We start from the raw sequence: 57,671 nt of genomic DNA, 5'->3' as shown, positions 1-57,671 counted from the left end.
GAGGTACTATATGAGTACGGAAAAAGTTTATTCCTCACCTCAAGAGCTGGAAGGACGTCTTCCTTTAAAGACTGCAATTCCGCTGGGACTTCAGCATGTTCTTGCCATGTTTGCAGGAAACCTGACCCCTATTATATTGATTGCAGGGGCCTGTGGGATCACGGCAGGAGATGAACTTCAGGTAGCCATTTTACAGAATGCCATGCTGGTGGCCGGTATTGTTACGCTGGTACAGCTGTTTACGATCGGTCCGGTGGGAGCGCGTCTTCCGGTTGTTATGGGAACCAGTTCAGGATTTATCGGTGTATGCAGAAGTGTGGCAGGCGTTATGGGCGGCGGTGTGGTCGCATATGGAGCCATACTTGGTGCCTCGATTGTCGGCGGCCTTTTCGAAGGCGTGTTGGGAATGTTTTTGAAACCGCTGAGAAAGTTTTTCCCATCGGTTGTTACCGGTACGGTTGTGCTATCCATCGGTCTTTCTTTAATCAGCGTGGGCATCAATTCCTTTGGCGGCGGCAGCGGCGTAAAGGATTTCGGCTCTTTGGAAAATTTGTTTTTAGGTACGGTGGTTTTGGTTACAATCGTAGTGTTAAAGCATAAATGCAAGGGATTTGCCAGTTCTTCCGCTATTTTAATCGGTGTAATTATCGGATATATCGTTGCGGCTATTATGGGATTTATTCTGCCTCATACTTTTATGTTTACGGATGCGGCTGCCGGAACAACGGCTGAGATCACAAAGTCCTGGGTTCTTAACTGGGATAAAGTGGCGTCTGCGCCTTGGATTTCAATTCCGAAGCTTTTGCCGGTTCCGCTTGTATTTGACGCCAGGGCGATCATACCTATCGGTATTATGTTTATCGTAACTGCGGTGGAGACGGTGGGCGATCTTTCCGGTATCACAGAAGGCGGTATGGGAAGGGAAGCTACGGATAAAGAGCTTTCCGGCGGCGTTATCTGCGATGGTTTGGGATCTTCTTTTGCAGCTATTTTCGGCGTGCTTCCAAACACATCCTTCAGCCAGAACGTAGGGCTTGTAGGCATGACAAAAGTGGTTAACCTGTTTGCAATTGCCATCGGCGGCGTATTCCTGATCGCCTGCGGATTATTCCCTAAACTGGCTGCATTGGTGTCCATTATGCCTCAGAGTGTGTTAGGCGGCGCAGCTGTTATGATGTTTGCGTCCATCGTAGTCAGCGGTATCCAGCTGATCACAAAAGATGATATTAATTCCAGAACTATTACAATTGTTTCCGTAGCGATCGGTCTCGGATATGGTCTTGGAGCCAATTCTGCGGCTCTTGCCAATCTGCCTCAGGGCGTGCAGCTGATCTTCGGCGGTTCCGGTATTGTTCCAGCTGCAATCGTTGCAATCCTGCTGAATGTGCTTCTGCCAAGAGAAGAAACGAAATAATCTGTAAAATAGTACATAAATCAATGAAATTGAATATTTTGTTTTGACCATCCTCCTGATATACTTGTATTAAACAATGTATATTAGGAGGATATTTTATTATGATGAAACTGAGTATCGTGGATAAGGACAATAATGTAAAGTTTCAGGCAGAAGATAATGACCATATAATTGCCGTTTATGAGGCAGAGTATGAACCCGGGGATCAGATCCTTTTGGAGACTTCTGATGTCAATGAATATTATGTGGTGAGAATTGACGATACCATGGATGAGGCATTTGTATATTTGACCAAATCCAGCGTGGAGTATGTGATTCCATTTGAGGAAAAGAGAGTTTCCTATAATCCGAAATCATTTACCGGGGATAAGCATTATCTGACTTTCCGCCGCGCCCGGCCATTTGAAATCTCCGCCTATAAGAACCTGGCGAAAAATGTGATGGACCAGCATGGAGATACCGGATGCTTCCCTCATGCCTATGCGAATGTGGAAACAAGGGGAGAGGCCGTATTCGCAGCCCGCAATGCCATCGACGGCGTGCTTGCCAATGAGTCCCACGGAAAATGGCCGTATGAATCCTGGGGAATCAATATGCAGGATGATGCTGAGATCACATTGGACTTTGGAAGGGCGGTTGATTTTGATAAAATCGTGCTTTATACGAGAGCGGATTTCCCGCATGATAACTGGTGGGTAAGCGCAACTCTGACCTTTTCCGACGGATCAAAGGAAGTGGTGAAGATGGAAAAGAGTGTAAAGCCTCATGAATTCAGCATTGAGAAAAAGGGGATTGAGTGGATTAAGGTGAGTGAGCTGATTAAGGCGGATGATCCTTCGCCATTTCCGGCGCTGAGCCAGATTGAAGTGTATGGGGTGGAATCGAAGTAAAATTTTAATTGTTTAACAAGGGTGATGAAGGGAACGCACGGAAGAGGATATGGAACGGTTGGGAATTGACCCCACTGTTCCGAAATCCTCTTTCGTGCGTTTTTACTGGTTTGGATAAAAATAGTATTTTGTCATAGATGTTGCGTTGAACTATATTTGTACTGAATATCTCCTATGGAACCAGATATTTGATATGGCTGGAATTGCGGTGCAACGTCAGCTGCCTCATAACAAGATCGATAACAAAGCTGTTGACCAGCGTATAGATAATTCCGTAAATGATGGCGTCGATTTCCCGGAAGACAAAGCCGGCTATCAGGATAACGCTGCCGTCCAAGATCTGAGTGATCTGTCCGATTGAAAATCCGGGATTCAGTTTTTTCGCGGACATGATGAGAAAATCGCTGCCTCCGGTGGAGGAATTCTGAAGATAGATCAGGGCAAATCCTGTGCCTGCGAAAAGGCCGGAGAGCAGCGCCGCCGCCAGCCGGCTTCCGGAGAAGGGCGGAAAATAGCAGACCACATGATCGATAAACAGGGAACTGATCACCATGGTTTTTAAGGATACCAGGAAAAATCGTTTGCCCAGAAGACGGAAACTGAACAGGATAATCGGTATATTCAGGCCGATGATCACGGCTCCGATAGGAAGGCCGGTCAGATAATTAATGATAATGGACATTCCGTTAATTCCGCCGGGAGCGAAATTGGCGTTTAAGGCAAAGACCACCACGGAGATCCCAATGAGTAGAGAGCCAACGCAGTCTACAGCCAGTTCAGTAATTCGTTTACAAAAAAAAGTAGTGTTCACAGGATATTCCCCCAATCTATGAAAGTAGCGCTTATTAGTAACGCAGCTTTATTATAGATCAAGGAGAATATATAAGTCCAATTAGAAAAAACAGGAAAAAATATAAGTGATAGCTTATAATTCGTTTCGAAGCGCTTGAAAGGAGTAATTTTTCGTTAATCATACAGAGATTAGTAGGAAAACTGCTTTTATCCAGCCGGAAAACTGCCTTCCCTTTTGACAAAGACTGCGAGAAAAAAACGGTAGATTACGAGACAAATCCAAAGAAAACATATAAAATAGAACCGGGAGGAGGAATTGATGCAAAGGAGTATGAAAGGATGGCACAGTTAATGATGAGCCGTTCTTAGGAGGGAATACATATGGAAAAAGAAAGGAAAAAGGGGGCTGGAGTAAAGGATGTGACCCCCAAAAAAAAGTTTGAAATGCCGGATACCTATCTTATTATCGTCGGTATTATGATATTTGCAGCATTATTGACCTATATCATACCGGCCGGCGTATATGGATATAAAATCGATCCGGTTACGGGAAAGGAAATCCTGGATTCCACAACATTTCAATATGTAAAAAATACGCCGACCACGTTAATTCAGTTTTTATTGGCATTCAGCCACGGGCTTACAATACAGGGAAGTATGATTTTGAATGTTATTCTGATTTGTGGATGCTTTCATGTGGTGAATGAAACAAAAGGATTATCAAATTTTTTCTCTTTTGTGATCGCAAAGTTACATGCAAAAGCAGTATTGATTATTCCAATCATTATGATATTATTCGGATTTTTGGGAAGCAGCGGAGCGTTGGTGAACTCTACAATCGCATTCATTCCGATCGGGCTTGTTATCGCGTGCCAATTGGGCATGGACCGGGTTTTTGCGATGGCAGTTATCTATCTGAGCACATTTGCCGGATTTGGCTCCTCTTTTATGTCCGTTAATTCCGTTCAGGTTGCGCAGCAGATCGCGGGTCTTCCGATACTTTCCGGAAGCGGCTTCCGCATGGCGGTATCTGTAGTTATTGTCACAGCGGCAATTATTTATACGATGATCTACTGCTTCCGGGTTCGTAAGGACCCGACGAAGAGTGTTCTTTACGGAACGTCTGCCTGGGGATTCGATGATGTGGAAAAGGATGCGGATTTCGATGCCAAGCTGACCATAAAAGACAGTGTCATCTGCATTTTAACCTTTGGAAGTTTCGGTTTGTTTGTATGGGGCGCTGTCAATAAGGACTGGGGCCAGGATATGATGGCAGCATTCATGGTGTTCTCTGCGGTTGCTTCCGGCCTTCTTTCCGGAATGACCTTCGAAGAGGTGGCACAAACATTTGTTGCAGGCGCGAGAAAAGTGCTGTATGGCGTGCTTTTGATTGGATTTGCCAGCGGAATTTCCCTGATTTTAACTGATGGACAGATTATCCACACGATTATTCATGCAGTTTCGATTCCACTAGCGAAAATGAGCAGCCCCATTGCTGCGGTATTCATGTTTTGGTTCAACCTGATATTTAATTTCTTTGTATGTTCGGCCAGCGGACAGGCGGCTATCGTCATGCCGATTATGGCGCCCCTTTCCGATATCGTGGGTCTGTCAAGGCAGGTTGCCGTATTGGCTTACCAATACGGAGACGGATTGTCCAATACCATCTTCCCGGTCAGCAGTTCTCTTGTGGCATCTTTGGCAATCGCAGGCGTTCCGTTCCAGAAATGGCTGAAATTCCAGATTCCGCTGTTCCTGATTTGGGTTGTGATCGCTTCTGCTGCGATCAGCATCGCTGTTATGATCGGATATTGTTAGTAAAAAGCCTATGCGGCTGTAATGGTTCTTTCTTGGCTTTGGGTGCGGGGCTGATATTTTGGCAGCTTGTTAACGGCTGAGAAATGACAAAACAGGAGGATTCCGAGTACGTGTTTCGAAGTTAAGATTCGCTAAGAATTAAAACTCCGGCAAACATACCCTGAATCCTCCTGTCTTGTTATTTTTTCCGCGTTTTCATATTCCGGGCGTATGGTCTAAGGTGTATTTCCATTCCCCATAGGCGCTACCGGTTTTGGCCTTGCCGGATCAAATACCTTTTCCACATCGATCAGATCGCTGAGCTTTGGATTGCTCGGATTGGTTTCCGGAAGATCATAGTACATCCGGTATCCGTCCACGTTGCGGCGTCCCTGGCGCAGGTGGTCTTCGCCGAACTGAATCCAGTACTGATGAGAATCCACGTTGCAGAAATAGCGGAATCCCGCTGATTTTAAATATTCAAATCGGGAATTATCGTTGGTATATGGATGCCAGTCGCCGATATCGCTTCCGAATGGGAATAAAATGATATCGGTCGGGCCGATTAAACTCTCCACTTCGGCTTTCCATTTATCCGTATCTGTCTTGAAATCTTCGTATTTGATGGCTCCCATGTTGCGGTGACCCCAGCTGTGAGACGCCAGTTCCCATCCGTTGTCACGAAGGCATTGGGCTACTTTGGCTGCTTCTTCCCGGTCCTGATCATAGGTGGGATTTTCACTGTAGGAAGCGGCGGTGCGGTATCCTAAGATTCCGTTATAACCGGTAAACGCGATGATTGCCCGCGCGCCTTTATAGGAAAAATCGGGGTGTTCCTGAATAAAATCTTCCAATAAAGGAACCAGATCATAAGATCCTACGGACATGGTTCCGTCGTCCATCTTCATCTCAGTGGTGGGTTTTCCGTCTTCACCGATGATCATTTTGGAAGCGAATCCGTCCCCTTCCATGTATTCGTAATAGCAGACATCATCCTGGGACATGACAAATGGCTGTTTTCCTTCCGGAAGCATGATATCTTTTTTTACAAACCGGGGAACTCCGTCTTCTCCGATGACTTCTTCCGCGATGTCGTGAATGCGGATCAGGACAAATCCACGGTCATACATGGACTGCAGGATCTTTAAAAACTCATCCTTAGTGGTCATCATCTGGTTGTAACCCTTTTCTTTGGAATCCCCGTCAAAGGCTTTGCTGGTATCCATGATGAGAGAGTGGAAGAAAATATGGGTGATCTTGGAGTTGTCCACTTTCACCAGTGTATTCTTAATCTCTTCATATTTGGATATGGCTTCAGTCACCTGAGGATCGGAAGAATATGCTTCATTGCTCTGTAAAAGGGCGATTGCTCCGTCATAATCGTATCCCTGGGCCATCAAATCCGCCTGCTGGATTAAAAGCTCCAGTTCCGAATCTCCGATATCGATGATCTCTTCGGAAGAAGGAGTGATCTCTGTCTGGGCCGGATCGGACGCCTCCGAAGTTGCCGCTGTTTTTGAGTTGTTGAAAAACTGTTTCTTAATCATAAAACCGCCGGTAACCAGAATTACCAGCAGGGCTATGATGGTTAGTATAATCGGTAAATTATTTAAAATTTTACGCCGTCCCCGTTTCAGGCGGCGTTTTCTGTAGTCCATTTTTCCCATGTATAAATGCCCCTTACTATCTCTTCTTTTTCGTAATATTAAATGTGCCTATATAGTATATCATAAAAAAAATAAATTTCCCATACATTAGTAATAGAATTTAGAATAGAGGGATGCTATGAAACGAATCGCAGCTATATGGTGTACGTGTCTGCTGATCCTGGCTTATCCGCTTCAGGTGATCCATGCAGAAGAGCCGAGTCTGGTGGTGAGCGGCAATGTAATCTATAATCAGAACGAAGATACCAAGGAAACCGCCTCAGGCCCGGAGACCCAGGCTCCATCCGCACTTTTGATGGAAGCGTCAACCGGCCAGGTAATTTATGAGAAAAATGCGGATGAACAGAGAAGCCCTGCCAGCATCACGAAGATCATGACCCTGATCCTGATCTTCGATGCGATCGAGTCGGGAAAAATCAAAATGACGGATGAAGTGGTAACCAGCGCCCACGCCAAATCCATGGGCGGCTCCCAGGTATTTTTGGAGGAAGGAGAGGTACAGACCGTGGAAACGCTGATCAAGTGCATCGTGGTGGCGTCGGGAAATGATGCCAGCGTCGCGATGGCGGAGTACATTGCCGGAGATGAGGGGACATTTGTACAGATGATGAACGAACGGGCTAAAGGACTGGGCATGAACAACACCCATTTCGAGGACTGCTGCGGCCTGACGGATTCCCTGACCCATGTGACCACGGCCAGGGACATAGCGCTTATGTCCAGAGAACTGATCAACAAATATCCTCAAATACATAACTATTCTACCATATGGATGGAAAACATCACCCATGTTACCAAACAGGGAACCAAGGAATTTGGCCTTTCCAATACCAACAAACTGCTGAAAATGGCCACTAATTTTACAACGACAGGCCTGAAAACCGGCTCCACCTCACTGGCTAAATACTGCTTTTCAGCCACCGCAGAAAAGGATGGAGTCCGCCTGATCGCAACGGTCATGGCAGCCCCTGATTATAAAGCCAGATTCGCCGATGCCCAGACCCTTTTAAATTACGGATATGCCAACTGTAAATTATATGAAGATAAAGAAATGCTTCCATTGCCGGAAATGATGGTGAAAAACGGAGTGGAAGAAACGGTTCCGCTGAAATACGGAGGCACATTCTCCTATCTGAGCCTGAAAGGGGAAGATTTTAATAATATTGAAAAAGAACTGGTATTAGAAGAACTTTTAGAAGCGCCTGTGGACCCGGGACAGGTGGCAGGTACGCTGAAATACAGCTTAAACGGCAAGGCGCTGGGAGAGGTGCAGGTTTTGACGAACGGGACCGTGGAAGAGGCCGGATTTAAAGATTATTTCGGTAAACTCTTTGACGGATGGCTGATCGGATAGCCGGAAATAAATGGATTTTGCGGATGAAGCCGTTTTTTGCATCGAACCATTGGCACGGTATAGAAAACCGGAGAGTTGCCTAAAAGAATCCGGCCAGCTTCCCAATGAAGCCGGCCGGATTCTTTTGTGTGTTATTAACTAAACAGAGAGCAGATAACCTCCCAAATTTTCCTGAAGATATTAGCGATCCGGTGGAAGACATTGCCGTCGGGTTTGAAACTTTCATCCACGGTGACGCTGCTGTCATCATCCTCTTTTGTCAATTCTTTTGTTCTCAGGATAATCTGGATGGTGTTTGGTTCCGGATTTTTAGACGATGTCATGGAAACCGGTTTTGCTTCCGGGTCCAGATTCAGGATCGTTGTCTTTTCCTCTGTGTATTCCTTCCATTTATCATCAATGGTATCTTTAATCGTATCTTTTGCCTGCCGGACGGTTTCGGTTTGGGCCAATCCGGAATTGGCGTGTTCCAGAATATCCGCCAGACCGTTTAATGTCTTCCGGGTTCCGGAATTCAGCGGTTCTCCAACAGCTTTTATCTGGTCTTCCAGAGAACCCAGGAAGAGATTGAGGGAATCCAGGCCTTTTGCAGCCGCATCGGTCAAAGCGCCCGCATCCTTTAACGTACTGATGGCTTCGGGATAATAATAATCAAGGGTAATATCCAGGTCGTCAATGTCGCTTATGATATCTTCCCCGATATTGGAAATATCTCCGATCACATCGGCGATATCCCGGGCATCCGTCATGCTGCTGCTAAAAGAGTCTTTATGGGAGCCCAGCAGGGTAAGCAGCTGTTCCGTCATGGAAATCATGCTGCTGATATCGTCGGTAACTTCCGTGTTGCCTGCCAAACCCGCCGTGGACTGGAGAATGGCTGCCAGGGCCGGCTGAAGATTGGAAGGGATAATGGGGTCCGCATCAGAGGCGGAAGCCGTCTTCAGGTCATTGATCAGTTCGATGCCCGCATCTTCGTCCATATAGTCGGATAAATAGTCCAGCAAATCTTCCATATCTTCCGGATCATAGTCAGAATAATCGTCAAGGCTGGACAAAAGCGCCTGATAGGACCGGAGGGAAGACGAGCTGGCGTTTATCTGTGCCATAGCAGAACCCAGGCCGCTGATTGCCTGGACAAATGATTTTTGTGAGGATTTGACCCTGTCCAGGTCGTCCTGCGTTTTGGCTAACAGCTGCAGAAACGCGTTGGAGGCCATATTGGCTTCCGGGCTGTTTAAAAACTTTTTGATCTCGTCAATATTATCTCTTAAATACCGGACGCTGTCTTTTAAATCCCCCATTTTAGGGCCAATATCATCCAGATCATAGACAAGCTGATCCAGTTTTTCCTTGATATCGGATAAGGCATTCTGCGCTTCGTCGGTATGTTCCTTAAATGGTTTTAAGGTGGCGGACAGGCCGTCTAAATCGGTGCGGGCCGCATCGGCTTTCTCGTAGACAGAATCTTTGGTGGACTGAATGATCTGGCGCGTCTGGTCTAAGTCCCTCAGACCTGAGACGGTGCCTGAGATTCCTTCCTGCATCTGTTCCATGGAATCCAAAAGGATATCTAAGCTGTCGCTGACTGCATCGGCCGAATCTTCCAGGGTTTCCTTTGCTTCTTTTAAATCTGCAACCTTGTCTAACTGAGCCAGCGTTAACGGGATCATCATGAACACCAGGCCTGAGAATTCGAAATCATCGCTTCCGATGGCTATGGTATAGTGGCGTTCCTCGCCTGGAAAAACGAGGAAGAGGACTGCATTCAGATTGCCCATGCTTTGAATCTGCGCCCCTTCGGCACGTACGCTTAATGCTTTATCCATATCCACTACGGCTGCGGCTGTTAATGCCATATTATTGCGGTAATAATCAGAAATCTGTTCATTGGGAATGAGGTCAATACTTATTTCCACCATCCCGGATGCGCCTGCCAGCTCTTCCGCGCTCCGCTCCACGCCGTTTAACAGATATTTAACCTGTATGGTCCAGGGGAGGGCGGAAGGAAGAATGTCTGTTTGACCTTCAAAGTAAAATAAATCTTCATTTCCGTCTAAAGGAAAAGTAACGCTGCCGTCTTCCCCGGTCTCGGGCTCAGCGTGTGTGGTCAGATTAGTTACGGATTTGTAATTGCCGTAATCCTTAATTTCACCTGCGCCTGTGATACGGAACCGTTTTACAACGCTGCTTTCTTCAAACTCTCCATAGGGATTCATGGTGATGTACATGGTTTCATCATAATTGGGAGACTGGGTGTATGCAAAAGACGGCAGCACTCCGAAAGCGGTCAGGAGAATGGCCAGGTATCCGGCCAGAATCCGTTTATTTTGTTTCCTGAGAATCCGGTCTTTCAAGTTCATTTTCTGTATTAATTTCATTATCCTTCCCCCCTTCTGTCTCTGCTGGGTCTTCAGAATCATTTGGCGTCTTCTTTTTTATGCCTGAAAAATGCTTTCGTTTGGGTTTAATTTCTTCCTCCCGGCAGACATCCGTATGGTGCTTTTGAATCTGGCGGTCAAAGGAGTTCAGCAGGGCGGGCAGAAGAGAGAGCACTAAAACCATGCTGAGCAATGCGCCTCTGCCCACCAGGCGCCCTACCTGGGAAATGGCCTGGATGGATGAGGTGAAATAGAGCAGATAACCGACTACGGTCAAAATGCCTCCGGACGTCACAATGGACAAGGTACTTTTGGAGATGGCCGTGATCTGGGCCTGCTTTTTGTTCATGGTCTTTCGAAGAGCCAGGTAATTATTGGTCATCAATATGGAATAGTCAATAGTTGCCCCCAACTGAAGGCAGCTGACAATGATATATCCGATGTACACCAAACTGTCGCCCATCACATAGGGAAGGGTCATATTCAGATAGATGGCAACTTCAATTGGAATGATGACGAGAATCGGAACCAGGATGGAACGAAACGTAATCATTACTACAATAGCAACTCCAAACAGGGATAAAAGGGATACTTTATTATAGTCGTCCGTTAAGATATCCCGGATATCAATGGTGGTGGCCGTCATACCGATCACATAGGAATTGTCCGGATAAAAACTTTTTATCGTCTCTTCCAGCTTTTGATTGCATTCAAAGGCATAGGAACTTTCCTGTTCCGTGTCCATGGAAATCATGATTCTGGCATACTGGTCGGTTCTCAACTGTTTTTTTATATCCTTTGGCAGAAAACTTTCCGGTATTCCGGCAGGAAGCGTTCCGGCCATGGACAAGGCGTAATTGACAAAATCCAGGTCTTCCAAAGTGTCTGTCAGTTCCCGTTCCTGTACGATGGAACCGTTGGGAACAATGGCGATGACTAAATTGGATTTTCCGAACAGATCGTTGATCTCTTTTGTATCTTCATATACCCTGGTGCCCGGTCCGGCCCCTATCGCGTCATCTCCGTAATAGAATACATTCATGCTCTGCCCGAAGTAACAAGGAACCGCCACGAGAAGCGCGAACAGAAATACGAAATGACGGATCTTATACATGGCTTTGCCAAAACGGTCAAAGGACGGAAGAAACGGTTTGTGGGCAGTTTTAATAATTTTATCGTCAAAATGAAGGATCAGCGTGGGCATCAGAAGAAGTACGGTGGCCAGGCTGCAGATGATTCCTTTTGTCAGAACAAAGCCCACATCCTTACCGATAGTAAAACGCATAAAGGCGATTACGATGAATCCGACTATGGTGGTGGCTCCGCTGGCTAATATGGAACTGCAGGCTTCTTTGATTGCAGCTTCCATGGCGGCATTGTTGTCAAGACCCGTCTTTTTATGGTCGTTGAACGTATGTAAAAGGAAGATAGAGTAATCCATGGAAACCGCCAGCTGCAAAATAGCAGCCGTGGAAAATGTAAAAAATGAAATGGTTCCAAATATGATATTCGAGCCCATATTCAATATAATGGCCACAATCATCACAAAGATGAAGAGAAATGGTTCCAGCCAGGAGGTAGTGGTTAAAGTCAGAATCAGCCAGATGATCACAAGAGCCATGACGATCGCAATTGCGATTTCGCGGGTGATGGATGCCTCCCTCTCTTTGCTGGAAACTGCGCTGCCTGAAAAACAGCTCCGGTCCCTGCCTGCGATCTCATAGATCTCATCCAATGCTTTATGGGTGGTTTTATCGGAATCCCCGTCTTTGAAAATCACTTCCATCACCGCATTGCCGTCTTTATAGAATTCGTCGGTCAGATCATTGGTAATGAACTCATTTCCCATATAGACATTGGTGAGCAGATCGGCTCCCACGATTAAATCCACGCCGTCAACTTCGGAGATTTGGCTGCGGATTCGTTTGGCTTCCTGAAGGGAGACTCCTTTTACCATAATTCTTGCGGTTCCAGGATAGCCAAATTCCTGCTCCATCACATCCAGCGCCTGTTTTGTCGGTGCAAATGCGGGCAGATATTTGCTCAGATCGTAGTTGACTCCAACAAAAGGAAAGCAGACTGCGCAGAGAATGACTGCAATCAAAAAGAAGCGCTCAATGGCTTTTCCCCGATAGACAATCAGATGAACAATTGTTTGAAACAAGTTCTCATTATTTTTCATGTGCCACCTCTTCTCCAATATGATAGGGGGAGATTATTATAAACAAGCATCTACTAAATGTCACAAAGTTGACTTTTGAACACATGTATATTATAATACAGATGTTGATAACCTTCAATCATCAATAATTTTTCTAGTGATCATTAACCGACATTGTTTTCATCCCGGTACAATAATCAACATATTTCTAAAAAATGATGATAAATTTCAGACTGAACTGTTTCAAAATTTGCAAAGGCCGCCAAGGCGGCGGAATCGAGGTTTCTATATGGATGAGAAAGATAATTCAAAACAAGACCGGAGAATCCGGCGCACGCAGAAGCTGTTAAAAGACAGCCTGATTCAATTGATGAAGGAAAAGGAATTTAAGAATATTTCTGTAAAAGATGTCACCGACCGGGCGGATTTAAACCGCGGAACTTTTTATCTTCATTATACGGATACTTATCATCTTCTGCAGCAGATGGAGAATGAAGTGCTGGAAGATTTTCAGGAGATGATTAACTGTTACGGCCATTCTTTTAAAAGGGATACCATGCTTCCAATTCTGACACCCATTCTCAGTTATATTGAGGAGAACACACAGATCTGCAAGATCTTGTTTGAAAACAGTGCGGCCAATGATTTTGTGGACCGTTTCCATCAGCTGATCCGCCAGAACGGAGTGGTGATTATTAAAGATACATTTCCGGATGCGGACGATACGGTGGTTTCCTGTTTTTTTGAATTTGTCACATATGGGCTGATCGGGCTTTTGAAGCATTGGATTGACACGGGAATGGTGCAGTCCAGACAAAAGCTGGCTGAACTTGCGGACAAGGCGGTTATGGGGACGGCATACAATTTATTGGAAATTAAATGATTTCAGTTCAATAAAATGCTTTGGCAGAAGCCGGAGGGAAAAGGAGAAAGAGAAAAACAGCTCTTTCTTCTTTTTTATGGTATCATATTCGGAACCGGCACAGGCATCGAAAGGCGGAACTGCTGCGTTAAAAGGTGTTGCTTTAAAAATAATATGTAAGGTGTATACAACTGTAAAAATAGTTTTTTTTATGATATAATGGCATTAAATATTATTTCTAAGCGAATCAGAATGGAACAGGAAATCCTGTTTTCTGGCTGCCGCCGGAAATTAGCGGCTGAGACAGCATTGGAAATCGCATAGAAAGGAGAAGGCATGGATTTATCTGATTTTAATGAAACTCCTGAATTAAAGCAATCAGAAAAAGAATTGAGACAGAAGCTGGAGGAGAATGCCAGCCGTTTGGAGTGGGCAAATCAGAGCATCCGCACCTTGTATAACAGCGTGCCGGGAGGCATTTTCCGGTGTTATTTTGATGATAAACTTACACTCCAGGAGATGAGCGATGGATTTTTGTCCATGGTTGGTTATACGGTAGAAGAGGTGCACGAAGAATTAAAGGACAGCCTGAGATCCTTAATTCATCCGGATGATTATGATATAGCTATAAAAGATGTATGTGAACAGCTGAAAAAGGGGAATACCAAGGAGATACATTACCGTCTGCGCTGTAAGGACGGCCATTTCATCAGCGTTTTAGATAAGGGAACTCTGCTTAAAGATTCGGAGGGAAATGAATCGTTTTATTGCATCGTGGTGGATATTTCCAAAACAAAGGAGATGGAAGAGGAGCTGCGCCTTAGCTTAGGCAGGTACCAGATCATCACCGACCAGACCAATGATGTGATCTTTGAATGGGATATAGAGAATGACACGCTGACCGTAACCCGCAACTGGGAGAAGAAATTTGGAAAACGTAATTTCCCCAATGGCTGCAGCCTCTATGCGATTCTGAACGATCATAAGGGAAATCCGTTCAGCAGGGAAGATATGGATCTGGTCCGTGAATGCATTCATGATATAAAGACGGGAAAACCATATGTGGAAACGGAACTCAGAATACGCAACAGCAAAGGCGAGTATATCTGGTGCAGAATCCGGATGACTCAGCAGTTCAACAAAAACGGGGAGCCCATCAAGGTAATCGGCGTGCTGATCGATATTGACCGGGAACGGAGAACGTCTATCTCATTAAAAAAGAAGGCGGAGCAGGACGCTCTGACCGGAATGTACAATAAGATTGCAACCCAGTCCATGATCAGTGAATATCTGCATAACAGCCCTGACAGCAGCGTATTGATGATTATCGATATTGATAATTTTAAGATTGTCAATGATACCTTGGGGCATCTGTATGGGGATGCGGTTTTAAGCAATCTGGCCCGGGAGATGAACGCCTCATTCCGCGATTCTGACATTTTGGGAAGGATCGGCGGGGACGAGTTTATCATATTCTTAAAGTCTGTGGACAATTTAGACCTTATAGCCCGGAATGCAAAGCGGGTTCTGGATCTGTTCACACAGCTGGAGGTAAATGGACATCTGATGAAGGAGATTTCCTGCAGCATCGGCATCGCCTTATTTCCGGATCATGGCAGGGATTTTACGACGCTGTATCAAAATGCCGATTATGCCTTATATCAGGCAAAACATGAGGGGAAAAACAGATACTGCATCTATGATGAAGGCTCCATTCATGAATACATAAGAAATCAGAAACATTTGATCTCCTCCGTGGGTTCCAAGATCGATTCAAATCAGGATGTCCACGTTATGAATGCCGATCTGGTAGAATATGCCTTCCGCATTTTATATAATTCCGGCGATGTGGATGCGGCTATCTCCAATATTTTGGAGATTATCGGCAACCATTTTGACGTGAGCCGGGCATATATTTATGAGTACAGCGAAGACGGAAAGCGTTACAGCAATACATTTGAATGGTGCAACAAAGGGATACCTTCCCAGATGGCAGAGCACCAGAACCTGATTTATGAGAGAAAGGGCAGTCAAGCATACTGCCAGTATTTTAATGAAGAGAATCTCTTTTACTGTTCCGACATAACAAGGCTTCCCGATGAGTTTTACCGGGAATTTGAAAAGGGCGGTGTAAAAAGCGTGCTTCAATCTGCAATTACGCAGGACGGAGAGTACCGGGGGATGGTGGGCTTCGACGATTGCCGCCGGAACCGCTACTGGACAAGGGAACAGGTGGATGTTCTGGTACTGATATCTGAAATCATAGCCACTTTCCTTCTGAAACAGAGAGCCATAGAACAGTACAGGAAGGAAAATGAAGGCCTTCTCTCCGTGCTGGACAATCAGAACAGCTGGATCTATGTGATCGAACCGGAGACAAAGCAGATGCTGTTTGTCAACAAGAAGACGAAACAGAGAGTGCCCGGCGCTAAGGAAGGGATGTACTGCTATAGGGAGTTTTTAAACAGGGAAACCCAATGTGAACGGTGCCCTGCAGACCATATCCATCCGGGAAACTGTAATTGTACGTTTGAGATATACAATTCTTATCTGAATATCTGGTCGAATGCTGATGCATCCGCTATTTGCTGGAAGGGGAAGGATGCGATATTGATATGCTGTCATGATATTACGGAATTGAAAAAAAATGCTGATAAGGCGTGAATGAGAGATTGTTCGAGTGTTTTTCTGATATCGAAGCGAGAGCGGACATTTTGTTTTTAGATTTTGTGTTAGTAAGCTGATGAATAACAGGGAAGGAGTGTGATACAAGGCAGATGCCTTGCATCACACTCCTTTCCTGCGTACTTGTTAAAAATTACTTGTTTGCAGCTTTTTCAGAAAACTGTGTTGTTACCAGATCTTCATAAGGCACTTTCTGAGAGAGTTCTCCGGATTCTTCCAGAATATTCTGAAGCAGGTCGAAGCTGCTCTTTTCAAAGATGGTGTCGCCTTTCCAGGTATCCTGGGATTTATAGCGGTCCACGATTATGGTGATGTTTTCAACCGGAGTTTCTTTGAACTGAGGCTGGATGGTTTTGGCAATTTCTTCGGCGGAATGGGTATTCACGTAGTTGAGACCTTTTTGGATAGCGTTAGTGAATTTTTGAACAGTCTCAGGGTTCTTTTCCAGATAGCTTTTTTTAGCGCTGTAGGCAGTGTACGGAACATAGCCGGAATCGGTGCCTAAGGAGGCCACTACATAGCCGCTGCCTTCCAATTCAAGGCCGGTAGCGAAGGGTTCGAACTCAACGGTGTAGTCAGAGTCATCGCTGGTGAATGCCGCCGCAGTCAGCCCAAAGCTGATGCTCTGGTCGATGGTTAAGTCGTTTTTTGGATCGATGCCGTTTTTCTTCAAAATATACTCGAATACCATTTGAGGCATTCCGCCTGCTCTGCCCCCAAGAACCTTGGTCCCCCGCAGTTTATCCCAATTAAATTCAGCGTCCGGCTGTCGGCCAACCAGGAAGTTTCCGGCTCTTTGTGTCAGCTGTGCGAAGTTTACCGCATAATCCTCAGATCCATTGGCGTATGTGTAGATGCTGGCCTCAGACCCCATAAAGCCGATGTCGGCATCGCCTGAAATCAGGGCGGTCATGACTTTATCCGCTCCGGCGCCGTTAACTAAAGTCAGGTCAAGCCCTTCCTCTTCAAAATATCCCAGCTCGATGGCTGCATACTGGGGAGCGTAAAAAATGGAATGAGCAACTTCATTTAATGTAATTGGAGTCAGGCCGTTTTTGGTATCCGCTTTGCTGCAGCCGGAAAGCGGCATGCAGACCAGAGTGACGGCAGTCAATATGGTTAAAATTTTTTTCATTAAAGCCTCCTGGTGATGATTTACTAATAATACATTGTATTAAAAAATACCAGGAGTGTGCCTGTCTCAGCCTACTTTGAAGCGTTTTTAAAACGGGCGGGCAGAGAACATAAAGATTGAAAAATAAAGTCCATGCATAGCACGATGGTGTTGTCATAGAAAAAGGAAAATACCAGGCTTATGGCCAATGTGAGAAGAACAGCAAGAGGCGTGCCGCCGATAATTCCAAAACTCAGACCATTTATCCCCAGCTGTTTGTCCACCACCTCAAAGAGAATCAGCCAGTGGATCAAAAGGATGGAAAAACTGTATTTGCTGATCACAGACAAAGCGGCTGGAATCCTTGAGAACCCGGTGGCGCCATGTTTTTTGAAAAACATGAAAATAGAGCAGGATAAAAACATCATAGGCGGCGCGTTGTTATACAATACGGCGCCGTAATCGTCAAATGTATGGATGGTCAGGATAAAGACCAGAACGGACAATATGCCGAGGCCCGTTATCAGCCGGTAGTATTTTTCACTGGATCTGCGGGTGCAGAAATATCCCAGAATAAAGATGGATTCCCAGGAAGCCAAAAATGTGGATGCAGCAAAGCCCAGATTCAGATACGGTGCATAAGTGAAGAAAAAATGGAGGCAGAAGATAACCGCCACCAGAGCTCCCAGCATCCGGTCGGACATGTGTTCCATCATAATTCTGAAAAATGGAGCCGTAACGTAGAACATGAGAATCACAAATACCAGCCAGAAATGGGGGGTCAGCCCGCTGCTGTTGCTTAAAAAGCTCCGGATTAATTCTTTCCAGTTCTGAGGATAGAATACGGAAAATCCGGACGCATAAAACCGGTAAAACAGGTAGTAGGCAAAACAGGGGATGAGCACTTTGGAAAGCCGTTTTTTATAAAAGGTGAGTACAGGTTCTTCTTTTCCGTTTAACAGCAGGGCTCCGCTGAGCATCATGAACAGCAGATTGCAGCTTAAACATAAACTGGCCAGGACGGCCAGAATCTCCCAGGATAAGGTATGGGGAGTCAGCTGTTCGTAAGCGGATTCCATGACGTGAACACAGATGACAAAAAGAGCGGCCAGCACCCGGAGCCAATCCATATAGACGATCCGGCCGGGGGACGCCGTATTGCCGGACAGAAGCATTTTTGTATAGTTTGGCATGGTGAGGGAGCGTTTATAGTGAAGGAACAGGGAGCCTGTGATCAGGATTCCTATGATGCAGTAATTTTTGATGCTGAAAGGCCTGCTGAAAAGACCGTGTCTTGATTCGGCCAGCAGATAGACCAGCGAGGTCAGAAAAAAGGCTGTAAAAGGAAGTTTCAGTCGTTTCATGGGGATATTCTCTCCTTTATAATGCAGTTTACGATTGACTGCAAATGTCTTTATGGTACAAATCTCAGCTTCTAAGTTTTTAGTATATCATCAAACCTTAAAATATGCTATAATCCCAGTAGTAAATTCAAGGAGAAACAATATGGCGTATCAAATGATCGTGCTGGATTTAGACGGCACATTGACAAACCGCGACAAAATCATCACGCCCCGGACAAAAGAGGCATTGATGAAGGCTCAGGAGCAGGGAAAAACCGTTGTTCTGGCATCCGGCCGCCCTACATATGGGATAATGCCCCTGGCAAAGGAATTGAAACTGGAAGAATATGGAGGTTTTATTTTATCCTTTAACGGAGGAATTATTATCAACTGCAGGACGATGGAAACCGTATTCCAGCGCCAGCTTCCCATAGAATCCAATGCGGGAATCATCCATCTGGCGGAGCATCACAGGGTCAATATTCTGACTTATGAGAAGGACTGGATCGTGGTATCGGACCCGGAGGACGAATATGCGGTCAAAGAGTCTGTGATCAATCATCTGCCCCTCCATCAGGTCAATATGATGGATTATGTGAAATTTCAGGTTCCCAAATTCCTTATGCTGGATGATGGGGATTATTTAGCCATGGTGGAACCCAAGGTGAAAGCAGTTCTTGGCAAGAATTTCAGCGTTTACCGTTCGGAACCGTATTTCCTGGAGATTCTTCCAAAGGGAGTGGACAAGGCCCAGTCTCTTGCCAGGCTTTTGGAAAGCCTGAATCTGAAAAAAGAGGAGATGATTGCCTGCGGAGACGGATACAATGATCTTTCCATGATCGAATTTGCAGGTTTGGGAGTTGCCATGGAAAATGCTGTGCTTCCGGTGAGAAATGCGGCAGATTATATCACTTTGTCCAACAATGATGACGGGATAGCCCATGTGGTTGAAAAATTTATGCTTTCTTAATGAATGGGGATGGACTTTACGACTTTAATATGCTAAAATATCCGAAGAAAGCAAAATAATTCTTTAAAAAGAGGATTGGATTTTATGAATAAAAAGATTAGAACAGAAGCAGTTGACCATCTTTTCCAGGCCATACTGACTTTAAAAGATGCGGAAGAGTGTTATACTTTTTTTGAGGACGTTTGTACAGTCAATGAATTATTATCTTTGTCCCAGCGTTATGAGGTTGCCAAGATGCTGAGAGAGGGAAAGACATATCTGGAGATCGCTGAAAAGACCGGCGCCTCCACTGCTACGATCAGCCGCGTAAACCGCTCATTAAACTATGGCAATGACGGATATGATATGGTATTTAAGCGGTTGGATGAAGAGGAATAGATGCGTATAAAAAAGAACTTACCGGACGGATGGAACATGTGGTAAGTTCTTTTTATTATTTTTTCTTTTTGCGTTCGGGCAGTTCTGCTTCCTGTTCTTCACGCATCTGGTCAATTATATTCTCAATCATCTGCTTTTTCAGATAAACGTCAAAGCTTAACTCGCAGATGAATGCAAACAACTGAAGGTATTCCTTATCTTCGCATTCCAAATCGGCAAAGGTGGATTGGGATTTTTCGTATTTGACTAAAACGTCCTGCTTTAAACGCTCCATCTGGCTTTCTTCCAAAGAAAAAATCTCTTCATAAATCTTCTGTAAAGTCGGATTGGAACCCGATTCAAAATGATTCTCCGTAAGCGGAAGAAACAGCTGCTCAATGTCGTTGATGGAGAGCAGATTCTTATAATAGTAAATAAAGATCAGAAGCAGGATATGTTCCCTGGAGTATTTTTTCTTATTAGGCGGAGGAAGCAGGTTGTTCTTAGCATAATTATTGATCATGGTTTTGGTCAAAACCTTATCTTCCGGATAGCGTTTGGCCTTCCGGAGGTTTTCGTCCATGAACGTGGTAACCTGGTCCATATATAATTCGATATTGGGGATTTTAGCCGATTTTACATAGGACAAACTTTCTAACCGGTCTAAAATACCTTGTAATCTTTCGTCGTTGCTTTTCATTGTTTCACCTCATGTCTTATTATATAGTATTCAATACTAGATGACAAGAGGTAAAAATCAGTAAATTAAATTTATTGCAAGAAAATAGTTGTTTTCATTTTATTATAGCGGATTTTTCCGTTTCTTAATATTACAAGAAAGAATACGGCCCGGAGGTTTTACCTGGTTATTATAAACGGATGAAAAGCAGTTTCAGAGAGGAGCGCAGTATGAGACTTAAATGTGCGATGGGATTATTACTTGTTGGTATCAGTTCTTTTGCAGTTTCCTTAGATTCATTCGCCGGACAATGGATTTACGATGAGAATAAGGCCGGCGAACCTGGTGTCAGCAGCTGCTGGTACTCTGAGGATGAGGGATATCCGGCGGATGAGTGGAGATGGATTGACGGCAGGTGTTATTATTTCAATCAAAACGGCTGGATGTTATCCAATACGACAACGCCGGATGGTTATAAGGTGGATTCAAGCGGAGCCTGGGTTCCGGATATTATGGAAGCTTATCCTGTGAAAATGTCTTTTAATACGTTGCTGTTTCCTTTTACGGAAGATGGAGAGGATTATTGTATACAGGACAAAGAAACAATCGATAGGATCGTTCAGATGCTGGGGACGCTTAATTTATCTGCGGTGCAGCCTGGAGAGGATACCCTTTATTATGGATCGACCAATGTTTTGACTCTGTTCTATGAGGATGGAACCAACCAGCGGATCAGCTGGTTAAATCCTGTTTTAACTACAAATCATTCAAGCTACTGGATTAAAGAGGGAAATACGGATTTGATCTGCAGCGAAATCTATAAAAATTGGTTTCAGTCCTATATCGATAATGGAGCATATGAAGTGCTGCCGGAAGGAACCGTATATAATCTCAGGAAAAATTTAGAAAATGATGTAATTGTATATTTTGAATTGCGTACGGATTCAGGAGAGACTTATTACATAGATTGTTCCGACGCCAGGACAGAAGACAGCACCGGAAGGGGCTGGGCAGTCTTTTTTAACGGTTTTAAAGTGCGCATTCTATATGACGCTGTAGAAGACGGGATCTGTCATGCTAAGATCATTTTAATCACTGGAGGAGACTTGATATAGTGTTAATGAAAAGCAGTTTCCTGTGCAGAAGTAATTCCGATGGCTTATTTTTGCGCCAAAATTTGCGCTGGAACTAAAAATTTGAATAGCGGATGGAATCCTGGCATGTTTGGCATTTGCCAACGAAAAAAACACTTCATCATGAAAAGAATAAAATGAAAACTCAATATAAAAAAGATTGTATTATCCTAAAAAATTTTGTATAATGAGTAAAGCATATTTTATAAAAATAAGTAGGAGGAGATATTATAATGAAGAAAGTATTTGCAACAGACAATGCACCGGCAGCAATTGGACCATATTCACAGGCAGTACGCGGAGGCGACTACGCATTTGTATCAGGACAGCTTCCAATCGATCCTGCAACAGGAGAATTTGCAGGTTCCGACATTAAATCCCAGACAGAGCAGTCTTTAAAGAACATTAAAGCAATTCTGGAAAGCGAAGGCTTATCCATGGCAAATGTGGTTAAGACTACGGTTCTTCTGGACAATATCGCAGATTTCGGCGCTATGAACGAAGTATATGCAACCTTCTTCTCAGGCGCATGCCCTGCAAGAGCGGCTTTTGAAGTGGCTGCTATTCCTAAGGGAGCATTAGTTGAGATCGAAGCAATTGTTTACTGCGGAGAATAAATACAGCGGGAAAAGGGTGTTACGGCAGGTTTGCTGTAGCGCTCTTTTCTTATTTATGGTATACTATATCCCTAGCTGTTTTACGGCAATGAATGGATAAAGGCGGTATGAAGATTTATGAGCAGTATATATGATACTTTAAATCCAAGCCAGCAGGAGGCGGTATTTTGTACGGAAGGGCCGCTGCTCGTTCTGGCAGGGGCGGGTTCGGGAAAGACCAGGGTTCTGACCCACAGGATTGCATATTTAATAGATGAAAAACGGGTAAATCCATGGAACATTATGGCCATCACATTTACCAATAAAGCGGCGGGAGAGATGAGGGACCGTGTGGACAGCATTGTGGGAATGGGGTCCGACAGCATCTGGGTCAGCACCTTCCACTCTTCCTGCGTGCGCATTTTACGGCGGCATATCGAGGCGCTGGGATATACGACCAACTTCACAATCTATGATTCCGATGACCAGAAAACCCTGATGAAGCAGGTGTTCAAAAGGCTGGATATCGATCCCAAGACTTTTAAGGAACGCAGCATGCTCAATTACATTTCCAATATGAAAAATGAGCTGGTAACGGCTCAGGAATGTGAGTTAAATGCAGGCGGGGATTTCAGGGAGAAGAAACAGGCCCAGATATACAAAGAATATCAGAAACAGTTAAAGGCCAACAATGCTTTGGATTTCGACGATCTGATCATGAAAACCGTGCAGCTGTTTCAAAATTCTGACGAGATTCTGGATTATTACCAGGAACGGTTTAAATATATCATGGTGGATGAATACCAGGATACCAATACGGCTCAGTTTAAACTGATCTATCTTCTGGCGTCTAAACATAGAAACCTCTGCGTTGTGGGCGATGATGACCAGTCCATCTATAAATTCCGGGGGGCCAATATAGAGAATATCCTGAATTTTGAAAAGGCATTTCCGGGCGCCAGGGTGATTAAGCTGGAACAGAACTACCGTTCCACCCAGAACATTCTTCACGCGGCCAATGAAGTGATCAAGCATAACCGGGGGCGTAAGGACAAGACGCTGTGGACGGCTAACGACGAGGGTGAACTGGTGCGTTTCCGCCAGTTTGAGACAGCCAATGAGGAGGCGGACGCCATCATACGCGATATCAAAGATGGCGGATATGCTTATGAAAACTGTGCAGTTCTCTACCGTACCAATGCCCAGTCACGTCTTTTGGAGGAGCGGTGCATTGCCCATAATATTCCTTACCGGATGGTGGGAGGCGTTAACTTCTATCAGAGAAAGGAAATCAAGGACATTTTAAGCTATTTAAAGACCATTGCCAACGGGCAAGACGATCTGGCCGTTCAGAGGATTGTCAATGTGCCGAAAAGGGGAATCGGGGCAACCAGCATGGGCAAGGTGATCAGCTATGCGTCAGCGGAAAACTACAGTCTGTACCAGGCTCTCTGCAGGGCGGTTGCGGTTCCGGGACTTGGAAAAGCGGCGGAAAAGATCAAAGGATTTACCGAGCAGATCGAAAGCTTTAGGGACCGGATGCAGGATGAGACCTATACGATCCGCAATTTGATCGAAGACATTTTGGAGGAAACGGGTTATAAGAAGGAGCTGGAAGCCGAGGGAGAGATTGAATCCCAGACCAGACTGGAAAATATCGAGGAATTGATCAACAAGGCGGTCAGCTATACGGAAAACAGCGAGCATCCGGATCTGAGCGAATTTCTGGAGGAAGTGGCCCTTGTGGCGGACGTGGATTCTCTGGATGAATCGGAAAGCCGCGTCACACTGATGACATTACATAGCGCAAAAGGGCTGGAATTTCCAAGAGTTTACCTGGCGGGCTTAGAGGACGGTCTGTTTCCAAGCATGATGTCCATTATGTCGGACGATAAGGCGGATGTGGAAGAAGAACGCCGTCTCTGCTATGTGGGAATCACGAGGGCCAGGGAGAACCTGATGATCACAGCGGCCCGTCAGCGCATGATCAACGGTGAAACGAGATATTCCAAGGTGAGCCGTTTTGTGGAAGAGATTCCTTCCTATCTGCTGAATCAGGAAAAACTGCCGTCAAGGCTTTCCGGTAAGACAGAGAGCTTTAGCGATTCCGGCCTTCCATGGGGAAGCTATAAAAAGCCGGCAGGGGTCAGCACGTTTGGAAAACCTTCAGGATCGGCCTTCAGCGCTTACAGCAGTTCCAAAGCGCCTCAGCCTTCCTTTGGCAAGGCATTTACCGTTCAGAAATCAGCTTCTTTAGATTATGGAGCAGGAGACAGGGTAAAACACATCAAATTTGGAGCGGGCACGGTTAAATCGGTGAAAGACGGCGGAAAAGATTATGAAGTGACCGTAGAATTTGACGGGGCGGGAACGAAGAAAATGTTCGCTTCATTTGCAAAATTGCAGAAGATATAAAGGATCTGGTTCGATTTTGCCAATTGGCGCATAAAATATGTTAAAATGTAAAAAATGATTAAAATAGATAGAAAATTTATGGGAACTATGATATTATGATCAGTAATAAGGAATGTATTAACTGGAAAGGATGTGGATGATATGAATAAATTTGACACTATGAGCAAAGACGCCATGAACCGTGTAGAAGAGATTATGAACTCAACCAGACTGAATGAGTTCCTGCACAGGAAAGAACAGGAAGAAAAAAAGAAAAACAACATCCTCTGGGTATTTGCAATTATCGGCGCCGTAGCAGCGGTAGCAGCCATTGCCTATGGAGTTTACCGTTTCTTCACTCCGGATTATCTGGAAGACTTTGAAGACGATTTCGATGATGATTTTGACGATGATTTTTTTGAGGATGATTTGGATTCCACAAGCAAATAATTGATAAAATGATTTGTAAGAGCGTGTCTCGCATCTTGAGACACGCTTTTCTTTGAATGTGGGAGGAATCTGTTTTGGCAGATTCTTTATTTATTACATAAGCAGGGTTTAAAGCCTGTTAACGATATAAGGAAGGAATTACTGACATGAAAAAAGGTGAGACTTACGAGGGAATCGTAGAAAAAATAGAATTTCCCAACAAGGGGATATTGACTGTGGAAGGCGAAAAAGTAGTGGTAAAACACGCCATCACAGGCCAGAAAATCAGTTTTTTAATTAATAAAAAGAGAAAAGGAAAATGTGAGGGACGGCTTTTGGAGGTATTGGAAAAATCCCCGATTGAAACGGCCGAAAATCCATGCCCTCACGCCGGAATCTGCGGAGGCTGCGGTTATCAGACCCTTCCCTATGAAGAACAGCTGAAGATCAAAGAAGGCCAGGTTAAGGAATTGCTGGACAGCGTTTGTGAAGATTGCGAGTTTGAAGGAATCAAAGGCAGCCCCATATCGGAAGGCTACCGGAATAAGATGGAATTCTCTTTTGGAGACGAGTATAAGGATGGCCCGCTTGCATTGGGAATGCATAAGAGGGGAAGCTTTTATGATGTGGTGACTACAACCCAGTGCCGCATTGTAAATCAGGATTTTTGCCGGATTCTGGCCGTAACCCAGGAGTATTTTGTTAAGGCCGGGGTGGGCTTTTATAAGAAAATACAGCATACGGGATATCTCCGTCACCTGTTGGTAAGAAGAGCGGTGAAAACAGGTGAAATCCTGGTGGCATTGGTGACAACCTCCCAGACGGAGGGACTTTCGGTGGAGGAAGGAACCTTGCTGGAGGGATGGATGGAAGCGCTTAAAGAGCTGGAGTTGTCGGGAACGTATGCGGGGATTCTGCATATTGTAAATGACGGCCTGGCGGATGTGGTTCAAAGCGACAGGACGGATATTTTGTATGGACAGGATTATTTTTATGAGGAACTGCTGGGGCTGAGATTTAAGATTTCTCCATTTTCATTTTTCCAGACCAATTCTTTGGGGGCGGAGGTGCTCTATGAGACGGCCAGGGGATATGTGGGGAATACCAAGGACAAAGTGGTGTTTGACCTTTACAGCGGAACCGGAACCATCGCCCAGATTATAGCGCCTGTGGCAAGTAAGGTGGTGGGAGTGGAAATCGTGGAAGAGGCGGTGGAAGCGGCTAAGAATAATGCTGCGCTGAACGGGCTGGATAATTGCGAGTTTATTGCCGGGGATGTGCTGAAGGTGATCGATGAGATTGAAGATAAGCCGGATTTGATTATTCTTGATCCGCCCAGGGATGGGATACATCCTAAGGCGCTGGATAGGATTATTAATTTTGGGGTTGAGAGGTTGGTGTATATTTCTTGTAAGCCGACTAGTTTGGTTAGGGATCTGATTGTGCTGCAGGGGAGAGGGTATAGAGTGGTAAGAGCGGGGGCGGTGGATATGTTTCCGGGGACGCCACATGTGGAGTCGGTGATAATGATGCAGAATTGTGGTTTTAAGAAAAAATAGAGGTTCAAACCACAAGATATAGTGGTTTTTGGGCAAAAATCGAGCAAAAAACAGGGCAAAAAATGGCCGTTTTTAGCCCCGATTTTTTGGCCCTTCCACAGATGCAGGAAGGTATTTCAGTGATATATGGGAAAAATTCAAGGTCAGCCGACGAAAAATTGGCTGGCCTTTTTACGTGATATAAATGAAATTGGGTGATGGGATTTAGGCAGTGAAAAATGGATAAAAACAACACCATAAAAACGAAAAAAGCATATGGAGGTAAAGAATGGGAGCAGAGCTTGATAAGGAAAGGGACTTTGATGTAGACGTAAAATTGAAAATTACATTTAAAAACAGAGAGTTTAACTGTCTGATGCAGCCAGAAATTGAAGAAGGGATTGTGGAATTCCTGAAAGGGATTAATGGCGATTACATGATACCGGAAAGTGAAAGCATAGAGTTCCTTGGGGATGAGGCAGTCATTGCAAAATACAGTTTCTGCTGCAATGACACAAGCGAAGCAGAGGCAGAGAGTTTTGCAAAATACATGATCCATGAGGCAGATTATAAGTTTAAGGAGATGGGTTACGCGTTGGAAGCAGAGAGCTACCATGGACAGGAATCGGATATGAGTTGGCTTGATGAATTTGAACGGCAGGTTTTTGGATAGTATCAAGACTTAAAAACTTTGGAGGATTATTTATGTATGGATCAGACGGAATAACCGTGCTGCGGGTATTTAGCCCATTGACGGGAGATATCTATAAAAAGGATGAGGTCGGGAAACTACAAGTTAAGTATGAACAAATGCCTATGGAAGGACTCTGTGATTACTTGCAGGATATACAGCAGGCGATACAGTGTGAGTATCTGGAAATCGGGGGAGCAAATGGAATGACTGTTTACTTAGAACAGAAAAATCTGAAAAGAAAGATTTTGACCATGATTCCCTCTGCAGAGCTATGGGATAATCGGTTATGGAGTGTCCTGGAAATTAGATCCACAGAAACAATCACGAAGGAGGAAGAGGCGGCGCTCATTGATATGTGGGAGAAACAATTGACTGGTGATTTTGGGGATAGAATTCTACTCCATACAATTTCTACAGACCAGGGAGAACTATATCTTAATCTTTGGAATGACAGTGAGGAGTTTGTTATTTGCCCGGAAGCAGAGCTGAAAAGGACACATAGCATGAACGGGATTGAGGAGATGCAGCTCACAGGTCTGCAAATGTAATAAGGAGGGAGGAATCATATGCTGGAGGTCCGGATTAAAAAAGACAGCTGGGTATCAGAACCGTACCAATTGCCAGAACGTTATGAAGCTATGATAAGGCTGTTTGAAGAGATGAATGAGCAGAAGGCAGGCAAAGACACTGTATCCATTTATTCCGTTCATTCATCTGTACCTAGATTATCCCGTTTTTTAGAAGGTCTTGATTTTGGGGAGAACCGCGATCATTTGTTTTTCCTTTCCAAGAGAATTAACTGCCTGTCACAGACGGAGCAGGACATATTCTCGGCAGCGCTGTCAATGGAACAGCCCAAAACGTTGAAGTCGCTCATTAATATTTCCTTCAATCTGGATCAATATGAACTTCTGACAGATATTTGTGATTCAGGAGAAATCGCAAGAGAATTGCTCTCGCGGGATAAGGGAATTCATATTCCAATGGAGATTGCAGATATGCTGGATTATTCGCGGATAAAAGATGCATATTTTACCCATCACCAGGGCGAGTTTTGTCCGAGCGGGCTGGTTTTAAAGAAGGATAGTGCTGTCATTGAAGAAATATATCAAGACGACAGGCAACCAGGATTTGAGAAAGATTGCCTTTTTTTGGTGCATCTGTACTCAAAGGAAAATGGTACAAATGTTCAGATCGCGATGCCTGCCCCACAGGAACGCTTAGATCATGCCAGAGCCGTATTACAGACAGAGGATATAAACCAGTGCCAGATATGGGAGGAGGGAGGCGTGCAAGGGGATTTATGGAATTATCTGCCAATAGGGGAAACATTGGAACGAATTAACCAGGCTGCATTTTTTTTAAAGGAATCCATTTTAGACGGAAACGATCAAATAACCCTGCTTAAAGCAGCCCTGGAAGCAGAGGGTCCAAGGGATATGGATTCTGTCATAAAGATTATACGGGACCTGGATCAATACGAATTGTGTGTACTTGATCCGGAAAACCCAGATGAGTTTGTACAACAACTGCTATTTAATTCTGATTATTACGAGATAGACAATTTCATTATTCAATTCGTTGACATGGAGAAATTGATTAAAGCACTCCTGGAGAGGGAGGAGGCAGTGGAAACAGAAAATTATTTTGTGTTATGTAAGGAATGGAAATTCTGTAATAATTCAAAGGAGCTGTCTACGCTGCGTTTGTTTTATCCGTTAGAGGGCATGATGTATGAACGGAATCAAGCAGGGGAATGGAAGGAGAATCCAGTTCCGGTGTATGGTGCGGAATTATCAAATTACAGTGAGGCGATACAAAACCTGTTAAACGCAAAAGACTGGTCTATGAAACGGGGATTCGCAGAGTATTTAAGTAATAAACTACTGCGGCATCGAATTGCCAGTATGCTTCCCTCCGTGGAGTTGTATGGCGGCAGTTTATATGGAGTGGCAGAGATCCAATACAGGGGGGAACTGCAGCCAGCAGAAGTGGACTACTTAATAAATGCCTGGGAGGCTTATACCGCAGATGGGTGGGGAGATGCGTTCCACGAAACGATGATACAGATAGGCGAGAGAGGATTAGCTCTCTCTTTTTTTCAGGAATCTGAAGAATTTTACATTTTGCCAGAGGGTGAATTTAAAAAACGGCTTTCACAGCAGAACACCATGCAGATGAGTGGAATGCAGGCGATCTAAAACAGAAAAGAAAGAGGGAGGATAAGCATGACGGCAAGGTTTATGAAGGGAACAACCATGGAGGCTCTGGAGGCCGAAATGCAGCGGATACCGGGCTTTGGGCCAAGAAAAAGCGGAGTCATCCGAAGCCGGTATTCCCTGCGGGATTTAAAGGATGCCAACTGTCCGTGGGAGGAAAAGAAAACGGAGGCGGTGGAGAAGAACGAAGCATTTTATCAGTCTCTGCTCCAGCTGTTGGCCGCAGAACTGCCGGAGGGGACCTTTCTGGTGCGGGTGATGAAGCTCCAGAACCGGCGTGAGGCAGAACAACGGTTTTTCAGGAATGAGGAGCACCGAAGGCGGTTCCTGCTTTTGTTACGGTGCGGGCTGTTTCCCGGACTACGGACTGATCCTGGATTTGCAGCGGTTGTATTCCTGTTAAGTTCCGATGCAGGGCTCTGGGAACAGGCGGCTCCCCACGTGTCAGAGCGAGGAATTGATTATAAGGCGTTTCATGTACATGGCGTAGACTTAGATGGCTACGCTATTTTTTGTGCTGCAAAGGAGCTGGGGACAGGGAAACCTTATTTAAAACTTTCAGAGCTGGGGGACGCTGAGCTGATCCACGATGGCCTGCTTCTGTTAATTCTCCACAGCATCTTAATCAGCAGGCATGGAATAGGCATCATTTACGGAGAGGAGGAAGAAACATGTTAAGAATACGAATCGGTCATGACGAAAGAAGTGCTTCCTGGCTGACATTCCCGCAGCAGCCAGGAAAAATCGATCTGCTTTACACGGAAATGCAGAAAGATCCTCCAATGATTATTTACGAGGCAGAAGCTTCTATCCCGGCGCTGCCGGAAGTGTTAAAAGGTATGAGGACCGATGCGGAATCCGCGAGGGCGTTGGCGTGTTTAACAAAGCGGCTGGAATATTTAACACAGGCAGAACAGGCGTTGTTTTCTGCGGTTTTGAAGGCTGAACCCCCAAAGTCAGGGAAGGATATCCTCAACCTGTCTTATAACCTTGACAATTACGAACTTGTGGCAGAGAATCATGATCCCGGGCAGGCGGGGCAAACCGTTCGGAAAGTGGAGGGTAAAACCTTTCAGGATATGTATCAGGGGGAGTTTCCACCGGATGCCGGCTACGATAAAAATTCGGTGTTCCTTCTGCATATTTACACGGGGAGAAAGAGGTATTCCCTAGCCGTTCCGACAACACCGGAGAAGATGGAGATGGCAAGAGCAGCTCTGGATCTAAGAAGTCTGAACCAGTGTAAATTCAACCAATATGGAGGACCATTCCAGGAACTGTGGGGATATCTTCCCACAAAGAGTGATCTCAAGGAAGTGAACCGTATCGCAACTGTTTTAAAGGAGAAAGTGTTATCCAACCATAGCTATACACTGAACTTTTTGAAGGCTGTTTTTCTGGCGGAATGCCCGAGGACTATGAAAGAGGCGCTCTCGGTTGTGCGGAATATGGGAAACTATGAGTTCCTGGATCAGGTACAGGAGCCAGGGACCTATGCCAGGGAGGTAATCAGAAGTTATGGAGATCCTTCTCTGGAATCGCTGTTGGATCGGTATGTGGACTGGGATGCCATAGGCCAGGCTATGATGAAGGAGCATGGGGCTGTTCAGACCAGATATGGTATCGTGACGAGTAAGAAGTGGTGCTGCGAACGGCTTTCGGATGAAACGGTGGTAACGCGCCTCTATAACCAGTTGACGGGGGTTTTTTGTGGTTCCGAAGGTTATGACGAATCATTTAGTGCAACCGAACTGACCATTTTTGAAAAACAAATCCGGGAGGAATTGGAACAGGACTCTATATTTGAGCAGAAAACGGGACTTGCAGAATATATGGACAACCAGCTGATGAAACAGAGAATCCTCAGTATGTTTCCAGCGATTGAGGTTTACCACCATGCTCTTTGGGGTGTGCTGCAGATCGAGAGCAAAGGAGAGTTGACGCCGGATGAATTGGAATGGACAAAAAAATACTGGATGGGTCAAGCTTCAGATGGCTGGGGAGAAAGCTTTGAACAGACCGATATTGAGTGTGAAGATGGCGGGATTCTCAATGTCCATTTTTATAATTCATCGATGATTTATGGCCCCCGGACGGAACAGGAACTAAAGGGAGTGGAAGCCGTACAGCAGGGTCCTCAGATGGGAGGAATGTGGTAATGCAGGTCTGTATCTATGCAAAACGGTATCAGAGTGATTTCTGGTATCAGGGATATACCCTGACACTCCCAGCCCACCAAATGGCGATGGAAAACGCGAAACAGTGTGCGAGAGTTGCGGATGGGGAGGGATACTCCCTGGAACTTGTTGGCCAGTGGCCTGATTTTCTATATGAGCCGCTGGAAACGTGCAGCGCTACGTTGGAGGAACTGAATTTCCTGGCGCAGAAACTTTCCCAGATGAGTCAGGAGGAGATGGATACCTACGAGGGTGTGATACAGTCTGTACCGGAACGGGCCATCAGGAACTTGATTAATGCAGCTTATAACCTGGACCGCTTTGAGCTCCTGCCAGGAATTATGGATGAGGAGGAGCTTGGCGAGGTATCCATGGAAAATGACTTAGTGCCGGCCATTCGGAACCTGCCGGATGAGGTCTATCCCCTTTTGTCACTTCAAAAGGTGGGGCATTATGTGAAGGAACAGGAGCAGGGTGTTTTTACCTCAAAGGGATACTGCTGCCGCAGCACGGAAGGCTGGGTGGAACCGTATGACGGGAGGGAGCTTCCGGAACAGGTGACGGAGGTGGATTGTATTTTTTGTCTGCGTCTTCAGTCGTTAAAAACAAAGGCAGATGCCTGGCTGGAACTTCCCTGTGATGAGGGGCGGATACGGCAGGCCCTTGCTGATTTGGGGATTCACACATTTCAGGAATGTACCATCATGGAAATACGCAGCCCGATTCCCCAGTTTGAATATGCCTTCAGCCAAGCGGCGGAAGTCGAAAAGATGAATGCATTAGCGAAGGAATTGGCCACCTTGTCCCCAAAAGAACTGATTAAGTATAAAGCGATTGCATCATATGAGTCCTGTGACAACCCGGAGCAGGCCAGGATCTTGTACCATACCATGGACCGCTATACCTTTGATCCCATTCAGGTTACATTTGCTACCTACGGCAGGGAGTGCCTCCGGGAAGGGGGAGCCAACCTGGAGGCTGAGGCGTTCCAAAATTTTGATTTTGAAAGTTATGGGAAGGCAGAAAGCAGGAGAAACAGGCTGAGTATGACGCCGTATGGAGCCATTTCCTATGAACCGCCATTGGAAGAAGCACAGGGACATGGGATACAGATGGGAGGAATGTGATAATGCAGGTTTGTATCTATGCGGAACGGCATAAGAGTGATTTCTTGTATCAGGGATATACCCTGACACTCCCGGCCGATCCAATGGCGATGGCAAACGCCAAGCTGTGTGCGAGGGTTGCGGACGGGGAGGGATATTCCCTGGAACTTGTTGGCCAGTGGCCTGATTTTCTATATGAGCCGCTGGAAACGTGCAGTGCTACGCTGCAGGAACTGAATTTCCTGGCGCAGAAACTTTCCCAGATGAGTCAGGAGGAGATGGATACCTACGAGGGTGTGATACAGTCTGTACCGGAACGAACCATCAGGAACCTGATTAATGCGGCTTACAACCTGGAACGCTTTGAACTCCTGCCAGGAATTATGGATGAGGAGGAGCTTGGCAAGGTATCGATCAAAAATAACTTAGTGCCGGTTATTCGGAACCTGCCGGATGAGGTCTATTCTCTCCTGTCCCTCAAAAAGGTGGGGCATTGTGTGAAGGAACAGGAGCAGGGTGTTTTTACCTCAAAGGGATACTGCTGCCGCAGCACGGAAGGCTGGGTGGAACCATATGATGGGAAGGAACTTCCAGAACAGACGATAGAGGACTATATTTTTTGTGTGCGCCTGCAGGTATCAAAAACAAAAGAAGATGTCTGGCTGAAACTACCCTGTAGTGAGAAGAGGACACGCCAAGTCCTTGCCGATCTGGAAATTCACACATTTAAGGAATGTACCATCACGGATATACGCAGTCCGCTTCCCAATTTTGAAAATGCCTTCGGCAAGGATGTAGACGTCGAAACGTTGAATGCATTAGCATTTACCATCTACGGCATGGAATGTCTCAGGGAAGGGGGAGCCGATCTGGAGGCGGAGGCGTTCCGAAATTTTGACTTTGAAAGCTACGGGAGGGAAGACTGGAGGAAAAGCAGGCTGTGTATGACATCCTATGTGGCCAGTTCCAATGAAACACCGTTGGAGGAAGAGCAGGGAAATGGACCGCAGATGGAACTATAGACACAAAACCATGCAGGACATGAAGGAGGTGATAAATCATCAATAGTTTTATATCGTGGGTTGGCGGTAAAAAGGCATTGCGGAATACGATTTATGAAATATCCCCCGCTCACTATGAACGCTATATTGAAGTGTTCGGAGGCGGAGGCTGGGTGTTGTTTGGACGGCCGCCCGATCCGAGGGTGATGGAGGTCTACAACGATTTCAACTCAAACCTGACAAACCTCTATTCCTGCGTCAAGAACCATACCATGGAATTTTTACGTCTGCTGGGTTTCCTTCCTTTAAACAGCCGGGAAGAGTTTCTTGTTCTGCGCAGGTTCTTAGAAAAGAAGGAGTTTGATCCGGCTTTTTTGAGGGAGGAGATGGAACTGGCGCAGCATAACCTGCCGCCGATGGAGTTTGAGGAGCTTCGGTCCCTCCTCTTAGAACATGCCGGCCCGGATGATGTCCAGAGAGCGGCCGCTTTTTATAAGCTGATCCGGTACAGCTATGGGAGCGGCTGTACATCATTTGGCTGTCAGGCCTTTGACGTGCGTAAGACCTTTTCCCTCATCTGGCAGGCTTCAAACCGGCTTGCCAATACCATCATAGAAAATAAGGATTTTGAGGCGCTCATCCGGCAGTATGACCGGGAGAACGCCTTTCTTTATTGTGATCCGCCTTATTTTATGACAGAAGACCATTATGAAGTGGAATTTCCGAAGGAAGACCATGTAAGACTCCGGGATACGCTGGCAGGCTGTCTGGGAAAATGGATGGTCAGCTATAACGATTGTGAATATATCCGGAACCTGTATGACGGATACCAGATCACTGCGGTCACCCGGATCAATAACCTGGCCCAGCGCTATGACGGAGGCTGTGAATTTCCCGAGGTTATTATCACGAACTATGATCCTGCAGAACGGAGAAAGTCAGGGCCGCAGCAAATGGATCTGTTTTCCGCAGGACTGCTGGGAGGTGATGACGGAAATGAATGAGATTGAGAAGCTCTGGCAGGCAAAGCAGCGGATTGAGGAAGCAACGGCTGGAAAGCAGCGTCTGACAATCGGATTTGGCGGGTGTTTAACCGTGCAGGTGGACCAGGGATGTCTGGCAGCCATCTATCTTGCCATGATAAAAAACCGGCAAAGCGGTATGTTCCACTGTGATGTAAAAGGCTATGTGCGTACCTTCAGCGGATACCGCAATGGAGCGTGCATGGACCAGCTTACGGCAGAATTGGAGGCAATGGCCTCCCTGGTCAAGGAACTGGAGCAGTTAGAAATCTGTATTGGAGAAGAAGAGCTTCTGACCTTCTGCCAGGAATTAAGAAGCCAGGAGCGGGAGAAAGAAAACCAGAAAAAGGAGGAGCCATGAGGAATGTTTTCGTAAATGGGAGAATGGCGGAGGATGGAAGCCTGGTCTTACCGCCCGGTGTGCTGGAGGAACTCGGGGTGAACCCGGGGGATCTGGTCCATTTATCCTGCCGGAAAATGAAACGGTCTAATGACAGGTCTGACTGCCTGGCGGGGAAAGAGAAGGAAGAACATCAGGCAGAAGAGGAAGAGGCGGAACTGGTCATCCCGCACGATTTGTTGGAGGCAGCCCAGATTCCACTGGATGCCGGTCTGATCATACAGATGGTGCCGGGTGCCATCCTGATTGGGGACGAAGATCCTATGGAGGTAGTGCGGGGACCGCTGTTGGAGATTCTGTCTCTGTTTGGAATCTCGGAGGAAGAAGTAAATCAGGCCATTGAGGAAGGAGGATACTACGATGAGTAAACCGGTGTACAAGCTGATGGATCACAGGGGGAGGGTGTTGATTCCCAAGGAGTTTCGGGAGGCTGCCGGCATGGAGTATGGCGGCATTCTTGCCCTGAATCTGTGTGACGGACAGGTCATGGTCCGAAAGGTGGAGTTAATTGAAGTTGGAGATCAGTCGCCGGAGGCGGTAGAAGCCTATGTGCGCGCAGCCATTAAGACTATGCCGGATTCCATCCGGTTAAGCCTGATCTCAGACCTTTCGGGTTTGGTACAGCAGAAGGGGGAATAGAGGTGGAAAAAGGAATCTATACAGAATCGGATTGTATCGAGACAGGAAGCTCCTGTTCCATCAAAGGGAAAGTCATTGTGCTGAAAGCTTCCGCCCTGGGGGAGGACAGTCCGAGCCAGCTTTGCTACTGTGTCGGGGGTGACGGGGCGGATGCAGATGCGGTCAACCAGTCCGTATTTGTCATTGATTTGTATCAGGGGGAGTATGCCAGATGGAGACGGTCCGATGTGGTGGGAGTCTTAAAGCCGGAATTACTTTCGGAGCATGAGCGCCTGCAGCTGTCACAGATCCGTCCGGCAGGGGCGTTGCCATTAGAAGAGCATGAGCCGCGTTACAGCGGCTACAGCTTCCTGCCGGATGGGAGATATACAACCGGGGTGTGGCTCTGCAGTGAGAACGAGGTCAAAGACTATGTGGAGATGCAGCTCCCCTACCAGCACCGGATCATGATCTGTGACAGGAATGATTACTGCGTGTTGGAGATTGAGGAGGGGACTGTGTTATTTCCGACTGCGGAGGATATCAAAGCGATGGAGCAGGAGCAGGAGGCTGTTTCGGGAACGATGGATATGACATGATGGAAGGAGGCAGACAGGATGCGCGGAATCCAGATTGAAGACGGAGGTATCCTGTACTTCGGAAACAAGGCAGGGTATATCCGGAACAGAAAGGCGGTCATTGATCCCATCTTTAAAGGGGAAGCAATGGAGCGGTTCCTGAAAAAACAGGGAAGTATTGAGACGGTCGAATGGGTGGGAGGTGTGTATGACCGTCTGATGAACGGGTGCAGTGAGACACAGGGAGAAGGGGTTTTAAAGAACTGCCGGATCTGGCAGCTGAAGCCGGAGGTAAATGTTCATATGAAGTTCATTGGATATGATGCACTGCTCCGGAAATTTGGGGAACCGGAGCCGCAAAATTACCGGGCTGTTTACGATGGAGAAATCGAAACCAATGACCTGGATGGGATTTGTGCTAAGTTCAGCGGGGAACAGAAAATCCCGGAGTATGATGGGCATGTGATCACCATTTCTGATGTGATCGAACTCTATGACGAGGAGGGAAGCCTTTTTTATTACGTGGATACCAATCAATTTAAGCCGGTCGCGTTTGGAGGTCCGGAACCGGTACAGACGCAAATGATGCAGATTTAACGATGAAAAAAGGGCGGCAGTAATGCTGTCTTTTATTATTTTAATCCAAGGAGGATGAATCAATGAGAAGAATGATGAGCAAAGCAAAAAGAAGTGTGGAATGGAATCTGTGGAGAGCGGGACAGGTCCTGAAAGGACAGTCCGGGGAAGGGTTTGTTGACACCGCCAGTGCGTCCGTAAGGGCGTAACAACAGCATAGTGTTGTTACGAACGTGGACGGTTAGAAAATCTGCTTTAGCAAAGCAGGGATTGAAAAATATCCGGGTATCATACCCACAATCCTCCCCAACCAACTGATCTGAAAGGGAAACCGGACAGGGAGTGTAGCATGTTGGCAACGTCATAAGCCAGCCAAACTATCATGGCTGCGGCTGAAGGGCAAGGGGAAAGGTCAGATATGAGGATAAAGGCTTGATTGCCTGAAGGATAGCCCGAGGGGATATAGTCGAGTCCCTGACACACGATAGTTTCCGTGTCAGGCGGTGCAGGAGCTGCGCAGATGACGGGCGCAGATGTCCGGGATATTTGCACCGACCAGCCATAGCAAATGGAAAAGGGCGAACGTCCTATCCGACAATCTGACAGGCTGTGTTTCTAACCGTCTAAACGGAGATTGCCTAAACCGGAAGTTTTTTTGCGATATCCGGCATGGCAACGGAGCCGCCGTAGTAGTCCGGGCATGGGAAAGCCATGCACATGGCGAAGGGCGGCAGTTTATCTTTTAATACAAAGAAAGGAACGGTGCGTGAGGCATTGAGAAATCCGATTGATGTGTTAAACAGTCTAAATTCAAAAGCAGGGAATGAGGGGTACCATTATGAACGCCTGTATCGGAACCTGTATAATGAAAGGTTTTATCTTCTGGCTTATCAAAAGCTCCAAAAGAAAGAGGGAAGAACAGGGACAGGAGCCAACCGGAAAATCATCGGCGGCATGGATATGGGACGGGTACGCAGGCTGATAAAGAAAATGAAAGACCACAGCTACCGGCCCAATCCTGCGCTGCACATGGACAGGGAGAATCAGAAGGGGAAAAGTTGTTCTTACAGCGGACCGTCCTTTGAGGACAAGCTGGTACAGGAGGTTGTGCGGCTGATATTAGAGAGTATGTATGAGCCGGTATTTTCTGATGATTCACACGGGTTCCGTCCGAACCGAAGCTGCCATACAGCTCTACAGCAGATCCGGGATACCTTTGCTGACATAACGTGGTTCATCGAGGGCGGCGTCTGCGGCTTTTATGACAGCATGGATCACTCGGTACTGATAAACATGTTACGCAGGCGTATCCACGATGAAGCCTTTCTCTGCCTGTTAGGAAAATTCCTGAAAGCCGGATATCTGGAGGATTGGACCTTCCATCATACCTATTCCGGCACACCGACAGGCTCGATGATCGGTCCGATTTTATCAAATATATATTTGAGTGAATTAGACCGGTATATGGAAATTCACATGAAGAGTGGGTGCCACTATCTGCGGTATGTGCGTTATGCGGACAACTGGCTCTGTGGAGTGACCGGAAGGAAACAGGAGGCGGAAGAAATTCAGGCAGATATCAGGCAGTTTTTGTCAGAAACGTTAAAACTGCAACATTCAGAAAAGAAAAGTCTGATTACCAGCGCCTGCCATATGGTCCGCTTTCTCAATTACGAGGTATCCATATCAAAAGACGGAAATCCATGTGAAAACAAAAGTGGTTCCAGAGGATACAGTGGAAGTAGCAAGGTGAAGTTATATGTACCCCGTGAGGCATGGCAGAAAAAGCTGGTGGCTTATGGCGCGCTTGAAATCAGATATCGAAATGGTCAGGAAATCTTTCAACCTTTCCATCGGACGTACCTGATCAGCCGTGATGACCATGAAATTGTGCAGCAATACAATGCTGAAGTGATGGGGCTTTATCACTATTATAAGATTGCGGACAATGTGAGTGTCCTCAGTCATTTTAATTATGTGATGAAATTCAGCCTGTTTAAGACCTTTGGAGCAAAATACAGACTCCATATCCGTGATGTTCGAAAGAAATATGGTTACAGGCACTTTGAAGTAACATACCGGACCGAACAGGGGGAACAGAGGGTATATTATTACGAGGGAGGCTTTCAACAGGAGAAAATAGGAATGACAGATCCTGCGGTTGATCTCGTTCCAAAGGGATACCGTAATGATAAATCTTACATGCAGGAGAATTAGACTGATAGATAAATGGAGAGCCGGATACATCGAGAGGTGTAAGTCCGGTTCGGGGGCGGGCTTTTGGAAACCTGCCGCTGTGAAGCGGTAAGGCGCTGAGGGCCTAGCCTACTCAAGATTTTAATGGCAGTGGTAATCGGTGCTTTGGTGCTGGCCGGCCTGTATGCATTATTCGACAATACAGTGCTCCCAACACTTACCCGCAGAGTGACTGAGATGTTCAACTATAGCGGCTAAAGCAGTTTTCGCTTTATCGAAACAAAATCAAATAAAATGAATTTATTGAGGAGGACGCATTATGCCCAGAAGAAGACAGAATAGCGAGTCAACAAATCCGGTTGAGGAGAGAACTCCACAGGTACAGTCGGACACCACACCGGAAGAGAACACCGTAGAGAGTGGTGCTTCGGAGGAACGTGTGCAGGAGGAAGAAGTCGATGGAGTGAGAACCGAGGAACAGGCTGCTGCAGAACAGGCGGTGGAGGAAGAGGCTTCCGCGCAGACAGCCGGAGAGGAGACTTCGGAACAGGTATCGGAAGAGGGGCCTTCCGGAGCGATTCAGGAGGAAGAAGTCCTGAACGCGGAGGAGCCGATCCAGGGACCGCTCCCGGTCCTGGAGGTACGGATTCATGAGCAGTATTTTCAGGATGACATCCTGGCCACCGCAGATGTGAGGATCGGTGACATCTGCACCATCCGCAACGTGAAGGTTAGGGAAGGAGATTACGGGCCGGAGGTTGTCATGCCCCGTACCAAGCTGCCGGAGACCGGCCGGTTTAAGGATGCCTGTTACTTTGACAGCCTGGAGGCAAAGACGCAGTTTGACGCAGCTGTTATGAAGGCGTATCAGCAGGTGATGGAGCCAGTGACCAATGCGCCGGACCATGAACCGGGGTATGAGGACATGGACGAGGAAGACATGGACTATGACGAGATGGGAGAGATCCATGGCGGCATGGGCGGAATGAATTTTTAACCGGTACCCTGCCGGAACAAGCGGATTGGGAGGAACAAAAGGCTCCGTTATGAAAAAGAAGACGCGATTCAAATACAAGAAAAGGCAGAAAGAGGGAGGAATCAGATATGGCTACCGTAGACGTAAGAATTACATCCATCTACCCACCAAATCAGGAAAGCGGGATTCGGGGATATGCCTCGGCAACAATTGATGGCTGTCTTGGAATCCGTGGGATTAAGATTGTGGAGGGCGGAAAGAACGGCCTGTTCGTCTCCATGCCCAGCAGAAAAGGGGTAGACGGATACAAAGATATCTGTTTTCCGGTAACAGCAGAATTCGGCAATCAGCTTCGGGTGGCAGTGTTAGATGCATACCACCAGGCATTGAATCAGGCTGTTTCACAAAGCGGCAGCCAGGCGCAGGCGGAGCCGGTGTCTGGTGGGCCGCAGATGCAGATGTAACAATGGAGCGGGGCAGGTCTGTGAAAGGGAGGTATCCATGGTTTTGTTCCTTTATTATCTGAAACCGCTTCTGTTCTGCCTATTGCTCATTGCAGCCTCCGCCGTGGATATTAAAAGGAGGGAGATTCCGGATGGAATCAGTTTTTGTATAACAGGATTGGCCCTTTGGGGTCTTTGCCCGGAAAACCTGTTGGGAATCCTGGCAGCCCTCCCCTTCCTGATTGCGGCACTGAGCGGTGGGATGGGCGGCGGCGATGTAAAATTGGTGGCGTCCTGTGGTCTCGTGGTTGGACTGCCGGGTGCTTTGTGCGGGAGCATTCTGGGACTTATTATTTTACTGCTTTATAGTTTGGTCCACCGGATTGGGGTGTGCCTTTTTCATGGGAAGGCTTCGGCGGCCTTCCCAATGGCCCCCTTTTTATCTGTTGGCTTTATGATATCTTATTTACTTGGACTGGGAGGGATGGCAAAGTGAAGCGATTTATAGTGTTTGTTTGGGGAATACCGGCACTCTTTCTGACGTTGTGGCTCTGGAAGAGACATCGGAAGCTGTATACCAGGCTGGAAGGAAGGCACGGGAGGGATTGGTAGATGGGCCGTGTGCAAAAGAATCCATATAAGTTTCTGTATGAGCCGGGAACGTTTGATGGGATACCTGTGATTGGGACAGGTGCCAATCTGGACCATTCCCTGATTCCGGAAGGCTTTTTCTGTTATGATATTTGTCAATCCGATATGGAAAACACATCTAGTTTTTTTATTGTTCAGGAACCGATCCCGGAAAAAGCCGAAGGCTGCATCATATCTGCGACTCCGATTGATTTCCGTGGAAGGGCGGAACGGAGCCTTGAGGATATGAGAATGTCTGAGGAGGCCTATATGATGTCCCTGAACGAATTTACAGTCCGGCATATCAGCCAGGAAATGAATGAAACGCCACAGAATGAATTGATTCAGATGTAGAAGGAGGAACTTCCCATGAGTGTGATAAAAAACCGAACAGTAATTGGTATTTTGTGTATTGTCCTATCCCTGGTGATCTGTTTTGCGGTGACCCCGCTGTTTAACAAATCCATCAGTAAAAAGACAGAGATTGTACGGGTGGTTAAGCCAATCAAGATTGGTGATGAGATTACGAAGGACATGGTAAAACGGGTGGAGGTAGGCGCTTATAACCTGCCGAAGGATGTGGTGCGGACGGTGGAAGAGGTTACCGGTAGATATGCCTCTGCAGCGATGGTACCCGGAGATTATATCATCCATTCCAAGATAGCAGATGAGCCGGCCGCAGAAAATGCCTATCTGTACAGCTTAACCGGAGAAAAGCAGGCGGTTTCTTTAAGTATCCGGGCTTTTGCCAATGGCCTTTCCGGAAAACTGATCAGTGGTGATATTGTCTCTGTTATTGCGCCGGATTACAGAAAACAGGGAGCCACTGTCATTCCGCCGGAGCTTCAGTATGTGGAGGTCATCGCAGTGACGGCAAACAGTGGATACGATGCCAATACTACAGAAAAAGGGGATAAAGAAGAGGAAAAGGAGCTGCCCGGAACCGTCACCCTGCTGGCCACGCCGGAGCAGAGCAAGATCCTGGCAGAGCTTGAGGCGGACGGTAAGCCCCACTTAGCCCTGGTGTACAGAGGAAGCAAGGAGAATGCGGCCCAGTTCGTAGAAGCCCAGGATGCCAGGCTGTTGGAGCTGTATCCGCCGGAAGAGGAGGAAAAAACGGAGGAGACAGAGACAGAAAGCCAGCAGATGCCGGAAGAGACGCAGGAAGCGGCGGGAGAAACAGAGCCTGGTTTGCCGGTTACCCCGCTCCTTGAGCAGGAGGAGGGGTAAACCGTGAACTTTAAAAAGAGTGGCATATTCAGCCGGAAAAGTGAGTTGGAAGAACGGCTTTCGGAGGACTTCGAACCCCGGAATCAGGTGCTGGCTGTCTGGGGCAGCCCTGGATGTGGCAAAACGACGACAGCGGTGAAGCTGGCAAAGCATCTGGCAGCCAAAAAGAAAAATGTGGTCCTCCTACTCTGTGACATGACTGCACCCATGCTTCCCTGTATCTGCCCACCGGGAGAACTGGAGAGTGAACATTCGCTGGGAAGTGTTCTGGCGGCGGCCCGGGTATCGGAATCTCTGGTGAAACATAATCTCATCACCCATAAGAGATACGACTGCCTGACCTTCCTTGGAATGCTCCGGGGAGAGAATGAGTACACCTATCCGCCTTATACCGCAAGCCAGGCATCGGAGTTGATCCAGTGTTTGCGAAACATTGCGCCCTATATCATCATTGACTGCGGCAGCTACATTGCCAATGACATTCTGTCTGCGGTTGCGCTTATGGAATCCGACGCTGTCCTTCGGCTGGTAAACTGCGACTTAAAAAGTGTCAGCTATCTTGCCAGCCAGCTTCCTCTCCTGCGGGACAATAAATGGGATGCGGACAAGCAGTACAAGGTGGCCTGCAATGTGAAGACCAATGAGGCCAGCGACCATGTGGAGCAGGTGCTGGGAAATGTGACCTTTAAACTTCCGAACTCCTTAGAACTTGCCAGCCAGAGTTTAGCAGGTAACCTTCTGGCCGATCTGTCGCTGCGGGATAGTAAAGGATTCCGCAAAGAAGTGGAAGCTATCAGCAGGGAGGTGTTCGGGTGTTAGGTGAAAAGAGGGCCGGGACCGTATTTTTCCAGGCAGTTCCGGCAGATAGTCAGATGGAGGAAATAGACCAGGAAAGTCAGAAAAGAGAAAATAGGAGGGAACCGGACAGCCATATCGTTGAGACTCCCAGCAGGCCGGAGGACGAAGAAAAGCCAGAAAGAAAAAAAGGTGTTGGGAGTCAGGAGCCGGAGTGTGTAGTCTGTACGCCGCGAGAAAGGCAGCCACCCAGTCCGATGCCACAGCCGGAAAAAGAGGAAAAGGAAGCTATCATCGAAACCGAGTTGGAAGAGGACGAGGAAGACGCTGCCGTATTTCGCCAGGGAGGCACCGCACTCCGAACTCATAACCTGTTCTTTTCCCCGCAAAATGAGGCCAGGGAATTCACCTCTGTGCTTCAGGAAGTGCAGGAATACATTTCCAGCCGGTATTCAACCCTGATCATGGACGATGACAGCGAGGAAACCCGGGAACAGATTAAGCGCTATATCACGAAATATGTGCAGGATAACCGGATCGCAGTTAAAGGTATGGAAGGCCAGGAGTTAATTGATACCATGTATACGGAGATGGCCGGATTTTCTTTTCTGCACAAGTACGTGTTTGGAGAGAATATTGAAGAAATTGATATCAACAGCTATAAGGATATCGAAATCCAGTATGCTGGAGGAGAAACGAAAAAGCTGGAGGAACGGTTTGAAAGCCCGCAGCACGCCATCAATGTTGTGCGGCGTATGCTGCATGCATCCGGCATGGTGTTGGATAATGCCAGCCCCGCTGTGCTGGGACATCTAAGTAAAAATATAAGAATTGCAGCCATGAAAACCCCACTGGTCGATGAGGATGTCGGGGTGGTGGCCTCCATCCGGATTGTGAATCCCCAGTCGATGAAGGCGGAGGACTTTGTAAGAGGCGGTACGGCCACCATAGAAATGTTAGACTTTTTAACAGAGTGTGTGCGGTATGGGATCTCTGTCTGCGTAGCCGGCGCAACCAGCTCCGGAAAGACAACCTTGATGGGGTGGCTCCTTACCACAATTCCAGACCATAAGCGAATCTACACCATAGAATCCGGCTCCCGAGAGCTGGACCTGGTCCGGGAGAAGGATGGGAAGGTCACAAACTCTGTCATTCACGCCATTACCAGGGACAGCGAGAATGACCGGCAGCGTGTGGATCAGATCACGCTGCTTGACATGGCGCTGCGTTTCAATCCGGATGTGATTGTGGTTGGAGAGATGCGTGGGCCAGAGGCCAATGCGGCGCAGGAGGCAGCCCGTACCGGCGTGGCAGTCATTACCACCATTCATTCCAACAGCTGTGAGGCTACTTACCGGAGAATGGTGTCCTTGTGTAAACGGGCGGTGGATATGACAGACGAGACCCTGATGGCCTATGTGACAGAAGCATATCCGATTGTGGCATTCTGTAAGCAACTGGAGAACCGGGAGCGCCGCCTGATGGAAATCATGGAGTGTGAGATCCTGGAGGATGGAAGCCGGAGATATCGGCCCCTGTATCAGTATGAGATTACAAAGAACTACATGGAAGAAGGAAAATTCATCATAGAGGGGAGCCATAGGAAGGTGAACACGATTTCTGACAGCCTGGCCAAACGGCTGACTGAGAATGGAATGCCCGGCGCTGTGTTGGAGCGCCTGAGAGGAGGGATTGTATGACAATGATCCAGCTGATAGCCTGTGCCGGTATGATTACCGGCTTTTTCTTTTTGCTGCATTTACGGCCGGTGGAATTTACGGACGAGCTGTTTGCCTTCCTGCTTCGGAAGCCGGATACACTGAAGGAAGAGATTAACCAGGTTACAAAACAGAGGAAACCGGGTGTGTTTCGGCGGGAGATCATGGAGGCCCAGGAGATTCTGGTGATGACCGGACGAGGCGGAACGTTCTCTCTGATCTGTGCCGTCAGTCTGTCCCTGTTTGCCGTTGGCGGCTCCATCGCCATCATGATTGGGAACTTTTTTCTGTCTCCGGTGATGGCGGTTGGTTTTCTGTTTCTGCCATTCTGGTATGTGCGTCTGACCGCTAATAACTATAAAAAGAATGTTGCGGCTGAGCTGGAGACAGCCCTGTCCATCATCACAACCGCTTATCTGCGAAACGAGGATATCCTGACAGCCGTGGAAGAGAACATCCACTATTTAAACCCACCGGTTCAGAACGTGTTCCGAGATTTTGTGACACAGATCAAGCTGGTAAATCCGGATGTGGAGGCCGCGCTTCGGAACCTGAAGGGGCGTATTGAAAATGATGTGTTCCATGAATGGTGCGATGCCCTGTGTGACTGTCAGATGGACCGCAGCTTAAAAACAACGCTGACACCCATTGTGAACAAGCTGTCGGACATGAGAATTGTGAATGCCGAGCTGGAGTTTCTGGTGACGGAGCCGAGAAAGGAATTTATCACCATGGTCATTCTGGTGGTTGGGAACATCCCGCTGATGTACTTCTTAAATCACAGCTGGTATCAGACACTGATGTTCACAGCGGTGGGGCAGATCATCCTGGCCATAACGGCCGCGTTGATTTTTGTCAGCACGGCGCTGGTTGTCAAGCTGACCAAGCCGCTGGAATACAGGAGGTGATGGGGATGGTGGTGTTAATTGTGCTGTTCGGTGCCTCATTGGCGGCCGGATTATTTTTTCTGACGGCGGACCTGCTGCGACTGCCGTATCTGAAGACCTCAAAAGCTATGATTAATACGGGCAGAGAGAAAAAGACGGCAGCCAAAACCGCGGAAACCTATCTGCTGACGGTGGCCGTCAAACTTGCTCCCTATATCCGCATGGATGAATACAAGAAAGGACGACTTAAAAACATCCTGAAAGCCAGCGGTCTAAACATGGAGCCGGAGGTTTATCAGGCATTTGCAGTGGCAAAAGCAGGAGCTGTGATGCTGGGCGTCATCCCGGCGATCCTTGTGTTTCCTCTGCTGTCCATCATCGTAGTGTTCCTCTCGGTCATGATCTATTTTCAGGAGATCAACAGGGCCGATGAGCTGCTGGCCGCAAAGCGTGGAACGATTGAATCGGAACTGCCCCGTTTTGTGTCTACCATCGAGCAGGAACTGAAAAACAGCCGGGATATCCTCTCGATTGTGGAGAATTACAAGAAAAATGCCGGGGAACAGTTTGCCGGGGAGCTGGATATCCTGGTGGCGGATATGCGTTCCAGCAGCTATGAGGCGGCCCTCACCCGGTTTGAGGCCAGACTGAATTCCCCGATGTTATCCGACGTGGTGCGGGGACTGATCTCTGTGCTGCGCGGGGATGACGGGGCCATGTATTTTCAGATGCTGGCTCATGATTTCAAACAGATGGAGCTGCAGCGGCTGAAGAAGGGGGCGCAGAAAATCCCGCCCAAGATCCGGGTATTCAGCTTTGTTATGCTGATGTGTTTTCTGGCCACATACCTGGTGATTATTGTAATGGAAATCATAAAATCCATGGGTACGATGTTTTAAGGAGGTGTGACAGGTGCCTTCCAAACCAATTGAATATAAAGGGAAGCGATATGAATCAAAAGCAGCCCTGTGCCAGGAGTACGGTATCCAGCCGTCTATGTTGCAGAACCGCCTGAGATTGGGCTGGAGTCTGGAGGCGGCAGTGGAAACTGCGCCGAAAACGAAGGTTACCAATGGCGCAGTCGTTTTCTATGACGGGAAACGATACCCATCTGTAAAATCTTTGGCAAGAGAACTGGAACTGCCTTATTCCTCCTTACAGCATTATTATGCCAGAAGAGGGGACATTGAGGAGGCGGTAAAATGCTGCCGGGAATCCAGCGCTCAGGTGCTGAAATTGTGGGGAAATGTGTACGAGAGCCTTTCCGAGATTGCCCATACCTTTGGTTTGAGCTATTATCATCTGTCTTCAAGAATGCGGGATGGAGGAGAGCTGGAAGAGGTCGTAAAGAATGCGTTATCTCTGGAGCCGGTGACGTTCCATGGCAGGAGCTATGAGTGTTTTGTGGATCTGTGTTCCGAGTATCAGATTCAGCCAAGTAATGTTTACGGACGGCTGGGAATGGGCTTTTCTCTGGAGGAGGCGCTGACACGTCCAATCAAACCAATTGGAAACCGCCGGGCTACTTCATACAAGGGAGTCGATTATGAAAGTAGAGTTGCACTGTGCCGGGCCTATGGACTTTCCTATGGGATGGTGGACGAGCAGACGCGCACGAATCCGCTGGACTTCCTGGAGGTGTTTGATGTATTTGTTCAGTTTAAAGAGCGAATCGGCATGCCAAAGGAGGAACTGCTGGGATACATTCCACACTGCCGTATGAATGGTAAGCTGCATAAGAGCATACTCCCAATTTTGAGAGATGCCGGTATCACCTCGAATGCATTTTACACCTACAAATATAAAAGAGGCTATGAAAATGTTTTTGAGGCATTAAAGGGAATGCAGGCAGAGAAGCGGACGGCGTATCTGATCGAAGGAAAGCCTGTGTTTGATGTGGAATTAAGAAAGAAATATACGAAGCGCCAGATGGAGGAGATGGAAAAACTCAAAATCCAGGTTCCGCGGTATCCAACGCTGCAAGCGTTTGATTTTGATACAGGGTGCTGTGATACGGAACAGATTTATTACGAGGTATTAAACAGCAAGCTGCAGGAGAAGGAGGAGACCATGGAGCTTCACATGGTATGAGGGGAAACTCAAGGAGGAGGCATATTGCAGAAAATGGAAGGAAAGGGTATCGGGAATGAAGCACAAGGCTCCTTGGCTGCGACGTTAGGGGGCTTTATTAAAACACATGCAAAATCAGAAGTATTCCTGCTCACCCCTGGAGGCTATGTCAATTTAACGCCAGAGCAGGGCCAGGCTCTTCTTTCCGGACATGCAGCCTGGAGCCATCCTGGAAATCCCAGTTACACCGTTCGTATGGAAGCGGAGGAACTGCTTTCCCAGGTGGTATTAAATGCAGAAGAAAGAAATGGGGTCTGGTATTTATTGACAGACAGGCCCCCTTTGGAACAATCTGAACCAGATCAGGAGGTGCAGATGTGTTAAAACGAGTGTTAGAAGATAAAGGTGGAGAAGGCTATATTGATGTGGCCGTGATGGTTCTTTGTGTCTTTCTGGTGCTGGCGTTGTCCATGAAGCTGCTGCCTGTTTTTATTGCAAAACAGCAGCTGGATACCTATGCGACAGAGCTGTGCCGTGAGGCGGAGATATCAGGCCGGGTAGGGACGGAAACAAACAGAAGGGCCGCGGTTCTCACCGAGCGGACGGGGCTCACCCCCAATATTGAATGGTCGGACAGCGGCCGAATCCAGTTGAATGAGGAAGTGACCGTCCGGCTGACGTACCGGTATGACCTTGGCTTATTTGGGAGCTTCGGCTCGTTCCCAGTGACCCTTCGGGCGGAAGCATCAGGAAAATCAGAGGTATATTGGAAATGAAACAGCTCATGAAATGTTTAAGAGATCAGCGGGGAATGGCGTATCCGTTGGTAATTGCCCTGACTCTGGCATTGTTAATGATACTCTGTGGCATGATGGAATTTTTCCGTCTGAGTGTAATCGCCTCCGGGGTGAAGGAAGCGCTGCAGGATGCGGTTGTGGCGGTAGTCAATGACAATTATGCAAATGTGTATCACGGAGTGCGGGAAGGGTATTCGGGCGGATACTATACGGAGGGGGATGGATTTGAGGAGTCGGTGGATACCGGGAATATCTATTACCAGCTGGATGAGATCCTTGGAACCCGCAGGGAAAATGGAGCGCGGGCAAAGTATGCAGGAAGTGTTGTAGAATATCGGATCACAGGTCTGGACGTCACAATCCGCAACGCGCCGTTAGCACCTTCGAACCCTCAAACGGTGCAGCGGTTTGAAGCAGACGCGGTAATCTGGCTGGAGGTACCGGTGCGTTTCGCGGGAAAAACATTTCCTCCCATGAAAATGAAACTGAAGGTCCAGGCAGGATATACGGAGGTATTTTGAGAGAAAGACTGAGCGTCTTATAAATAGTGCTGGACATTTGGGGAATGTTACGGTATGTTATGTCGTAAATAAAGGGAATCATTCAAAGGAGGCGTGAAGTTATGAAGAGAAAACATAAACAGATGCTGCTCATCGCAGGGTGTGCTGTGGCCTGTATCGTATTGGTAGCCGTAATCGGAAGCCGGTTCGGGACACCATCGGAGACAACTTCCATTGTGGCAGAGAGCAGCGCTGAGACTGAGGGTGTGACCGTGGCAATGGAACCGAATCCGGAAATACAGGAGACATCCACAGAAAGAGAAACGGAAGAAACACCGGAGGAGACAAAGGAGATTGTCATCCAGACAGAGAGCGTTAAGCCGGCAGAGACCCGGGAGACAAAAGCGGCGGTCCCCGTCCAGACCGATCAGAAGGAGCAGGCTATACAGCCATCTCCGGAAAAACCAACTGCGCCTCCGGAGGAAGTGTTAAGTGATCCAACGCAAAAACCGGATGGTGAGAAAGTGGAGGGAACACCGGTAGCGGAAGAGCATGAGGCGGTGGTACCGCCAAGCGAACCTCCGGTGCAGGCGGGGGAACCACAATACTGGGATACACAGGACGGTAAAATCTATGTACCGGGATTTGGCTGGATTGATGAGATTGGAGAAGGACAGGGAACGGTTGCTGAAGATATGTACGAGAATGGCAACAAAATAGGTATTATGGACTAAATAATCACAAGGGGAAAGCATCGCTTCGGCGGTGCTTTTTTCTTTTGAGGAGGAGTGGTATGAAGCGGATTGGTTGCATGTTACTATTAATGGCCTTGTTGTTTTCGGTTGCACTCCCCAATACTTCATATGCAGTAGGGGATGGTAATCTCGATGGAGGAGGCGGCGGGATGGGACAAGGGACATCCCAGAATAAATGGACTCCAGGAATGGAAGGTGTTCGCGTAACTGTTATTAGGTCCGAAGATCGGACTCCAGTGACGGTACCGATTGACTTTACAAATAAAAGACCCACCAATATACAACTGCACTTTGGAAAAGTAAGTAAGGTCTCGTATACGAAGGGAGCTGCATTGAATGCAAGTGCAGAACCATATCAGTTTGTCAATCCGTCCCAGTCATTACCAAGAATCATCAGCTCGCAAAGTCTTGGAGCAGCCAGTATCGAGGCAATTAAGAGTTATTTCACGGACGAACAGGTTATCCGGGGAATTGCGAATTTGACAGGGATGGATTTTGAGATATTAACAAATGGAACTTATAAGCTGCTTTTGGAGCCTATTGCCTATGTGGTATTCCAAGGGGGGAATGTAGCCTTTACAGCCACAGAAGCTGCTTTATTTGATGAGATTACCGGAGGCTCCGTCCGGGCAGTTCTGCCGACCGTGGCCTTCCAGAATCTTCCGTTGTCCATGTTTTTGGAGCTGGGGGACTTAGGATACCCGGCCTGGAACGGACCGAAGAGCGGAGTCCGTTCCAATCAGGAGGTAAAGTCATCCCTTGGACTGGGAATTGTGCGTTTTAATGAGCAGACGACTCCACCTGTGATTGATGAGTATGATTACGAATATCGGGTCAATACAGAGGTCATTACCTCAGTTACGGTAAGCGGAGGCCAGTCTGATCCGGATCATCCAGTGTCGGTGACCTTCCGCGTTGGCGGGCGAACGATGCGTGTAAGCGGCGTATATTACCCGTCGGGTGACAGCCAGATTGCCTGGATTCGGTGGACCACCCCATCCACCCCACAGACGATGACCATAACGGTATCAGCATCCGGAGGAGGGCATGTAAGCAAAAGTACGATTACGGCCAATATCGTGGATCTGGATAAAAATCCACCGCCTGATCCCAATGCAGATGACCGGAATGATGGTTTTTCAAGACCTTCCATTCCAGCCGGCGAGCAGATCACAAGCGCCAGCTGGGGCGTTTGGAGACCCTGGTGGTATTCCTATTGGGTATGGCATAGCCGTCGTAATGGTAGGGGATACTGGTGCGATCATGCGCGCTTCGTTTTCAGTTAATCTGTGTAGAAATGCGCAATAAAGCTGAACAGGTTTCCAGAGGAAACCTGAACTCTGTATTTGAATCGGCAGGTGTGATTCCTGCCTGACCTTGTGTGAAAGGTGACAAAATCCCTGATACTCCGACGTGCATCAGGCGGCAATGAGTCTGGTGTACGAAGCTCGGTGAAGAGCGGCCAAAGCGCCTGTGATGGGGCGAGTAGCCGCAGGGGGCTATAAAACAGTCATGCTTAGTATGTCGAAAGACCGACGAATACTTGAACGTACAGCTCGTAACACCAAGGATACCGAAATAAGAAGGTATCCGCTCCTTTTAGGGGAACTGTCATTGGAAAATATCTGTGATTGTATTTTTCAATAGAAAACCATAGGGAAACCGTGGTCGAATGTCTTTAGCAGACATCACACCAGCTAAAGATGGCAGTCGGGCTACAGAGTAGAGCTAAAACTGTTATGTAAAGCTAGAATGCAGGGAACGAAGGAACCACAGCAGAGAACGGTATCTACCGTAAAAGGGTTATTGCACCCGCTCTAACAGGCAGGAAATGGCCTGTGAAGCTGTGGGACGGCAGCCCGTAGTAGTGTTGAAGCACCGTAATGGGTGTGGAGCGAAGGGGCATAGTCTGTACAGTAATCATGTGACCAGTCTGTCGAGGAAGCCGTAGGCGAACCTGACTAAAACCAAAAACACCAGAATCCGAAAGGAGGTGGTGCGTATGGCACAACAATTCGACTATCCGAAGAACGAAACAGACTTGCGTGATACGTTAGACGCACTTTATTTAGAAGCAAAGACAGCAAAAGACGGAAATAAAAGGCCGTCATTTGCAGGCTTGATTGAACTCATGTCCAGTGAGGTAACGATTAAAACAGCCATACACAATATAAAAGCAAATAAGGGGAGCAGAACACCAGGCGTTGACGGCTGGAGAATGCAGAAGGATTATCTTGAGAAGTCCTATGAATGGGTGATTAAGGATATACAGAACGCATTTGATTATTTTAAGCCGGAAAAAATACGCCGGGTGTATATTGACAAGCCGGGAAAAAAGGAAAAGCGTCCACTTGGTATCCCAACTATTCGGGACAGAATTGTACAGGAGTGCATAAGAATTGTGCTGGAACCGATTATGGAAGCGCAATTCTATCGGTACTCTTTCGGATTCCGGCCCATGCGGGATACAAAAATGGCGTTACAGTGTATTACCGGCTATGTCCACAAGACAGGGTATTACTGGATTGTGGAAGGTGATATCAGTAAATGTTTTGACCGCATTAACCATGGAATCCTGATGAAACGTCTGTATCATATGGGCGTGAAGGACAGACGGGTGTTGCAGATAATCAAGGCTATGCTGAAAGCGGGAATTGTTGGTGAAAGCGAGAAAAATGAGGTCGGTACTCAGCAAGGAGGTGTCCTTTCTCCGCTGCTTGCAAATGTATACATGGATATATTTGACGAATGGATAAGCAGGCAATGGATAGATAAACGTACCACCCATGAGTATGCAAGGAATGATACAAAAATTGGCTCCTTGCGGAAGCGCAGTAATCTGCGACCGGCTTATTTGATTCGTTATGCTGATGATTTTGTGCTGATAACCAATACTCCCCAAAATGCGAAGTGGTGGAAGGAACAAATCAAAACCTTTCTGGAACAGGTGTTGAGATTGAGCTTGTCAGAAGAAAAAACGCTGATAACAGATGTGCGTAAAAAGCATATCCATTTCCTTGGATATGAATATAAGGTGGTAAAAGGCAAATCTAAGAAGGGATACATTCCCCGGACTTTGCCTGACAGGAAAAGATTAAAGCGAAAAGTAGACGAGATTGCAACGGAATGGAGGAAAATCCCGCTTGATTCAAGCAGGGAAAAAGTAATCCATGAGCTGAACCTAATCAACAGTAAGGTTCGTGGTCTGATAAATTATTATGATAACTGTAGCTGGGTGAATGTCACCATGAAGAAATACAGCCGAAATCTGGAAAAAGCGGCCAAAAGACGGCTGAAACAGTATAAGGGCAAGTGGATTCCAGCAGACCAGACACAGAATCTCGTAAATGTCCATCAGAGATATACCACGAAAATCCCAGCAATCCGCTATCGGGATATCTGGATAGGAGTTACCCGGCTCGATTTCTGTAAATGGAATAAGGCAGGAGATAAGATACAGGAAGAAACTCCATACACAGAGAAGGGAAGAGAAATCTATTTTGAGCGAACCAAACGGCAGCGAATGAATGCGAGGCTGGACGATGTTTTGAGTATGGAAACTTCAGAACTGGTGTCCACCGGGCAAACCGGAAGGACATATAATTTTGAGTTCTACATGAACCGTGCTTATGCCCTGAATCGGGATAGACTGAAATGCCGTGTTTGCGGAAGATGGCTTATCACCGGGAAACTGTGTACTCATAGAATCAATCCAGAATTACCCATAGGGAAAGTCAATAAAGTAAGTAATCTTGCTTCCATGGATAGGGAATGCTTCCGGCTTGTGAACGACAAAACAGCAAACCTGTCACACCTTGATACAAAAACACGCAAAAACGTAGAGAAATTCAGAAAACAACTGGACAAATCACATGATAAGGCAACTGTATAGATGGAGCGCCGTGTGAGGGGAAACTCTCACGCACGGTGCGAAGCGGGGGAAAATCCCTCTGACTGCCTGGCTGTTAAACACAGTCAGGTAAAAGATGTGGATTACCTATCGCTACGGCTGGTGGGAATTTGATTTTGATCGCTACCAGGCAAGCCTCTCCGGCCAAATGAAGATCTCTCCCGATGAAAAGTCTCCAACAGCAGAAGGAAACACGATAAAATCCGGCTATGGCATCCAGGAAACCGTCACATCCCGGGTAAGTACCAATCAGAGTTCGGCGGTAACCGAAGCGCAGAATGCAGTTACCTACTTCCCTGAATTTGAGTACCAAAGATACTGGAGAGTGCTGGAACGATTGGGAGGCGGCTACAGCAGCCGGTTTGAGTTTAGAAAAAATCCATACAGCACGTATGAACGGCGGACACATTTTACACCGATCTGGTACCCGGATGGAAGCTATACGCCATATACCTGGCTGTTGGATTGCTGGACGCCGACCGGGATGTTATCCATGAATCTGACCGATTCTGTCCGCATTCGGGGGAATCTTTGGGAAGATTGGCACATCGCACCGCAGAATCCGAGATAGCTTGATGTGCGTGTGCATCTAAATAAACATTTATTTAAAGTCACTGTTGATTGCAGGAAGGAGATTCGTATGAGATGTAAAAAAGGAATGATGACGCTGATGGCAGCACTGTTGCTTACCAATCTGTTTGTATTAACCGCATTTGCCTCCAACACAGGAAATGTGGCCGGGGCAATCGAGGGAAGCTGGCAAGCTGCTTCCAGTCAGATTAAAACCGTTGTGAATAACGTGGTGTTTCCTGCCATTGACCTGGTTCTGGCGGTCCTGTTTTTTGTAAAAGTAGGAACCTCTTATATGGATTATCGGAAACACGGGCAGCTTGAATGGGCTCCGGCCGCAATCCTGTTTGCCGGACTGGTCTTTACTTTGATTGCGCCACTTTATGTCTGGCAGATTGTCGGAATATAAGGAGAGAAGAAAATGAATGATAACCCCTTTCGTATATTGGAAACAGTGTGTGCTTCAACACCCAATAGACAGCATTATATCATTTTGCATGCTCAGAACAGCCTAACCGGAGAAAAGGTATGGGCTATAGGGGACGACCAAGTATGCGCAGTTACAAGGGAGGATTTTATTCGCAACCGTAATGTGCAGTATAATGACGTACTCATTCAAGAATTCCCTTACAGGGAAAATACACCAGAAAGTGTTGGGAACTGGCGTCCTCTTATACAAGAGTTAGTCATAAACACCCTGCAAAAATATATACAGCACGATGGTTTGGTTCATGTATACCCGCAATGGCTTCCGGAGGAAGTGGTTCCCTGGATGGGGCCGGAGCTTTTTAAAAAAATAGTGTCAGAGAATTGTGACCATCTTATCCTTTATGAAAACAACATGATGGATTTTGTCCTGCCAGGACCGGAGTCACCATCTTTATGCCAGTAGTGGCTGGCATGTTGTTGATATTTAATCAATACTGGAATATACGAGTAGGAGAGGACATATGAAAAGTAAATTTTTTGAAGAAGTATCCAAGCTGGCAACTGCAAAAGGCTTTGAAGAAAAAGGTGTGGAACATGGAATGCTGCAGCTCCATTTGTATGGAGTATTGGTAGCTCAAGTGGACGAATCCGGTTGGATGCTTTATACCCCATACGAAGAAGTGTTTGACATTATGGGTGATATTGCTGATGCCCGCAAAAGAATTACAGAAGTACAGTATCCGGAGGGAAGTGAGCCAATTCAGACAGAAGGACAAAGTTTTGGCCCGACCCTTTCATAAGGGTAAAAAAACGAAAGTCAAGTGAGGAAGACCGTTGAAACTCAATCAAAATGCAAGAGAAGAAATGCAGCGTCTGGGAAAAGACGTTTGTGACTGCCAGAAGCAGCTGAAAGAAGCGGAGCATACCCTGGAAGAGTATGTGCGGGAGTATATGACAGAACACGATATGTGGGACAATCCGGAGGATATCATAGATGTGATAGGCTGTCTTCCACAGGGGTACTTTCGTTTCCGGATGTACGAAAGATATTACAAAATACAGGAAATGCAGGGACAGCCGCCCATAACAGAACTGGGTCTATGAGGTTTGGTAGTCCTAAATTTTATGCAGGGTTTGACGTTGCAGACGATTGGAATATAACAGGAGGAGAACTATGGGAAGCTGGGGTATTACTGCTTTTGAATCAGACGCCGGATTGGATGCGGTGAGTTTTATCAGAGAGAAGCTGCCAAAAGACGGGAAGATGGAGCTGGAGAGCCTTATCAAAGAACTGCAGAATGATTCATGGAATAAGCCGCCTAAAGCAAAGGAAGGTGTATCACATACCAGTCCAATGGCATTGGCAGAGATTATGGTGAAGTTCCTTGATGGGGAGACGGAACATATGGACTACGAAGAGGATATAGAGGACAACAAATTTTGTTCGATGGATTCCTTTCTGGCTTCAAAGGATTCCATCCTCTGGCTTAGAAGTTATCTTTCCGATACGCTTCAGTATGCCATAAAAAATGAGGCGGACGGGGAGGAATACGGTTGGAAATGGGGCGGCTGGTTTGAGGAGAAGAACTGGATTGGCTGGCAGAGACAAATGAAGGCTTTAATCAGCCGCCTTGATGAACTCCTTGCTTTACCGGGAGACAGCGTGGAGCTGGTGCCGTCAAAGACACAGGAAAATAGTCCCGCAATGGGGCTGTCCGTCGAAGGTTAGGAGGATAGGATGAAGAACGGCTGGGTATATGCAACCATATCACAGACTCCGGGATGCGGTTGCGATCCGGTAAAGGTGATCTACGATTGAAAGGGGGTGATCATGAAATGTTTATCTGGGATTTTGCGGCAGATGCGGTACTGGGACAGATTGTGGAATGGCTCTATGGACAGATCTTAGGATTCCTGGGGAACTTTTTTGCAGTGATGGGGAATATGGGAGCCGAACTGTTTGAGCTGGAATGGGTACAGTCCCTGGTCCTGTTTTTCTCCAATCTGGCCTGGGCGCTTTACGTGGTAGGGCTGGTAGTCGCCGGATTTGAATGCGCGATTGAATATCAGTCAGGACGGGGAAGTATCCGGGATACCTCCCTCAATGCGATAAAAGGGTTTATGGCTGCCTCTCTGTTCTCTGTCGTTCCAATCGAGCTTTATAAGTTCTGTGTTTCCTTGCAGGGACAAGTCACTGCCGGAATCACAGGGCTTGGAAGTGGAATCGGAGCGTTGGCCGGTAACATTATTCAGGAGTTGCAGAGTCTGGGAAGCGTGGAACAGGCGCTGACCGGCCAGGTGTTTGGTGGGCTTAGAAGTATGACCAGCCCAATCCTCATGATATTTATCCTGATCATGATGGGGTATGCAACGATTAAAGTGTTTCTGTCTAATTTAAAGAGGGGCGGTATCCTGTTAATCCAGATCGCGGTGGGAAGCCTATATCTGTTCAGTGTTCCAAGAGGGTATGTAGATGGATTTACCTCCTGGTGCAAGCAGGTCATCGGAGTCTGCCTGACGGCATTTTTGCAGGCGACGATCCTGGTTGTCGGGCTTATGGTCCTGCAGGATCATGCCCTTTTGGGCCTGGGGTTGATGCTTTCGGCAGGAGAGGTGCCGCGTATTGCTGGGCAATTCGGGCTGGATACCAGTACGAGAGCCAATATCATGGGAAGTGTTTATGCGGCTCAGAGTGCGATTAACTTAACAAGAACTGTGGTTCAGACGGTTGCGGCAAAGTAAGAGAGGACGGTGTGAAGGATGGAGAAGACAATAGGAGATGAAAAAAAATTTGGGATCTGGGCAGTGCGGAGCAGTGCAT

The 57,671-nt window shown here is 47.0% G+C and carries 58 protein-coding genes and 2 pseudogenes (1 of these 60 only partly in view); 53 read left to right on the top strand and 7 right to left on the bottom strand.

Annotated features, from left to right (window positions below; translation table 11 throughout):
• Positions 1 to 10 precede the first annotated feature (10 nt).
• Both C0033_RS06280 and C0033_RS06275 read left to right on the top strand, forming a co-directional pair.
• On the top strand, positions 11 to 1,414 hold the full coding sequence (locus C0033_RS06280; RefSeq protein ID WP_103227012.1) for a nucleobase:cation symporter-2 family protein: 1,404 nt from the start codon (positions 11 to 13) through the stop codon (positions 1,412 to 1,414).
• A 101-nt stretch (positions 1,415 to 1,515) separates the two neighbouring features.
• Positions 1,516 to 2,304 (top strand): carbohydrate-binding protein, encoded by a 789-nt coding sequence (locus C0033_RS06275; protein ID WP_347501045.1) that lies wholly within the window; start codon positions 1,516 to 1,518, stop codon positions 2,302 to 2,304.
• A 172-nt stretch (positions 2,305 to 2,476) separates the two neighbouring features.
• Here the strand turns inward: C0033_RS06275 and C0033_RS06270 are convergent, their stop codons facing one another.
• Positions 2,477 to 3,115, bottom strand: a complete 639-nt coding sequence (locus tag C0033_RS06270) for a YitT family protein (RefSeq protein ID WP_180994585.1) — start codon at positions 3,113 to 3,115, stop codon at positions 2,477 to 2,479.
• 362 nt (positions 3,116 to 3,477) lie between these two features.
• On the opposite strand from C0033_RS06270, the gene C0033_RS06265 reads away from it, so the two are divergent.
• Positions 3,478 to 4,914 carry a Na+/H+ antiporter NhaC family protein gene (locus C0033_RS06265; protein WP_103227009.1) on the top strand — a complete coding sequence of 479 codons (1,437 nt, stop codon included), beginning with the start codon at positions 3,478 to 3,480 and terminating at the stop codon, positions 4,912 to 4,914.
• 215 nt (positions 4,915 to 5,129) lie between these two features.
• Here C0033_RS06265 and C0033_RS06260 read toward each other — a convergent pair whose 3' ends face one another.
• On the bottom strand, positions 5,130 to 6,560 hold the full coding sequence (locus C0033_RS06260) for a polysaccharide deacetylase family protein (RefSeq protein ID WP_103227008.1): 1,431 nt from the start codon (positions 6,558 to 6,560) through the stop codon (positions 5,130 to 5,132).
• Positions 6,561 to 6,678: 118 nt separating this feature from the next.
• On the opposite strand from C0033_RS06260, the gene C0033_RS06255 reads away from it, so the two are divergent.
• A complete protein-coding gene (locus C0033_RS06255; protein WP_103227007.1) occupies positions 6,679 to 7,914 on the top strand; it encodes a D-alanyl-D-alanine carboxypeptidase family protein in 1,236 nt (411 codons plus the stop codon).
• 134 nt (positions 7,915 to 8,048) lie between these two features.
• Here C0033_RS06255 and C0033_RS06250 read toward each other — a convergent pair whose 3' ends face one another.
• Both C0033_RS06250 and C0033_RS06245 read right to left on the bottom strand, forming a co-directional pair.
• The gene (locus C0033_RS06250) at positions 8,049 to 10,292 is read right to left on the bottom strand and encodes a hypothetical protein (RefSeq protein WP_103227006.1); all 2,244 of its coding nucleotides are present in this window, start codon (positions 10,290 to 10,292) and stop codon (positions 8,049 to 8,051) included.
• Positions 10,237 to 12,474 (bottom strand): MMPL family transporter, encoded by a 2,238-nt coding sequence (locus C0033_RS06245; RefSeq protein ID WP_103227005.1) that lies wholly within the window; start codon positions 12,472 to 12,474, stop codon positions 10,237 to 10,239. Before C0033_RS06245 ends, C0033_RS06250 begins: the two co-directional genes overlap by 56 nt.
• 268 nt (positions 12,475 to 12,742) lie before the next feature.
• On the opposite strand from C0033_RS06245, the gene C0033_RS06240 reads away from it, so the two are divergent.
• Complete coding sequence (locus C0033_RS06240; protein WP_103227004.1) at positions 12,743 to 13,336, top strand: TetR/AcrR family transcriptional regulator; 594 nt, start codon at positions 12,743 to 12,745, stop codon at positions 13,334 to 13,336.
• Positions 13,337 to 13,651: 315 nt separating this feature from the next.
• Positions 13,652 to 15,979 carry a diguanylate cyclase gene (locus tag C0033_RS06235; RefSeq protein ID WP_103227003.1) on the top strand — a complete coding sequence of 776 codons (2,328 nt, stop codon included), beginning with the start codon at positions 13,652 to 13,654 and terminating at the stop codon, positions 15,977 to 15,979.
• A gap of 154 nt (positions 15,980 to 16,133) precedes the next feature.
• Here the strand turns inward: C0033_RS06235 and C0033_RS06230 are convergent, their stop codons facing one another.
• Together C0033_RS06230 and C0033_RS06225 are read right to left on the bottom strand one after the other, a co-directional pair.
• Positions 16,134 to 17,135, bottom strand: coding sequence for an ABC transporter substrate-binding protein (locus tag C0033_RS06230; RefSeq protein ID WP_103227002.1), 1,002 nt, complete (start codon positions 17,133 to 17,135; stop codon positions 16,134 to 16,136).
• A 71-nt stretch (positions 17,136 to 17,206) separates the two neighbouring features.
• Positions 17,207 to 18,478, bottom strand: coding sequence for an acyltransferase (locus tag C0033_RS06225; RefSeq protein ID WP_103227001.1), 1,272 nt, complete (start codon positions 18,476 to 18,478; stop codon positions 17,207 to 17,209).
• A gap of 142 nt (positions 18,479 to 18,620) precedes the next feature.
• Here C0033_RS06225 and C0033_RS06220 point away from each other — a divergent pair, with 142 nt between their 5' ends.
• The gene (locus C0033_RS06220) at positions 18,621 to 19,427 is read left to right on the top strand and encodes a Cof-type HAD-IIB family hydrolase (RefSeq protein WP_103227000.1); all 807 of its coding nucleotides are present in this window, start codon (positions 18,621 to 18,623) and stop codon (positions 19,425 to 19,427) included.
• 84 nt (positions 19,428 to 19,511) lie between these two features.
• Positions 19,512 to 19,805, top strand: a complete 294-nt coding sequence (locus tag C0033_RS06215) for a YerC/YecD family TrpR-related protein (RefSeq protein WP_103226999.1) — start codon at positions 19,512 to 19,514, stop codon at positions 19,803 to 19,805.
• A 55-nt stretch (positions 19,806 to 19,860) separates the two neighbouring features.
• Here C0033_RS06215 and C0033_RS06210 read toward each other — a convergent pair whose 3' ends face one another.
• The gene (locus tag C0033_RS06210) at positions 19,861 to 20,484 is read right to left on the bottom strand and encodes a DUF1836 domain-containing protein (protein WP_103226998.1); all 624 of its coding nucleotides are present in this window, start codon (positions 20,482 to 20,484) and stop codon (positions 19,861 to 19,863) included.
• Positions 20,485 to 20,693: 209 nt separating this feature from the next.
• On the opposite strand from C0033_RS06210, the gene C0033_RS26880 reads away from it, so the two are divergent.
• From C0033_RS26880 to C0033_RS05995, 45 genes and pseudogenes are all read left to right on the top strand, one after another.
• On the top strand, positions 20,694 to 21,578 hold the full coding sequence (locus C0033_RS26880; protein ID WP_180994584.1) for a hypothetical protein: 885 nt from the start codon (positions 20,694 to 20,696) through the stop codon (positions 21,576 to 21,578).
• Positions 21,579 to 21,829: 251 nt separating this feature from the next.
• Positions 21,830 to 22,213, top strand: coding sequence for a RidA family protein (locus C0033_RS06200; RefSeq protein WP_103226997.1), 384 nt, complete (start codon positions 21,830 to 21,832; stop codon positions 22,211 to 22,213).
• 117 nt (positions 22,214 to 22,330) lie between these two features.
• Positions 22,331 to 24,607, top strand: coding sequence for a DNA helicase PcrA (gene pcrA / locus C0033_RS06195; protein ID WP_103226996.1), 2,277 nt, complete (start codon positions 22,331 to 22,333; stop codon positions 24,605 to 24,607).
• A 141-nt stretch (positions 24,608 to 24,748) separates the two neighbouring features.
• On the top strand, positions 24,749 to 25,036 hold the full coding sequence (locus tag C0033_RS06190; protein WP_103226995.1) for a DUF4366 domain-containing protein: 288 nt from the start codon (positions 24,749 to 24,751) through the stop codon (positions 25,034 to 25,036).
• Positions 25,037 to 25,182: 146 nt separating this feature from the next.
• Positions 25,183 to 26,574, top strand: a complete 1,392-nt coding sequence (gene rlmD / locus C0033_RS06185; protein WP_103226994.1) for a 23S rRNA (uracil(1939)-C(5))-methyltransferase RlmD — start codon at positions 25,183 to 25,185, stop codon at positions 26,572 to 26,574.
• 268 nt (positions 26,575 to 26,842) lie between these two features.
• Positions 26,843 to 27,226, top strand: a complete 384-nt coding sequence (locus C0033_RS06180) for a hypothetical protein (protein WP_103226993.1) — start codon at positions 26,843 to 26,845, stop codon at positions 27,224 to 27,226.
• A gap of 32 nt (positions 27,227 to 27,258) precedes the next feature.
• A complete protein-coding gene (locus C0033_RS06175; protein WP_103226992.1) occupies positions 27,259 to 27,795 on the top strand; it encodes a hypothetical protein in 537 nt (178 codons plus the stop codon).
• A gap of 297 nt (positions 27,796 to 28,092) precedes the next feature.
• Positions 28,093 to 29,448, top strand: coding sequence for a hypothetical protein (locus tag C0033_RS06170; protein WP_146043741.1), 1,356 nt, complete (start codon positions 28,093 to 28,095; stop codon positions 29,446 to 29,448).
• A gap of 27 nt (positions 29,449 to 29,475) precedes the next feature.
• Complete coding sequence (locus tag C0033_RS06165) at positions 29,476 to 30,144, top strand: hypothetical protein (protein WP_103226990.1); 669 nt, start codon at positions 29,476 to 29,478, stop codon at positions 30,142 to 30,144.
• The gene (locus C0033_RS06160; protein WP_103226989.1) at positions 30,138 to 31,625 is read left to right on the top strand and encodes a hypothetical protein; all 1,488 of its coding nucleotides are present in this window, start codon (positions 30,138 to 30,140) and stop codon (positions 31,623 to 31,625) included. The genes C0033_RS06165 and C0033_RS06160 overlap by 7 nt, the downstream gene beginning before the upstream one ends.
• Complete coding sequence (locus C0033_RS06155; RefSeq protein WP_103226988.1) at positions 31,625 to 32,770, top strand: antirestriction protein ArdA; 1,146 nt, start codon at positions 31,625 to 31,627, stop codon at positions 32,768 to 32,770. Before C0033_RS06160 ends, C0033_RS06155 begins: the two co-directional genes overlap by 1 nt.
• A 2-nt stretch (positions 32,771 to 32,772) precedes the next feature.
• Complete coding sequence (locus C0033_RS06150) at positions 32,773 to 33,771, top strand: hypothetical protein (RefSeq protein ID WP_103226987.1); 999 nt, start codon at positions 32,773 to 32,775, stop codon at positions 33,769 to 33,771.
• A 38-nt stretch (positions 33,772 to 33,809) separates the two neighbouring features.
• The gene (locus tag C0033_RS06145) at positions 33,810 to 34,754 is read left to right on the top strand and encodes a DNA adenine methylase (RefSeq protein WP_103226986.1); all 945 of its coding nucleotides are present in this window, start codon (positions 33,810 to 33,812) and stop codon (positions 34,752 to 34,754) included.
• Complete coding sequence (locus tag C0033_RS06140) at positions 34,747 to 35,133, top strand: hypothetical protein (protein ID WP_103226985.1); 387 nt, start codon at positions 34,747 to 34,749, stop codon at positions 35,131 to 35,133. Before C0033_RS06145 ends, C0033_RS06140 begins: the two co-directional genes overlap by 8 nt.
• Positions 35,130 to 35,540: a hypothetical protein gene (locus tag C0033_RS06135; protein WP_103226984.1), complete on the top strand. Its 411-nt coding sequence runs from the start codon at positions 35,130 to 35,132 to the stop codon at positions 35,538 to 35,540. The genes C0033_RS06140 and C0033_RS06135 overlap by 4 nt, the downstream gene beginning before the upstream one ends.
• On the top strand, positions 35,533 to 35,811 hold the full coding sequence (locus C0033_RS06130; protein WP_103226983.1) for an AbrB family transcriptional regulator: 279 nt from the start codon (positions 35,533 to 35,535) through the stop codon (positions 35,809 to 35,811). The genes C0033_RS06135 and C0033_RS06130 overlap by 8 nt, the downstream gene beginning before the upstream one ends.
• Positions 35,812 to 35,813: 2 nt before the next feature.
• Positions 35,814 to 36,389, top strand: a complete 576-nt coding sequence (locus C0033_RS06125) for a hypothetical protein (RefSeq protein ID WP_103226982.1) — start codon at positions 35,814 to 35,816, stop codon at positions 36,387 to 36,389.
• Positions 36,390 to 36,407: 18 nt separating this feature from the next.
• Entirely contained in the window at positions 36,408 to 36,965 is a 558-nt protein-coding gene (locus tag C0033_RS06120; protein WP_103226981.1) for a YodL domain-containing protein, read from the top strand.
• Positions 36,966 to 37,027: 62 nt separating this feature from the next.
• The gene (locus C0033_RS27610; RefSeq protein ID WP_264469041.1) at positions 37,028 to 37,153 is read left to right on the top strand and encodes a hypothetical protein; all 126 of its coding nucleotides are present in this window, start codon (positions 37,028 to 37,030) and stop codon (positions 37,151 to 37,153) included.
• Between the two features lie 502 nt (positions 37,154 to 37,655).
• Positions 37,656 to 39,161 carry a reverse transcriptase/maturase family protein gene (locus C0033_RS06115; protein WP_227179871.1) on the top strand — a complete coding sequence of 502 codons (1,506 nt, stop codon included), beginning with the start codon at positions 37,656 to 37,658 and terminating at the stop codon, positions 39,159 to 39,161.
• A gap of 111 nt (positions 39,162 to 39,272) precedes the next feature.
• Positions 39,273 to 39,398, top strand: a pseudogene (locus C0033_RS27410) (DUF6133 family protein); the annotation flags it as partial.
• A 61-nt stretch (positions 39,399 to 39,459) separates the two neighbouring features.
• Positions 39,460 to 40,137, top strand: a complete 678-nt coding sequence (locus tag C0033_RS06110) for a septation protein SpoVG family protein (protein WP_103226980.1) — start codon at positions 39,460 to 39,462, stop codon at positions 40,135 to 40,137.
• 107 nt (positions 40,138 to 40,244) lie between these two features.
• A complete protein-coding gene (locus tag C0033_RS06105; protein ID WP_103226979.1) occupies positions 40,245 to 40,580 on the top strand; it encodes a SpoVG family protein in 336 nt (111 codons plus the stop codon).
• A 37-nt stretch (positions 40,581 to 40,617) separates the two neighbouring features.
• Positions 40,618 to 41,055, top strand: a complete 438-nt coding sequence (locus tag C0033_RS06100) for a prepilin peptidase (protein ID WP_227179872.1) — start codon at positions 40,618 to 40,620, stop codon at positions 41,053 to 41,055.
• A gap of 116 nt (positions 41,056 to 41,171) precedes the next feature.
• Positions 41,172 to 41,543, top strand: a complete 372-nt coding sequence (locus tag C0033_RS06095) for an LPD28 domain-containing protein (protein ID WP_103226978.1) — start codon at positions 41,172 to 41,174, stop codon at positions 41,541 to 41,543.
• A 15-nt stretch (positions 41,544 to 41,558) separates the two neighbouring features.
• Positions 41,559 to 42,419: an RcpC/CpaB family pilus assembly protein gene (locus C0033_RS06090; RefSeq protein WP_103226977.1), complete on the top strand. Its 861-nt coding sequence runs from the start codon at positions 41,559 to 41,561 to the stop codon at positions 42,417 to 42,419.
• Between the two features lie 3 nt (positions 42,420 to 42,422).
• Positions 42,423 to 43,238, top strand: a complete 816-nt coding sequence (locus C0033_RS06085) for an AAA family ATPase (RefSeq protein ID WP_103226976.1) — start codon at positions 42,423 to 42,425, stop codon at positions 43,236 to 43,238.
• Positions 43,239 to 43,471: 233 nt separating this feature from the next.
• Positions 43,472 to 44,914 (top strand): CpaF/VirB11 family protein, encoded by a 1,443-nt coding sequence (locus C0033_RS06080; protein ID WP_103227046.1) that lies wholly within the window; start codon positions 43,472 to 43,474, stop codon positions 44,912 to 44,914.
• Entirely contained in the window at positions 44,911 to 45,840 is a 930-nt protein-coding gene (locus C0033_RS06075; RefSeq protein ID WP_103226975.1) for a hypothetical protein, read from the top strand. The genes C0033_RS06080 and C0033_RS06075 overlap by 4 nt, the downstream gene beginning before the upstream one ends.
• Positions 45,841 to 45,845: 5 nt before the next feature.
• A complete protein-coding gene (locus C0033_RS06070; RefSeq protein ID WP_103226974.1) occupies positions 45,846 to 46,718 on the top strand; it encodes a secretion protein F in 873 nt (290 codons plus the stop codon).
• Positions 46,719 to 46,731: 13 nt separating this feature from the next.
• Complete coding sequence (locus tag C0033_RS06065) at positions 46,732 to 47,910, top strand: hypothetical protein (RefSeq protein WP_103226973.1); 1,179 nt, start codon at positions 46,732 to 46,734, stop codon at positions 47,908 to 47,910.
• A gap of 24 nt (positions 47,911 to 47,934) precedes the next feature.
• Positions 47,935 to 48,273 (top strand): hypothetical protein, encoded by a 339-nt coding sequence (locus tag C0033_RS06060; protein WP_103226972.1) that lies wholly within the window; start codon positions 47,935 to 47,937, stop codon positions 48,271 to 48,273.
• 50 nt (positions 48,274 to 48,323) lie between these two features.
• On the top strand, positions 48,324 to 48,665 hold the full coding sequence (locus C0033_RS06055) for a DUF4320 family protein (protein ID WP_103227045.1): 342 nt from the start codon (positions 48,324 to 48,326) through the stop codon (positions 48,663 to 48,665).
• Positions 48,662 to 49,207 (top strand): hypothetical protein, encoded by a 546-nt coding sequence (locus C0033_RS06050; protein WP_103226971.1) that lies wholly within the window; start codon positions 48,662 to 48,664, stop codon positions 49,205 to 49,207. Before C0033_RS06055 ends, C0033_RS06050 begins: the two co-directional genes overlap by 4 nt.
• Before the next feature lie 101 nt (positions 49,208 to 49,308).
• Positions 49,309 to 49,920, top strand: coding sequence for a DUF6550 family protein (locus tag C0033_RS06045; protein ID WP_103226970.1), 612 nt, complete (start codon positions 49,309 to 49,311; stop codon positions 49,918 to 49,920).
• A gap of 170 nt (positions 49,921 to 50,090) precedes the next feature.
• Complete coding sequence (locus C0033_RS06040) at positions 50,091 to 51,227, top strand: hypothetical protein (protein WP_347501042.1); 1,137 nt, start codon at positions 50,091 to 50,093, stop codon at positions 51,225 to 51,227.
• Between the two features lie 716 nt (positions 51,228 to 51,943).
• Complete coding sequence (gene ltrA, locus C0033_RS06035; RefSeq protein WP_103226969.1) at positions 51,944 to 53,833, top strand: group II intron reverse transcriptase/maturase; 1,890 nt, start codon at positions 51,944 to 51,946, stop codon at positions 53,831 to 53,833.
• A gap of 112 nt (positions 53,834 to 53,945) precedes the next feature.
• Positions 53,946 to 54,422: pseudogene (locus tag C0033_RS06030) on the top strand (hypothetical protein); the annotation flags it as partial.
• A 69-nt stretch (positions 54,423 to 54,491) separates the two neighbouring features.
• Positions 54,492 to 54,830: a DUF3852 domain-containing protein gene (locus tag C0033_RS06025; protein ID WP_103226967.1), complete on the top strand. Its 339-nt coding sequence runs from the start codon at positions 54,492 to 54,494 to the stop codon at positions 54,828 to 54,830.
• A gap of 12 nt (positions 54,831 to 54,842) precedes the next feature.
• On the top strand, positions 54,843 to 55,313 hold the full coding sequence (locus tag C0033_RS06020; RefSeq protein WP_103226966.1) for a hypothetical protein: 471 nt from the start codon (positions 54,843 to 54,845) through the stop codon (positions 55,311 to 55,313).
• Positions 55,314 to 55,371: 58 nt separating this feature from the next.
• On the top strand, positions 55,372 to 55,650 hold the full coding sequence (locus tag C0033_RS06015) for a hypothetical protein (protein ID WP_103226965.1): 279 nt from the start codon (positions 55,372 to 55,374) through the stop codon (positions 55,648 to 55,650).
• A 34-nt stretch (positions 55,651 to 55,684) separates the two neighbouring features.
• Positions 55,685 to 55,954, top strand: a complete 270-nt coding sequence (locus tag C0033_RS06010) for a hypothetical protein (RefSeq protein ID WP_146043740.1) — start codon at positions 55,685 to 55,687, stop codon at positions 55,952 to 55,954.
• Between the two features lie 70 nt (positions 55,955 to 56,024).
• On the top strand, positions 56,025 to 56,579 hold the full coding sequence (locus tag C0033_RS06005) for a DUF4259 domain-containing protein (RefSeq protein WP_103226963.1): 555 nt from the start codon (positions 56,025 to 56,027) through the stop codon (positions 56,577 to 56,579).
• A gap of 107 nt (positions 56,580 to 56,686) precedes the next feature.
• Entirely contained in the window at positions 56,687 to 57,592 is a 906-nt protein-coding gene (locus C0033_RS06000) for a conjugal transfer protein TrbL family protein (protein WP_103226962.1), read from the top strand.
• Positions 57,593 to 57,610: 18 nt separating this feature from the next.
• Positions 57,611 to 57,671: the start of a hypothetical protein gene (locus C0033_RS05995; RefSeq protein ID WP_103226961.1), read on the top strand. It continues 179 nt past the right edge of the window; 61 of the gene's 240 nt are visible here — the first part of the coding sequence; it begins with the start codon at positions 57,611 to 57,613; the stop codon falls past the right edge of the window.

It is taken from the genome of Clostridium sp. chh4-2, assembly GCF_002899675.1.
Taxonomy (GTDB): domain Bacteria; phylum Bacillota; class Clostridia; order Lachnospirales; family Lachnospiraceae; genus CHH4-2.
The sequence above is the reverse complement of the archived record's forward strand: the minus strand, read 5'-3'. Positions and strand labels throughout refer to the sequence as shown.

Coding starts and splice junctions, on each gene's coding strand:
- C0033_RS06280 (WP_103227012.1), top strand. CDS start 11: ATGAGTACGGAAAAAGTTTATTCCTCACCTCAAGAGCTGGAAGGACGT.
- C0033_RS06275 (WP_347501045.1), top strand. CDS start 1,516: ATGATGAAACTGAGTATCGTGGATAAGGACAATAATGTAAAGTTTCAG.
- C0033_RS06265 (WP_103227009.1), top strand. CDS start 3,478: ATGGAAAAAGAAAGGAAAAAGGGGGCTGGAGTAAAGGATGTGACCCCC.
- C0033_RS06260 (WP_103227008.1), bottom strand. CDS start 6,560: ATGGGAAAAATGGACTACAGAAAACGCCGCCTGAAACGGGGACGGCGT.
- C0033_RS06255 (WP_103227007.1), top strand. CDS start 6,679: ATGAAACGAATCGCAGCTATATGGTGTACGTGTCTGCTGATCCTGGCT.
- C0033_RS06250 (WP_103227006.1), bottom strand. CDS start 10,292: ATGAAATTAATACAGAAAATGAACTTGAAAGACCGGATTCTCAGGAAA.
- C0033_RS06245 (WP_103227005.1), bottom strand. CDS start 12,474: ATGAAAAATAATGAGAACTTGTTTCAAACAATTGTTCATCTGATTGTC.
- C0033_RS06240 (WP_103227004.1), top strand. CDS start 12,743: ATGGATGAGAAAGATAATTCAAAACAAGACCGGAGAATCCGGCGCACG.
- C0033_RS06235 (WP_103227003.1), top strand. CDS start 13,652: ATGGATTTATCTGATTTTAATGAAACTCCTGAATTAAAGCAATCAGAA.
- C0033_RS06230 (WP_103227002.1), bottom strand. CDS start 17,135: ATGAAAAAAATTTTAACCATATTGACTGCCGTCACTCTGGTCTGCATG.
- C0033_RS06225 (WP_103227001.1), bottom strand. CDS start 18,478: ATGAAACGACTGAAACTTCCTTTTACAGCCTTTTTTCTGACCTCGCTG.
- C0033_RS06220 (WP_103227000.1), top strand. CDS start 18,621: ATGGCGTATCAAATGATCGTGCTGGATTTAGACGGCACATTGACAAAC.
- C0033_RS06215 (WP_103226999.1), top strand. CDS start 19,512: ATGAATAAAAAGATTAGAACAGAAGCAGTTGACCATCTTTTCCAGGCC.
- C0033_RS06210 (WP_103226998.1), bottom strand. CDS start 20,484: ATGAAAAGCAACGACGAAAGATTACAAGGTATTTTAGACCGGTTAGAA.
- C0033_RS26880 (WP_180994584.1), top strand. CDS start 20,694: ATGAGACTTAAATGTGCGATGGGATTATTACTTGTTGGTATCAGTTCT.
- C0033_RS06200 (WP_103226997.1), top strand. CDS start 21,830: ATGAAGAAAGTATTTGCAACAGACAATGCACCGGCAGCAATTGGACCA.
- pcrA (WP_103226996.1), top strand. CDS start 22,331: ATGAGCAGTATATATGATACTTTAAATCCAAGCCAGCAGGAGGCGGTA.
- C0033_RS06190 (WP_103226995.1), top strand. CDS start 24,749: ATGAATAAATTTGACACTATGAGCAAAGACGCCATGAACCGTGTAGAA.
- rlmD (WP_103226994.1), top strand. CDS start 25,183: ATGAAAAAAGGTGAGACTTACGAGGGAATCGTAGAAAAAATAGAATTT.
- C0033_RS06180 (WP_103226993.1), top strand. CDS start 26,843: ATGGGAGCAGAGCTTGATAAGGAAAGGGACTTTGATGTAGACGTAAAA.
- C0033_RS06175 (WP_103226992.1), top strand. CDS start 27,259: ATGTATGGATCAGACGGAATAACCGTGCTGCGGGTATTTAGCCCATTG.
- C0033_RS06170 (WP_146043741.1), top strand. CDS start 28,093: ATGGAACAGCCCAAAACGTTGAAGTCGCTCATTAATATTTCCTTCAAT.
- C0033_RS06165 (WP_103226990.1), top strand. CDS start 29,476: ATGACGGCAAGGTTTATGAAGGGAACAACCATGGAGGCTCTGGAGGCC.
- C0033_RS06160 (WP_103226989.1), top strand. CDS start 30,138: ATGTTAAGAATACGAATCGGTCATGACGAAAGAAGTGCTTCCTGGCTG.
- C0033_RS06155 (WP_103226988.1), top strand. CDS start 31,625: ATGCAGGTCTGTATCTATGCAAAACGGTATCAGAGTGATTTCTGGTAT.
- C0033_RS06150 (WP_103226987.1), top strand. CDS start 32,773: ATGCAGGTTTGTATCTATGCGGAACGGCATAAGAGTGATTTCTTGTAT.
- C0033_RS06140 (WP_103226985.1), top strand. CDS start 34,747: ATGAATGAGATTGAGAAGCTCTGGCAGGCAAAGCAGCGGATTGAGGAA.
- C0033_RS06135 (WP_103226984.1), top strand. CDS start 35,130: ATGAGGAATGTTTTCGTAAATGGGAGAATGGCGGAGGATGGAAGCCTG.
- C0033_RS06130 (WP_103226983.1), top strand. CDS start 35,533: ATGAGTAAACCGGTGTACAAGCTGATGGATCACAGGGGGAGGGTGTTG.
- C0033_RS06120 (WP_103226981.1), top strand. CDS start 36,408: ATGCGCGGAATCCAGATTGAAGACGGAGGTATCCTGTACTTCGGAAAC.
- C0033_RS27610 (WP_264469041.1), top strand. CDS start 37,028: ATGAGAAGAATGATGAGCAAAGCAAAAAGAAGTGTGGAATGGAATCTG.
- C0033_RS06115 (WP_227179871.1), top strand. CDS start 37,656: ATGCACATGGCGAAGGGCGGCAGTTTATCTTTTAATACAAAGAAAGGA.
- C0033_RS06110 (WP_103226980.1), top strand. CDS start 39,460: ATGCCCAGAAGAAGACAGAATAGCGAGTCAACAAATCCGGTTGAGGAG.
- C0033_RS06105 (WP_103226979.1), top strand. CDS start 40,245: ATGGCTACCGTAGACGTAAGAATTACATCCATCTACCCACCAAATCAG.
- C0033_RS06100 (WP_227179872.1), top strand. CDS start 40,618: ATGGTTTTGTTCCTTTATTATCTGAAACCGCTTCTGTTCTGCCTATTG.
- C0033_RS06095 (WP_103226978.1), top strand. CDS start 41,172: ATGGGCCGTGTGCAAAAGAATCCATATAAGTTTCTGTATGAGCCGGGA.
- C0033_RS06090 (WP_103226977.1), top strand. CDS start 41,559: ATGAGTGTGATAAAAAACCGAACAGTAATTGGTATTTTGTGTATTGTC.
- C0033_RS06080 (WP_103227046.1), top strand. CDS start 43,472: ATGCCACAGCCGGAAAAAGAGGAAAAGGAAGCTATCATCGAAACCGAG.
- C0033_RS06075 (WP_103226975.1), top strand. CDS start 44,911: ATGACAATGATCCAGCTGATAGCCTGTGCCGGTATGATTACCGGCTTT.
- C0033_RS06070 (WP_103226974.1), top strand. CDS start 45,846: ATGGTGGTGTTAATTGTGCTGTTCGGTGCCTCATTGGCGGCCGGATTA.
- C0033_RS06055 (WP_103227045.1), top strand. CDS start 48,324: ATGGTTCTTTGTGTCTTTCTGGTGCTGGCGTTGTCCATGAAGCTGCTG.
- C0033_RS06050 (WP_103226971.1), top strand. CDS start 48,662: ATGAAACAGCTCATGAAATGTTTAAGAGATCAGCGGGGAATGGCGTAT.
- C0033_RS06045 (WP_103226970.1), top strand. CDS start 49,309: ATGAAGAGAAAACATAAACAGATGCTGCTCATCGCAGGGTGTGCTGTG.
- C0033_RS06040 (WP_347501042.1), top strand. CDS start 50,091: ATGGGACAAGGGACATCCCAGAATAAATGGACTCCAGGAATGGAAGGT.
- ltrA (WP_103226969.1), top strand. CDS start 51,944: ATGGCACAACAATTCGACTATCCGAAGAACGAAACAGACTTGCGTGAT.
- C0033_RS06025 (WP_103226967.1), top strand. CDS start 54,492: ATGAGATGTAAAAAAGGAATGATGACGCTGATGGCAGCACTGTTGCTT.
- C0033_RS06020 (WP_103226966.1), top strand. CDS start 54,843: ATGAATGATAACCCCTTTCGTATATTGGAAACAGTGTGTGCTTCAACA.
- C0033_RS06015 (WP_103226965.1), top strand. CDS start 55,372: ATGAAAAGTAAATTTTTTGAAGAAGTATCCAAGCTGGCAACTGCAAAA.
- C0033_RS06005 (WP_103226963.1), top strand. CDS start 56,025: ATGGGAAGCTGGGGTATTACTGCTTTTGAATCAGACGCCGGATTGGAT.
- C0033_RS06000 (WP_103226962.1), top strand. CDS start 56,687: ATGTTTATCTGGGATTTTGCGGCAGATGCGGTACTGGGACAGATTGTG.